The sequence below is a fragment of the Acinetobacter sp. CIP-A165 genome (assembly GCF_000367985.1).
Classification (GTDB): Bacteria; Pseudomonadota; Gammaproteobacteria; order Pseudomonadales; family Moraxellaceae; genus Acinetobacter.
Genome location: NZ_KB849200.1, coordinates 362589 through 420259 on the forward strand (window position 1 = coordinate 362589; position 57671 = coordinate 420259).

Consider the following 57671-nt stretch of genomic DNA (forward strand, 5'->3'; position numbering starts at 1 on the left):
ATTTACGGAATTAGGTCGACCACTTACCCAAGTTACGCCTTAAATTTGGCTCAATTAGGGGCGCTTTGCATTTCAAATCTTTGTGCAACAAAGCCAGTTCACTACCATTGATTGAAATAACTAATCTTATAAATTTCAGAGTGATCGTAGATGACAAAAATGTCATTTTAAAGTCACATTAATGTTGGTTAAGTACTTTTACTGTAGTCATTAGAACACTCTTCTTTGGAATACTCTGAAGAAAACTGTAAGGTTGTAAACAGACCAAGTTACAGCGAGTAACTGATTCAGAAAAAGGCTGGTTGTATGGTGAAAGTTTAGAGTTACTGTTCTAATGTTTTAAACAAATGTTTTGTTAAAAAGGAGCAACATATGAAATTTCACATCGCTAATATGACTTGTGGTGGTTGTGCACGCGGCATTACTACCGCAATTAAAGAGCTCGACTCGAATGCCTCACTCGATATTGATTTACAAAACCGTATTGTTGAAATCAACACAACGGTGAGTCAGGATCAAGTCATTGCCACTCTCAGTGAGCGTGGATTTACAGCTGATCCTGCTTAATCTCTGTTAGAGTAACAGTGGGAATTCCTTACCACTTTTACTCTCTCTTATTTTCCTCATCGTACAGATAAAACCTGTACTTGCTTGAAATAAAAGTAATCCCTGAATTCCCCCTAATCTTGGTTCGAGCTGATCTTCGCATATAGAACTCAGCATATCTAAATGATAGAGATCGTATATGAGTACCGAAATGACTGATACGCCACACTACAGTGAAACATTAGAGATTGAGGGGATGACATGTGCTTCTTGTGTAGGCCGTGTGGAAAAAGCTTTAAAATCTGTTGAGGGTGTTGAATCGGCTCATGTAAATCTGGCTACCGAAAAAGCAGTCATTTATGCGCATCAACCACTTGATCGCGCTACTTTAATTAAAGCCGTAGAAAAAGCAGGCTACGAAGTGGAAGCGCTGCAACCAATAGAGCTTACGATTGAGGGTATGTCATGTGCTTCTTGTGTAGGTCGAGTAGAAAAGGCCTTAAAATCTGTTGAGGGTGTGGAATCAGCTCATGTAAATCTGGCTACTGAAAAAGCGACTATTCAGGCAAGCTCATCTGTCACTCGTGACTCGTTAATTCAGGCTGTCACCAAAGCAGGGTTTGAAGCAAAGTCAGTTCATCAAACTACGGAAAGCTTTCAAGATAAAAAAAATATTGAATTAGAAAAACTTAAAAAAGATTTAATTTTGTCAGTCTTATTGACTCTACCCGTTTTTATTTTAGAAATGGGATCACACCTGATTCCCGCCTTTCATACGTTTATGATGGATAACATTGGCCAACAAAATAGCTGGTTAATGCAATTTTTCTTGACCACAGTAGCATTAATTTTTCCAGGCCGACGCTTCTTTAAAAAGGGCATCCCAAGTTTATTCCGCTTAGCACCAGACATGAATTCCTTGGTGGCTGTAGGAACATTGGCTGCTTATCTTTATTCAGTGGTTGCTACTTTCTTTCCAAGTGTCCTGCCACAAGGCACGGTCAATGTTTATTATGAAGCTGCAGCGGTTATTATCACTTTAATTCTATTAGGTAGATTTTTTGAAGCCAAGGCAAAAGGCCGAACGTCTTTAGCAATTCAACATCTAGTTGGAATGCAGCCTAAAGTTGCCAGAATACAGCTCAATAATCAGGTGATAGAAGTTCCGATTGCCGAAGTTCAAACAGGAACGATTGTAGAGATTAGACCAGGCGAGCGTATCCCTGTCGATGGTGAAGTTATTCACGGCCAAAGTTTTATTGATGAATCCATGATTACTGGCGAGCCTATGCCCGTTGAAAAAACGATAGGCTCTACTGTGGTAGGAGGAACAATTAACCAAAGTGGCAGCTTAAATATCAAAGCCACCTCTGTTGGTAGTTCATCAGTGCTTTCTCAAATCATCCGAATGGTTGAACAGGCACAGGGTTCCAAGCTGCCTATTCAGGCATTGGTTGATAAAATTACCATGTGGTTTGTACCTGTAGTAATGGGTCTCTCTCTTTTAACTTTTATTACTTGGTTTATCTTCGGCCCTGAGCCAGCCCTAACGTTTAGCTTAGTTAATGCAGTTGCGGTACTCATTATTGCATGTCCTTGTGCAATGGGACTTGCAACGCCTACATCAATCATGGTGGGAACTGGGCGTGGTGCTGAAATGGGTGTTTTATTCCGTAAAGGGGAAGCTTTGCAGCTGCTCAAAGAAACTAAAGTGGTTGCTGTTGATAAAACAGGGACCCTGACTGAAGGGAAACCAATTTTAACCGATCTGCATGTCTTAGAAGGGTTTGAATACAATGCCGTACTTTCACTTATGGCAGCCGTTGAATCAAAGTCTGAGCATCCTATTGCTCGAGCAATTGTACAAGCCGCTATAGATAAGGAATTAATTCTGTCTCCTGTTGCTGATTTCAAGTCAATCACGGGCTATGGAATAGAAGCAACGGTGTCTGAACATTTGGTTCATATTGGTGCAGATCGATATATGGAAAAACTAGGTTTGAATCCTAATGTTTTTTCTCAATTTTCGGATCGTTTGGGAGAAGAAGGAAAAACCCCTCTCTATGTTGCGATTGACCAGAAACTTGCTGCCATTATTGCTGTAGCAGATCCAATTAAAGAATCAACATTTGCTGCAATTGAAGCGTTACATCAGTTAGGTTTAAAGGTTGCCATGATTACAGGTGATAACCGTCATACAGCTCAAGCGATTGCAAAAAAACTAGGTATTGATGAGGTTATTGCAGAAGTCTTACCAGAAGGTAAAATAGAGGCCGTTAAAAAATTAAAAAATCAATATGGTAAACTCGCATATGTTGGAGATGGCATTAATGATGCCCCTGCACTTGCAGAAGCAGATATTGGTTTAGCAATAGGTACAGGTACAGACGTAGCTATTGAAGCTGCTGATGTGGTTTTGATGTCTGGCAACCTGAAAGGAGTGCCAAATGCTATCGCTTTAAGCAAAGCGACTATAACCAATATTCGTGAAAATTTATTTTGGGCATTTGTTTACAATGCAGCTCTGATTCCTATTGCAGCAGGTGTACTTTATCCGCAATTTGGACTGCTACTTTCTCCTGTATTTGCTGCTGGTGCAATGGCTCTCTCGTCAATATTTGTACTAGGAAATGCTTTACGATTAAAACGTTTTAAAGCCCCCCTTGCAATTATTTAAGTTTAAATAAAAAAACCTGCAGATTCGATGCAGGTTTTTTTTAGAGATAATCAATCGCGTCTTATTTGGCTTTACGCTCTTTTTCAATCAGGTAATTCACCACCTGAATTACTTTGGCATCATTGCCCTGCACAATATATTTACCATTCACGGTCACCGCTGGTACACCGCTTAACTGATATTGAGCAGTCAAATTTTTTGCCTGAGCAATTTTTGACGAAATCGGGAATGATTTATAAGTCGTGTTAAATTTCTCTTCAGAAATACCATAACGGGTATAGAACTTGGCCAATTGTGCCTGTTCTAAAATTGGACGCTGCTTGTCATGAATATCATGGAATAACTGTAAATGTGCTTTTTGACGCACACCCAGGGCTTCTGAAACATAATAAGCACGTGCAGCCTGTTCCCAAAGCGGGTTCATTGCAGCAGGTGTACGTACAAAACGGATATCTTTGGGTAATTTTTTCAACCAGTCCTGCATATGCGGTTCCAACGTGAAACAGTGACCACAGCCATACCAGAAGAATTCACGTACCTCAATTTTGCCCGGTTTTTCGACTTTGACTGGTTTTGCGACCACCTGATAGTCCTGACCTGCCACAAAATTGGCCATAGCACTACCTGAAAAGGCCAAAACAGATGCGGCAACAGCTCCTAAAAGGAATTTTTTCATTGGGATTATCGTCCTCTAAATCATTATGCTTAGTGTATGGGTTCACTATAAATCAATTATGCCGGTTCCGTTTTCATGCTGCGAACTTTTGTGCTATCAGAACCGCTACATTAAAGTATGCGACTGATTTTAAGTCAGTTAATATGGCCATTCGACCGCTATGTGTTTTTAGATAATCACAAAAGTTAAACTTTGAGTAATAAAAACGGTTATAATTTCTACGATTAAAACGTAGTGGTCAAACCTACAGTAAATATTAACTTCTTACTATTCTCTTCAGTAACAGCCGCGTGGCTCTGAGAATGATCTTCTGACATACAATAGTTTCCTTATTCTATTTACGATTAGCTGAGAGACTTGAGTAAGCCTCAATATTTCTGCTAAAAATTGCTTACTATAATTGGTCAAGAAGCTTTCTTTTCATTTATCCACCGGGACAATATTGGTAATAAAACCAACATAAGAAGGGTTGATGAGATAATCCCTCCAATAACCACATTTACTAGTGGGCACTTTACTTTTTTCTCCAATTCCAATGCCTCCCTAACTAATTAGAGAGTTTTAAGCATTATTACATGAATCTTTCCAGTACTATTGTTGCAAATATACTAAGTTGCATATTTATTCCTGCCTATGTATAGGAGCATATGTAACCCTAAAGTTTAAAATAGTCTTTTCGGATTATTTAAAAATTTGAAAATGGTAAAGAATAAATTAAAAACAATAAATATATTTATCATTCGATTTAAAAAAATTAATTAATCTTAGTTACACCATACTAAAAATAACTAATTTTTAGTTTTCCTAGTTATATGTGCTTCATTATAATTTTGAATTAATTCTCTTCACACCCTTTGCTTTTTTCATTGTTAATTATTTCTAAATTTTTCTCTAAGAAACGAAGTCCCCCATCAGCAAAACTACTGGTTGAAAAAACTATAGTAAAAATAACTAAAACAATCTTCATATATATATTATTGAATCTAATCATATCTTGGACCAAAAAATAATTTCTTCATATACTAATTCCTAGATATATACACCTAAATGACAACCAAATTACAAATTTGTAATTTGGTTAAGGTTTGTCCTAAAAAAAATAAATTAATACTATTTTAACAAAGATAAGTCGTTGCTGAAAAATTTGAATTGTAAGGGATTTAATTATTGCTAAATCAAAAATTTATAGGCCGGAAACTTTGTGATTCTTTGCTTTCTGCACTTATTATTTAATCAATGTTTCACGATTTTCATCGTGAAACTAAGTCTATTCGCAAATTTCAATGAGTTACTCACTGTCTTTTAAATAGCGGTATACCGCCTGGCGACTAATTCCAAATGCCTGGCCTAATGCCATTTTTGAAGGGTACTTCCCCTCCTTCCATGCCTGCCGTAAAGCTTCAGCTTGGTCGGGTTTTAATTTATGTACCCGGCCTTTGTACTTTCCTTGAGTAGAGGCTAGTTTAATTCCTTCCTTTTGCCGTTCTAAAATGATCTCACGTTCGAACTGTGCAAAAGCACCCATCAGTTGCAGCATCAAATTATCCATCGGAGTGGATTGGGCCGTAAAAGTAATATTTTCTTTTACAAACTGGATGGCGATCCCTCGTTTGACCAGTTTATCTACTTCAGTGACCAAATCTTTTAGGCTTCGCGCAAAACGATCCATGGAATGTACAACAACTTGATCGCCTTCCCTGACATAGTTCAACATTTCCTGAAATTTAGGTCGATCGGTATTTTTACCTGAAGCGCGATCAACAAAAATTCGATCGACTTCAATTCCCTCAAGTTGACGTCCCGTATTTTGCTCGACCGAACTGACCCGGACATAACCTACTTTTTGACCTTTCACTTTTTCATGCCCCAATTGGATAAAAATGAACAATTTCGTAAATTATAAATCTTTAATACCAAAGTTACATGTTACTTATGATTAAAAATCATTTAAATGAGACATGCTTTTACGAACTTTTAGATTGTCACTTTAGGGTATACTCTAAAAACACAAAAATAAAAAATTATAAAATATGATAAGTGACCGTCACACGACACATAAGTTGTCATTGATAAAAACCTTCATTATTGGAGGTTTTTATCAAGTCTCATATTAATTTTAGAAAATTAAAACTTTATGGGTTTTCCAAAATCAATAATTACTTGGACGTTTATTCTTCTTTTATCGGGACATTGTTTCTGCTTTAGGGTTAAATAAGACTACATAAAACCGTGGAACATTGCTCAATAATTAAGCGTGGAACAAGAAAAAACATAAAAAAAGCCCGAACAGTGATGCTCGGGCTATAAACTTTGAAATAAGTATTTGAATTTCAAGGTTAATTATAACACTGTTATTCACCAATTAAAATGTCTATGCGATAAACCATTTAAAATGTCCTGTTTTTAACCACAAGAGTCAAGCACAGGATTTAACTTTCTTTGTTCAATAACAGCTTTCTGAGCTTTACGACTCGGCATACTTTTCTTGAGACGGGAACGTTTATTCTGTTTTTCCAACTCTTCATGCTGTTGCTGAATATGTGCCAGAACTGTACCTAACCGTTTATTCTCAACGATCTCATTCTGCTGTAGCCCAGCTAACTTATTGAAAATGCTGTAGTTGAGCTTTCGTCCCTCGTGCATGAGGGCCACAGTCCCATCCGGGTACTCCAGAAATGAAATATATTGCCCAACAAGCTTATGATTCAGCTCTATCGGTTCAAGCAGATAAATACATTTGTCATAGGTCAGGGTCAGATTCTTGGTGACCTTACGCGGTTCCTGCCAGGTAAAAATATCATCCAGTTCAAGATGAGATTCGGTTAATGGCCGATGTAAATTCTTTGAGTTTCGCGCACACTTGGCAAACTTCTGATTGAAATGCTCAATAAAGCAGGGCAGCCAGGCATTTGCCTCGGCAATTGAACAGATACCTTCTAGGCGCATTTCCTTGATCAGGCGATCCTGGAGTGTTCTATTGGCACGTTCCACACGGCCTTTAGCCTGGGGTGAGTTGGCGAAGATAATATCAATATTTAACTCATTCAGAATCCGCCCAAATTGCGTGATCTGGCTATCTTGGCTCGATTTCTGATTCACTCGGAATACCGAGTGTTTATCGCTATAAAACGCTAAAGGCTTGCCGTATTGCTCAATGTAGGCTCGGGTTGAAAGCATATAATCAAAGGTCGTTTCAGCCTCACAAAAGCGCAGATGCAACAGCTTTCCAGTGGCGTCATCGATATAAACCAGCAAGCAGCATTTGGAAGCTCGGCCTTCAAACCAGTCATGATATGAGCCATCGATCTGGATCAGCTCACCGAAGCAATCACGGTTATATCTAGGCTGATACGGACGTTTCAGACGCTTGGATCGAGGAATCCACAGGTCATTTGCAGTCATCCAGCGACGAACCGTTTCTACCGGGATATGCAGACCAAACATGCTGCTGAGCTTCTCATGCGCCAAGGTGGGTCCAAAGCCCAGCAAATGTTCAGCAATAATGGAAAGGCACTTTGATTTTAACAAGTCATCATGGCGACGATGGCCAGGTTGACCACGACTGGCATGTGCCATACCTGAGACACCATCTTGATTGAGTTTCTGCAATAACCGGGTAATTTGACGGGTGGAAAGATTCAGGATTTCAGCAGCACGGACCTGGGTAATACGATGATCTCTAACGTCTTGCAGAACTGCAAGACGTTGAATTTCTTTATCAGACATAGTGATCAGCATCTATATTTTATATCCAGTCCATGGTGATAAAAACCATCATAAACCAGACATTTTTATTGGTGAGAATATAGACACTTTAAATGGGTTCTAACAAAAAATGTTCTAGAAAGTAATATTATGTTAAAAATTAAATTTGTTGTTTTGGCAATGCTTCCATTAATGCTGAGTGCGTGTGGCGGTGGTGGTGATAGTTCAGGTAATAATAGTTCAGGTAATAATAGTTCAACAGGTGGTAATGCGCCGCAGGACTCCACTGCCAATGGTACACGTTATTATTTTATGGATCATGAAGTTTCCATATATGAAGATGATGATATCAGTGTTGAAATTGGTGATACTTTATCTTTTGGTGCATTTGAAATTTTTAATAAACAAGTCAAGGACCCTGCATCAAATCAACCATTAAATAACTATTTATTAACTGAGAAAAAGCTTTATTTACCAACTGATATCGCAACTAAGGTGATGAATATTCGTTCGATGACAGATTGGACATATGATGTCATTGGAGATGTGAAAGAGGATTGGAAACTTGAGCGCGTTGACCTTGCGAACAAAAATATGTTCGATACAGTATTGCCTAATTACCGAACTTTGGGCTTTGATGAGTTTGCTTTGGGTAATGCTGAGATATTCTTAAATGTTCATGGCAATAAGGTATTCCCTGCTGGAAGTGCTTGTTATCGTTTGGTGTCAAGAAAATCGAATCAAGATACGTTTACTTTTAATCAAAAGATGATGATTGAACAGAGTTTTGCAGATTTTAATCTAGAGAATGAATGGTATTTATCTGGTCTCAATGCAAATAATCTATTTGATTTTACTTATAGAGCAGCCAATGGAACGTGGCAAGGCGTACCTTGGACAACCATTTACAGCACAAGTTTAGGCTTTTCAGCTAATGAGAGTGTAGCTGTTCAATATCAAGGTCAAACGTATGAAGCTGATTATACCAGTAGCATTGAATGGACTGCGAAGAAGGAAATTGAGCACTGGGAAACCTATCTAAAAAAAGTGAGTGAACCAGAACAGATCCGTGCAGCAAAATTGAAAATTGCTCAATTAAAGTCAGGTTGTTATGTGTATAACGAAAAAGCAGCAGAAGCGCTCTATGCTTTACCGTCTTTAGATTGGCAGGCTTATAAAAACTAAAACATATTGAGTATATGGATATCTCAATATGAATGTTTTGAGATATCCATGGTTGTTGTATTAACTTGATCTGAATTTTTTTTAAGAATTTGATATTATCTCCTCACTTTTAAAATTTTACATTTCATTGCGGTATTTTAAACAATACGCAAAAGTGAGTAACTATATGATTAAATGGATCATATTAGCGATCTTTATCATTTCGGCATTCTATGTTCATCGCCGTGGTAAAGTTAGGCACTCGTTTTATCGTCAATTTTTTGACCATTCAACGCTATTCGCACCCGTTAACTATTTAATGTACATGTTTTCCAGCGTGCCGAATCAACCCTATATCGACACACAGCATTTCAAGGACTTAAAAGTTCTGGATGAAAACTGGGAAATGATCCGTGATGAAGCGCAAGCGCTTTATGACAAAGGTGGTATTAAAGCATCAAGTACTTATGATGACTTGGGTTTTAATTCATTCTTTAAAACGGGTTGGAAGCGTTTCTATTTGAAATGGTATGACTCTGCACATCCATCAGCATCAGAATTTTGTCCAAAAACAACGGCTTTGTTAAAAACACTCCCAAGTATCAAAGCTGCAATGTTTACAGAGCTTGCACCTGATAGCCGTTTGGTTCGCCATCGTGATCCTTATGCAGGTTCATTGCGTTACCATTTAGGTTTGATTACACCGAACGATGATCGTTGTTTCATTGATGTCGATGGTGAGCGTTATTCTTGGCGTGATGGTGAGAGTGTGGTGTTTGATGAAACCTATATTCACTATGCGGAAAATAAAACTGATCAAAACCGTATTATCTTTTTTGCTGACGTAGAGCGCCCATTAAAAACGCGTTTCATGGAAAAGTTTAATCATTGGTTTGGAAAAAGTGTGATGACTGCGGCAAGTTCACCCAATGAAGTGGGCGATCAAACTGGCGGCCTAAATAAAGCATTTGGTTATGTCTATCAAGTTCGTATTAAAGCCAAGGCGTTGAAGAAATCAAATCGTCAGCTTTATTACTTTTTGAAATGGTTCATTATGCTTGGCTTGTTCTTCGTTATTTTTGTTCGACCTTATGTATTTTAACTTTATTTATCAAAACGCCTGCAAGGGCGTTTTTTTATATATGGACCAAGTAATACTACATAGAATTATTGTATCGAATGGTTAAATTAAGCATAATCAATTCGCTTTATATTTATGAGAACAGATAATGAAAAAAATATTATTAATTTGTATTTCTATGTTAGGTCTGAGTGCTTGTGAAGAAGGTACAGAAAATACGGAAGCATCTAATAAAAAGGTGTTCTATGGTTTGGATTTTTTTGGTGGCAATGATGTTAATGTAAAAACCTATCGTATAGATACAGGTATTCTCAGTGAACAGTCATCGATACCGCTAGATAAAACGTATCTTTCTGAATCTAATAGATATTACTTTTCAGATCAAGGTGTTCCAACACTAAAGCAAACAACGAATCAAAATTTTATTTGGGGAAAACAAGCATCGTTGAAAGAAACATCGACTCAAGCAGTTCTTAGCTTTGCACCAACGAACCTAAGAAAAAATGAGACTTTAACAGTTGAATATCATTTAAAAAAAATGGATTTAACGGGATTAAGTTTTGATATCTTTGCTCAAAATAAGTTTTTTTATCAACTATATAATTCTAATGGGGATAAAGAGAGTTATGGTGATCCGAATAATCATATCATATATGCCATTGCATTTGCACATTTTGAAGATAAATTTCCTTTAGGATCAGTGTGTTGGAGAATGGTTGAAACACGTAGTAATAAAGATTATATCATTTTTGATCAGACCAAGATTAGCAATCAAATGGTCGATGGAACAACGTTGCTAAAAAACCAAGGTGTATGGAATGGTACTGCGTGGCAGGTGATTGATACGTCCAACCTGTTTAACACTTTCTTTAAAATCGGAAATCAGCAATATTTAGGGCGTTATATTTCGAAAAAGAGTGCTGTACCAGACGTTGCTGGCGAGTTGCAATGTGATTATCTCAATGAAACGGCAACCAAGGCGTTATTAACGAAATACAAGCAAGTAAAATTATAATTTAATGTACTAAAAATCGATTAAGTGGACTTTTCAATCACTTGCCCCCATGATAAGAAATCAATAATGGTGATTGAATTGGCTAAACAAAGTATTGTGAACTCAAACGCACGTGAACACATTGAAACCATCCTGACTCACATGACCCAACTGCCCGGTGTTTATAAAATGCTCGGTAAAGAGGGGGAGTTACTGTATGTGGGCAAGGCAAAAAATTTAAAAAATCGTGTATCCAGCTATTTTGTTAAAACCATTGAGCATCCTAAAACACAAGCCCTTGTTGCGCGTATTTATGACATTGAAACGCTGATTGTTCGTTCAGAAACAGAAGCTTTATTACTCGAACAAAATCTCATAAAACTGCACCGTCCGCCGTATAATATTATGCTGCGGGATGATAAATCTTATGTTTATATCTTTGTCTCAGCAGATAAGCCCTATCCGCGTATTGCCAGTGGACGTGGCAAAGGCAAACATCAAATTGGTAAGTTTTTTGGACCTTATCCGAGTGCCTATAGTGCTCGAGATACTTTGCTCACCTTACAAAAATTATTTAATGTACGGCAGTGTGAAAATAGCTATTTTGCCCAAAGAAAACGTCCTTGTTTGCAGTATCAAATCAAACGTTGTACCGCCCCTTGTGTAGGTTTGATTAGCCCTGAAGCCTATAAAGAGGATGTTGATAACTCGATTCGCTTTCTACAAGGCGACACCAAAGAGCTGAATCAAGAATTGATCGGAAAAATGGAGCAAGCGGCTGAAGCACTTGAGTTTGAAAAGGCAGTGTTCTATCGGGATCGTTTAGGCTTATTGCGTGAGGTTCAGGCACAACAGGCAGTCTTTAAAGTTAAAGGTGAAGCCGACATTTTAGCGATTGCCCATCAAGCGGGCGTAACTTGTGTGCAGATCATGTACGTTCGTAACGGAAGGATGCTCGGAGGGAAAAGTTATTTTCCAGATATGTTGGGAGACGATCTCGGGCAAATGCTCAGCGACTTTATTGCGAACTTTTATTTTCAGGTGGCTGATGAAGTGCCGACTGAGTTGATTGTAAATATTGAGGTGCCTGATCGTCCCCAACTCGAAGAAGCATTACAGCAAACCTTTAACAAGAAAGTCCACATCAAGCATAAAGTACGTGAAACACGAGCGGAGTGGCTAGAATTGGCACAAATGAATGTGCAGCATGCCATTAAAGGTAAACTTAGTAACTATCTAGAATTGAACGAACGTTTTCATCAGCTTGAACAAGTGGTGGGGCGTCCGATTGACCGAATTGAATGTTTTGATATTAGCCATACGATGGGTGAAGCACCGATTGCATCCTGTGTGGTCTTTGATCAAGGCGGCGCGAGAAAGCGGGACTATCGTCAGTTTGCGATTCAAGATATTACGGGTGGTGATGACTATGCCGCTATGCGACAAGCGTTAATCCGTCGCTATAAGAAAAATATATTGCCTGATTTACTCCTCATCGATGGTGGTAAAGGTCAATTGCATATGGCAATGGAGGTGATGCAAGAGTTAGCACTAGATGCTTTTATGATTGGGGTGTCTAAAGGTGAGGGGCGTAAAGCGGGTTTGGAAACGCTACATTTTACCGATGGCACTAAGCTGCAATTGGCAGAAGATCATAAAGCTTTGCATTTGATTCAACAGGTCCGTGATGAAGCCCATCGTTTTGCGATTACCAAGCATCGAGCGAAGCGTGATAAACGTCGCAGTAGTTCTGTATTGGAGGCGATTCCTGGGCTAGGTCCTAAACGCCGTCGTGATTTACTGACGCATTTTGGTGGGATACAAGGTGTACTGAGGGCATCTGAAAAAGAGCTTATGCTGGTTCAAGGTTTAGGTGAGGTGATGGCACGCACCATTTATAAAATCTTGCATGAGTAGATGGTGTTGTACGATGGGTGGGATAGGTCGCGTTGAATCGATTGAACGATCGGTCGTGTTATGGTGTCAGCATACTGAATTGACATAATTGCTCTGACATTTTAGCCAGACCGATCATTCACATTTAGGCTGAAAAGTTGAAAGATAACATTTATTCAGAGCGATCAAGGAAATCAATATGTCACTACTCCCGATTTATCAACAGATCGAACAACAAGAATGGATTGATATTCCATCGGGATGGCTACAAGGTCGCACAGTATTTGGTGGTTTAGTTGCAGGCTTAATGATCCAAAAAGCGTTGAGTGTGGTGAATGATGCAGCAAAACAACTCTTAAGTTGTAATGTCACTTTCGTTGGCCCTGTACAACAAGGGCGAGCAAAGCTGAGTGCTGAGATTTTAAGACAAGGAAAATCAGTCACTAGCTTAGAAATACGTTTATGGCAAGATGACGCAGTACAGAGTATTTTAGTTGCAAGTTTTGGTTCACAGCGTGAGTCTCGGATCCACGTGAGTAATTTGCCTCAAGTTCCTGATTATCCGATGGCTGAACAATTGGAAAAAACCTTCTATCTCGAAGGTTTGATGCCAGAATGCTTACAACAATTTGAATTGTGTTGGGCAGAGGGGAGCTACCCAATGGCGGGAAGTAAGGTCCCTGATTTTGGTGGTTGGAGTCGTTTTTCACCTGCTTTACATCCCAATCGTGACATGCAGCTTGCAGATTTGTTTGCTTTAATGGATGTTTGGCCGCCAGGTGTGCTGCCGATGTTTAAGACCCCAGCGCCTGCGAGTTCTTTGACATGGCAGATTACTTATTTAAGTCCAATTGCACATCAAATTCAGGATTGGTTTAAATATAAGGTCGTCACTGAGTTTGCCCATCAAGGGTATTCAACGGAATATGCTTATGTTTGGGATCAACAAAATCAGCTCATTGCCGTGTTAAGACAGACGGTTGCCGTTTTTGCCTAATCGACATTCAACTATATTTCGTATAAAGTTGCTTACAGATGGATACATACTCGGTACATCCTTTGTGCAATATGCAAATTTGACGCGAACAACATGGCGGTGTTTATGAGTACAGGGCAAATCCTGAACATTCCCAATATCTTAACCTTGGCGCGTATTGCTTTAATACCAGTGTTTTTGGTGATCGCTTATTGGCCACCAGCCATTGGAGCTGAACATCATGGTGGAATGCTTCGCCATATGGTGCTGACAGCAATCTTTGTCGTTGCTGCGCTTACGGATTGGTTCGATGGCTATTTGGCACGGACATTAGATCAGAGTTCAGCTTTCGGACGTTTCCTTGATCCTGTTGCAGATAAATTAATGGTTGCAGCGGCGCTCATTGTCTTAGTGCAATGGCAACCGACCATTTCTATGGCATTTGCTGCCATCGTGATTATTTCTCGTGAAATTACGGTATCTGCTTTGCGTGAGTGGATGGCTGAACTCGGTGCGCGTACCAATGTTGCGGTTTCAACGGTAGGGAAGTATAAGACTGCTTTTCAAATGATTGCGATTAGTGTGTTTCTGTTGAATTGGAAACCACTCGAAATGTGGGCCTATGCTTTGCTTTATGCAGCTGTGATTTTGACATTATGGTCTATGTTTATCTATCTCAAAGCAGCGTGGCCATACTTGAAACAACCTTAAAATAGATATTTGATCGATCCATTCAAAATTTCTAAGCCTTCCAGATGGAGGGCTTTTTATTGACTATATAAAAATAAAGGCAAGAAAAAAGCCCATAGCAAGGATGAGCTTAGTTCTCTGAGGAAACATGCTCTTTTCGGAGAGTATGCTGAAGAACATAATCATAATATGAGAATTCATCTATTTTAGCAACGGCTAAAAATGTAAATATTTTTTATATTCTCAAGTTTGGCTTTATGGATTTTCTGGGAGTGCTGCAAATTTAAGTTCAATTTGTGCGGCATTGTTTTGCAGAATTTCTGTCAATTTTTGAATGTTTAAGAAGTCAAAACGATTTTTTGATGCCACCAAAGTGAGCGCAATCGGCGCTTCTTTGTTTGAAAATCTAATTGGTACTGAAAGACCACAAACAGATGGGTCAATCTCACCTTGTGATAAATAAAAGCCTTGTTTCTTGATTTTTCGCATGTGTTGAGAGAATTCATCTAAGTTTTGTGCGAAACCAACCTGAGCCAGTTCATGACTGAATTGTTGATAGTAGGCTTGAATGCGTTGTTTGCTCAAATGTGCAATCACGATTTTTGGTGATGCGCCAATATAAACAGGGCGAGGACAACCACGACCAAATGAGAGTAGCTCTGACTCTTTAAATGTTTCGTGATGTAGGTCGATACAATAATCATGGTTTAGATAGGTGAGCAAACAGCACAGTTCAGTTTTTTCAACGATATCTCGCATAAAAGGAATACTTGTTTGCACCAATGGATCGGTGCTGTGCGAAATATAGTCCAGAACAGCGATTTTAGATCCTAAAGTGTAGTCACCTGACGTGCCACTAATGCGTTTCAGCATATCGGTCGCGACCAATTCTTTAAGATAGCGATAGGCAGTAGGTTTGGATAGAGCAAGCTCATCACAAATGATATCGACATTGATAATCGGGCGTGAAACTGAGAATAGATCCAGTACAGTGAGAATCTTACCAAAACTCGAAATTGCCATGATGGGGCATCTACTCCTTAAAAATAACGTGAAAATCAAACTTTTATTGTTTTATAACAGAAAAGTCTGAGTTCGTGTATGGACTTTTAAATCTGATCGAGATGGTTGAATAAACCAATGGTCATGATGAGAAAGAAGATCACTTCTATTAGTATTATTCTAAATTAAAATTAAATATTATCAAATGGTGATAATTTGTATTGACTAATTGGTCTTGTTTTGAAAAAATAGATCACATAATGTCTTATTTGGATATTTTTTGGGTTGTAACTCTAAATTTTCCGAATATTGCACATCACTTCCTATCATCAGCTTTACGCTTATCGAACTGATTTGGATCTGTCCAAATCAGTTGAACTCGTCATCACATTTATTGGTGTTGTTGAAAGAATATGAGCGAAAAGTCTGGCTCAGAATTGAGACACGTTCATGCTATTTAAACAGTTGTTGGCTTTTAGACCGAGCCGACTGGACATTATTTTTGCCTGCAAAACCTTTGTGGCAGGTATGCTGGCACTGTTTATTTCATTTGAACTCGATTTAATTAATCCAATGTGGTCGATTGGTACGGTATTGATTATTGCCAATCCTTACTCAGGGATGGTGTCGTCAAAATGTGTGTATCGTTTAGTAGGGACGGTGGTTGGGGCAATGATTGCCTTATTGTTAACCCCTCATTTTATTAATACGCCATGGTTATTTACCATTATTTTGTCTTTATGGGTGGGTTTTGCTTTATACGTTTCATTGCTTGATCGTACACCACGTAGTTATGTCTTTATGTTGGCGGGCTATTCAACCGCAATGATCGTGTATAACGCCATTACCTATATTGATACCTACAATATGTTTGATATTGCATTGGCGCGCGTGTTAGAAATTTCAATCGGTGTGATTGCAACAGCGGTCGTCTCTGCAACGGTCTTACCCGTTCATGTTGGTGCAATGATCAAGCAGCGTGTCAATAAAACCTTAAGTGATCTGGAAAGTACCTTTAGGAATTTAATGAGTGTGCAGGCAAGTTCGGACGATGATACGCAAATTCTGTCAGTGATCACGCGTGATGCTTCTGATATTCATGCTTTGGCAGTTCATTTGGCTTATGAAAAAGGTGAGTTGAATGGGATGACCAAGCCTTTGCAGGAAATGTTGCATCAGGTGTCGTTAGTGGTCGCTAATTTGGTGGCGCTGTCTCAACGCGTGAAACAGCTTGAAAAAATGCAGATGAGCAATCTAGCACCGCATTTGGATCTGATTCTTCAGCATAGCTTGGCATTTTTAAAACAAGATCACTTGTTAAAACCGAGTGATTTACAGGGCTTACCGAGCAGTTTTGAACAGGATTTTGCTGAACTTATGGTTCTAGCAACGTCCGAACAGCAAATTGTCTTGGCGGCATTGAAAATGGATGTGCGTCATTTTATTGCCAATATTTTGGCGGTAAAGCTTATTTGGCAGCAGATCCAGCAAGGCAACAAAGATATTCCTGTCGAAATTACCGCGATTACCACCAAGTACCCAAGTTTACATCGTGATCATGGCATCGCTGTTCGTGGTGGCATTAGTGCGGTACTGATTACTTTTATTGTGACTGGCGCATGGATTCTTTCGGGTTGGAAAGCTGGGTTTATGATGGCGCAAATGGGTGCGGTGACGGCGTGTATTTTGACTGCTTTGGATAATCCTGTGCCTGTGTTACGGATTTTTATTTGGGGCAGTATTTTTTCTGCGGGTTTGGTCTTTTTATACGCCTTTGGTATTTTTCCGCATGTCACACATTTTTGGCAACTGGCTTTGGTCCTGTTTCCAATGTTCCTTGTGGCTGTAACCATGATGGCCAATCAAATGCTGATGCCGATTGGTATGGTACTTGGGATCAACACCATGATGGGTTTGAATCTGCATAACCAATATACGATGGATGCGGTTTCTTATCTGGATAGTTCCTTTGCCATGATCTTGGGCGTATTGGTGTCGCTAATTGTGATTGATTTGGTTCGTGCCGTTTCACCTGATACCAGTGCTACGCGTATTTTGGCTTTGCATTATCAAGCCATGCGTCAAGCCTTAAGCATGTCTTATGGTAGTGATTTTAAAATCCATTTACGCAGTATGTTGGATCGTGTGGGTATTTTGAATACCAAGTTGGTGCAAAATCCTGAGATTAAAACAGCGATTCAAAATGCATTGATTGAGAGCAGCTCGATTGTTGATTTGGTGCGGCTACAAGAAATTAGTCAAAAACTACCGCAGCTATCCGCGCTGCAAACTGAGGTCGCAGTATTGCAACAGCAATTAGCTCAGTATTTCCAAGCCCAAGAGAAACAAAGTGCATCACATTATTTCTCAACATCTATTGTGCAGCAAATCAATCTACTGCATCGCATTGCTCAGCAGATTGAAGATGCTCAATTACAGCAACGGCTGTTGATTTCTCTGAATAATATTTGTGAAAGCATTGGTCATATTCCAACCGATGAAATGGATGTGGCAATGTCAGGCGGAGGTGTGTCACATGGGTGAAATTAATCTTTATGGGATTTATATCCCCATTCTTTTGGTGCAAGCCATCATCGCTTATGTCTTGTTTAAGCTGATTAGTCCATGGGTCGACCGATTGGTCATCAAGGGTTGGATTGCACTGCCGAGTATTTTTAATCTGTGTTTTTACTTGGCACTGTTGCTACTGGTCCATGGGCTATTCGTGTGGCTGTGGGTCTAAGGTTTTTATAAACACTCAATTCGAAATTTAATGATTTAAAGAATCAGTGGTAAAGGTAATGAACATGAAGGCATTTGAGGTGCGAAAAGTCATACGTCCTGTGGTATTACTCGTTGCGATCGTGATCGCTGTCTATGCGATCGTGCATTTGTGGAATTACTACAATGCCGCACCGTGGACGAGAGATGGCCGTGTGCGGGGTGATGTGATTCAGGTCGCATCAGATGTCAACGGTCTGGTCACAGAGGTTCTGGTACAGGATAACCAGACTGTAAAAAAAGGACAGGTGCTTTTCAAAATTGATGTTGCACGTCAAGCCTTAGATGTGGAACAAGCAAAATCTGATTTGGCTAAGGCCAAGGCGGGTTTGGCACAAGCTCATGCAAACTTGGCAGGTGCGAAAGCCAGTTTGATCAAAACCGAAGCCAATATGAAGCTGACTGAAAAGAATGCAGCGCGTTATGCTAGCCTCATGGACGGTGCGATTTCAAGGCAAGAGCAGGATCAAGTGTTTGCAACCCGCGATCAAGCTGTCGCAGAACGTGAGCAACTGGTTGCAAGTATCGAGCAGTCCAATGCAGCGATTCAACAGCAACAAGCACTGATAGAAGTCGCACAAAGCAGTTTGCATTTAGCTCAATTAAATTTACATCGTTCAGAAGTGGTTGCACCTGCTGATGGAACTTTATCAAATTTTGATTTGCGTGTCGGAAGCTATGTCAATGTGGGGCAAGCCGTTGCCGCTTTACTTGATCGCCATCAGCTTTATGTGGTGGGTTATTTTGAGGAGACTAAACTCAATCGTATTCATGTTGGTGATCAGGCAACAGTTCAACTCATGGGGGATCGTCAGCAGATTAAAGGGTATGTTCAAGGAGTAGCAACGGGAATTGAAGACCGTGAACGCTCAGGTAGTTCGAATTTACTTGCTAACGTGAACCCAACCTTTAGTTGGGTGCGTTTAGCGCAACGTGTGCCTGTGAAAATTGTTTTGGATGAGCAACCGCATAATCCATTGGCTTTTGTATCAGGACGTACTGCGACAGTAAGGATTATTGAGAAATAAGTTAAATTTTTAGGTACCAACAGAAAGTGTTGGTACTTTTCTTATTTTCCAGTACCATAAATAATAAATCTTATAATGAAAGAAATTAAAAAATAACTAAATAGTATTCCTAAGAAAATGAGGCTTGCAATACCAAGGCGTATAGTATCTGCTTTTTTAAACTTATTTTTTGCTGTTAGTATTAGGTTTTCAAATTTATCAGCATCATTATTATTTTTAAAGCTGAATCTTCCTGAAATATCTTGACAGAAATAGCTATTGAAGCTGATAGAGCATCCCATACTCTCTAAAGTATTTGCAGTAATATATGGATTTGTATCCGGATCTATAATTTTCCCATTATTCTCAATATCTGAGAAATATGCTGGTCCTATTGGATATTTGAAATTTGTTAGAAAAATTATTGTTGAACCATCGTAAGTAGAATATTTGAGAAAGTTATTATTATTCATTTCATTATATTTTTTTAAGGAAAATGAAAAAACAGGACCACAACTGTTTTCCTCAACATCACAGCTAATTTGTTGTCCTCTTTCAAAAATAAAATCTTGTTGAGATAGCCACCAACTAAGAATAGCAAAAGGAATAACTAGAACTATGGTTAATCTAAAAAACTGTTTTTTATTCATAATGATTTTGAGTGAATAGAACTATGGTTTAATTACTAATATTTTACTAGATTAGCTATTAGGTTGCTAAGGTGTAATCCCAGCAGGATCGCGATACCAACTTTGAATCAGCAACGCAGCCGCAAAACTATCTGCGGATAAGCGCTTAGCGCGACCTCGCTCTTGATGAAATTCAAGTTCTTCTCGTGCTTCTCGAGTGGTTAAGCGTTCATCGACCATCCATGTTTCAATGTTGGTTTGATGGCGTAAGCGTCGTGCAAATTTGCGGGCACGTGCAGAAAGTTCTGACTCACTATCATCCATGTTCAGTGGCAAACCCACTAAAAATAGATTGGGTTGCCATTCTTTGACCAGTTTCAATAACTGATTCCAGTCAGGAATGCCATCTTTCATGATGAATAGAGGGAGAGGGTTGGTGCTTTCGATACTCGACTGACCAATCGCAATTCCCATTTTCTGGGTGCCAAAATCAAAAGCCATGATTGATTGTGAAGTTTGGATATCAGGCATGACCAATCTCTGAAGCAAACCATGTACGATCTACCCCAATTTTTTTGTAGGCCGCATCCCAACGATCGTCATAAGGTAAGTTGAAAATCAAATCCATATCTGAGTCACAAATCAGCCAATCGCCTCGAGCCATTTCTTCCTCAAGTTGATTTTTGCTCCAACTCGCATAACCCAATGCGATTTGATAACGACCAACACCTTCATTGTGTGCAATCGCGTCTAAGATATCTTTACTGGTGGTGATACAAACATTTTCACCCACTGCGATGGATGAATGCCAAGTGGGTTGACCAGTATGTAAAACAAAGCCAGCCTCGGGACGCAAAGGTCCACCTTGCAAAACTGCATGTGGCTGTACATTGTCGGCATCGATCTCTAAATCATTGAGTAATTCTTTGATTTGTAGATCAGAAGGGCGATTGATCACAATGCCTTGAGCGCCGTCTTCATCATGGCGAGCAACATATATGACTGTATTTGCAAAGAAGTCATCTGCCATGTCTGGTGGAGCAATTAGACAACGATGAGTTAAATATTGTTTCGTCACCTAGGCGGTTCTCCATCAAAATATTCTGCTAATTTATCTATATAGGTTCTTTTTATCAACATACAAGAGTTGATCGGATTTCGCCAATCATTTTCTGATATTTTGTTAATAGACGCTAGCTCGGTTGAAATTTCAACTGACGTAGTTGTTTCGCGTGTTGTAAGGTGGTTTCGCTAATTTCGACACCTCCAGACATGCGGGCAAGTTCCAAAATTCGTTGCGCTTCGTCAAGTTCAATAATGGTGCTACTGGCAGGGTCAGTTTGTTGCTTTTTCACCAAGAGATGCTGGTCAGATTGTGCCGCAACTTGCGCTTGATGAGTAATACAAAGCAATTGTACGTGTTGCGCCAAATCAGCGAGGAGGCGACCAACCACTTCAGCAGTTCCGCCACTAATCCCGACATCAATTTCATCAAATACCAGCACTTCAGCTTCAGTTTTTTCGGCATTCATGACTTGCATGACCAGCGCAATACGTGAAAGTTCGCCACCTGATGCCACACGTGCTAGAGGTTGTGCTGGGATGCCTTTATTGGCGGTGAATAGCAGTTGAATAGAACTTAAACCTTCTGCATTTGGTGGCATCAATGGTTCAAACTTAAATTCAAAATAGGCTTCAGGCAAGGCGAGTGGTTTGACTTGTTCGATCAGTTGTTGTGCCAATGGGATGGCTGCAGCACGACGAATTTCATCTAAATGTTGTGCTTTTTGCATAAATTCTTGATATGAAATCTCAACTTGTTCCGCTAAGGTTTCAGGATCTTCAAGATGATGGAGCTGTTCTAGCTCTTGTTGCCAAGCTTCGTATTCCTGCTTTAGTTGTTCAGGTTGGCTACGATGCTTACGAGCAAGGCGATGAAAAATTTCTAAGGTTGCATTGAGCTGTTCCATCCGCTCAGGATCAAAACTTTGTCGGTCAATAAATTGACGCAAACTCGCAGTTGCATCATCTATTTCACTTTGTGCATTCAACAATGAATTATAAATACTGGAGAGTTGCTCACTACGTCCTGCGTGAGACTCCAAACGACGGATGATGGAGGCAACTTCTTGGGTAATATTTTGTTCTGCTTCATCTAGCACATTCAAGCTAAAACCACAGTCTTGCATGATGTGTTCATGATGGCTCAGACGATCAAATTCTTGTTCTGTTTCACGATAATCAGTCTGAATGATATCTTCGAGTTCTTCAAGTTGGGATTCAAGCGTTTGTATTCTTTGAATACGTGTTGCTTGCGCATCTAAAGCGGCTTGATGTTGATGAATGTTTTTTTGCCAAGTCGCATAAGCCTCACGCACAGCCTGTGCTGGCGTTGCAAAGTTGCTATAGCGGTCTAACCAATGTTTGGGATAGGGTGGTTCAAGTAATTGTTGTTGGCTATGTTGGCTATAGAGTTGTACGAGCAAACGCCCTATTTCTTTAAGTTCAGTTAAACTGCTTGGTCGCCCATTAATCCATGCTTTACTTCGGCCTGTCGCAAAAACCACGCGTCTTAAATGAATTTCAGCAGTGTCATCATCCAGTTCATGTTCTTTTAACCAATGTGCTTCGGCACTTTCGGGCTGATAACTAAATACAGCAGTCACATCTGCTTTATCGGCACCATAGCGGACATAATGGGTGTCTGTGCGCTCTCCTAAACAGGCAGATAATGCATCTAACAATAATGATTTACCTGCACCAGTTTCACCAGTAAGTACATTAAAACCTTGTTCAATATCTAAAGCGAGGTGGTCGGCGAGTGCAAAATTAATTAAAGTTAAATGGGTGAGCATAAACGCATCCAATGCACAAAATCTTTTGCTTAAAGATAGAGAAGTTTTATAGTTGCTACAAGCGTTGAATAGATGAATTTGTTGATTTGCCTAGGATATGACAGTTCTCTCTGTGATAAAGCACTTTGGTGCTTCGAAATTTGCTGCAAAAAGCATGATAAAAATGGATTGATTAGTGACGCAGGCACAATTAAACTACGTCCATCATAACCTAATATAAATGCTGCATTATTTGGAGAGTAGGCATGAGTTCAGTGCAGTTTGATCATGTTACGGTCATTAAAAAGTCAAATGTGTATTTTGGTGGGGCATGTATTAGCCATACAGTACAGTTTGAAGATGGTACCAAAAAGACTTTAGGTGTCCTTTTACCGACTGAACAGCCTTTAGCATTCGAGACACATGTACCAGAGCGTATGGAAATTATTTCTGGTGAATGCCGTGTAAAAATTGCAGATAGCACCGAAAGTGAGTTATTCCGTGCTGGACAGTCTTTTTATGTGCCTGGCAATAGTGTTTTTCATATCGAAGCGGATGAAGTGCTCGATTATGTTTGCCATCTAGAAGGCTAACCTATTACTGTTTAAATCGAGTACACTTATGCTGTAAGGGAATCCTGTAAAGTCATTTTACAGGATTTTTTATTAAATTCCCTTGCGGAGCTATTCGCTCCTCACCTGTAAAGTCATTTTACAGGATTTTTTTATTAAATTCCCTTGTGGAGCTATTCGCTCCTCACCTGTAAAGTCACTTTTCAGGATTTTTATTTTTTATAAGTCTCCCAAAAGTTTCTGCTTCAAAGAGAAACTTTTACAATCTAAATCCCCTTTTTTGAAGCGGGCATTTTTAAAGAGGTCGTTCGTTCATGGCAAAATCTGAATATTATTATGGTGTTCACTCTGTGGAGTCATTATTAGAGTTAGAGCCTGAGCGAGTCTTGACGTTGTTTACCCTGAAAGGGCGTGATGACCAACGTCTACAAAAGATTTTACAGCTTGCAGAACCTTTTGGGATTAGTGTGCAACAAGCCAGTCGAGAAAGTTTAGAAAAATTGGCGGGTCTGCCTTTTCATCAGGGGGTTGTCGCGGCTGTACGTCCACATCCGACCTTAAATGAACAAGATTTAGATCAACTGATGCAACAGACTCCAAATGCGTTGTTATTGGCACTGGATCAAGTAACTGATCCGCATAACCTTGGTGCCTGTATTCGTACTGCTGCTGCAATGGGGGTTCAAGCGGTGATCGTGCCTCGTGACCGTTCCGCAGGGCTTACACCAACTGCTCGCAAAGTTGCAGCAGGGGGCGCTGAAAAGGTTAAATTTATTCAAGTCACTAATCTTGCACGTACTTTGGCGCATTTAAAAGACACCACACATACGCGCGTTATCGGCACGATGTTAGATGAAAAGGCATTGCCACTACAGCAGTGTGATTTTAGTGGACCGATTGTGATCGTGATGGGTGCTGAAGATACAGGCTTGCGACCAATTACACAGTCTCAGTGTGATCACACCGTTTATATTCCAATGTCAGGTGATTTACAAAGCTTGAATGTGAGTGTGGCGACGGGAATGGCATTGTATGAAGCATGTCGTCAGCGCAATGTATAAGCATATGCTTGCGGTATGATGATTCAAGTGCTTTGACATGACGGTTCGAACCCAAGGCTACGTATTTGTCTTCATTACCATGTGTATTTGGGGCGGCTTTACCATTTTTTCTCGCTTAAATGCGCATTGGCATATCAGTGCTTGGGATCTGGTTGCAATGCGCTTTGCGATTGCGTTTACGATTCTCATGCCGATCCTGATTTATAAAAAAGATTTGGCTTTTTTATGGCATCCACGTGCAGTGATATTGGCATTAACAGGGGGTTTAGCCTACTGTTTTACCGTTTATACTGCCTTTTTACATGCACCAGCAGCGCATGCCGCGATTTTTTTAAATGGTTTTATCCCATTATGTACTGCCGTCGCTGCTTATGTATTTTTTAAGCAGACCTTTGATAAGCATACGTGGTTGAGTTTGATCATTATGTTGAGTGCTTTGGCGGTGATGAACTATTTGATGTTGCATGAGCAAGCTTCGTCATTTGGTCTAGGTGATCTGTTATTCTTTTTTAGTGCAGTTTGGTGGGGGCTATTCACTGTGTTGTTGAAACAGTGGCAATTGTCCGCATGGCATGCGATGGCAAGTGTGGCAATCTGGTCTGCATTGATTTATTTGCCGATTTATCTTTTATTTATTCCAAAGCATTTTCAAGAAGTCGAAGCTGTGCATTTGTTGGTACAAGGCTTGTTTCATGGCGTATTGGTCGTGATTGTTGCCACTTTGACTTATATCGCTGCAATTCAGCGTTTAGGTGCATTTAAGACTGGAAGTATTGTCACTTTAGCGCCGTTTATCGCGGCTGTGCTTGCCGTTCCGTTGTTAAATGAACCCTTAAGTGTTGCCGTTGCTTGTGGTTTGGTGGGAATGGCAATCGGGGCATTACAGCCATGGCGGTGGTTCCGCCAAGACAGCTTAAGTAAACAACTTGCTCAGCAAAAAAAAGATTAAAAGAACTGCTCAGCACGTTGCAAATAACTTAAATGTAAGGGCTTCAACCGCTTATGCAGATGTTCTAATAAACCATCATTGAGAACAACATCATGGGCGAGTTGTTGTTTTTGAGCTCTAGGCATTTGTGCTGCAATAATTTTTCTAATCTCTGCTGCATTTTGTCCATCGCGTTGGCTGGCACGCTGTAACTGTGTTTGTTCATCTGCATCAATCAGTAAGGTGTGATGAACAAGTTCATGCTGATTGGTTTCAAAGAGTAGTGGTGAAACCAAGATCACATAAGGGCTTTGAGCGTTTTGTAGTTGTTGGATAATCGACTGGCGAATCGCGGGGTGGGTAATTCCCTCTAACGTTTGACGCGCTTCAGGTGATTGGAAAATATGCTCGCGCAGTGCACGTCGATTTAAGTTGCCATCTTCCAATAACACCCAATCTCCAAAAGCATCTTGAATACTTTTTAATGCGGGTTGACCTTGTTCAACAACTTCTCTTGCCACAATGTCAGCATCAACAACGCAGATACCTTGAGACTCAAACCATTGGGTCGCCGCAGATTTACCACTGCCAATGCCTCCTGTAATTCCCAAGATAAATCGCATATTAACCTCCAAGATAAACTTTCATAATTTGATCACCCCATAAAAAAGCAATCCAACCTGCAATCGCAATATAAGGACCAAATGCAAAGGGCTGATTTTCACCACGCATTTTCAGCAGAATAATCCCTACAATTGCGCCGACGATAGAAGACAGTAACACAATCAACGGCAGTAGCATCGGCCCCATCCAAGCACCTAAGGCTGCGAGTAGTTTAAAGTCTCCATAGCCCATTCCTTCTTTGCCTGTGATGAGTTTAAAGAGATAATAAACAATCCATAGACAGAGGAAGCCGATTACATAGCCCCAAATCGCCGAGCTTGCTGTGGTATAAACCGCAAAACTATTGATTGCTAAGCCTAGTGCTGCAAGGGGAAGGGTAAAACGGTCAGGAAGCAGTTGTGTATCGAAATCAATAAAGGTCAGTGTAATCAAAACCCATGTGAAGACCAAGGCAAACAGCATTTGAATGGTTGCACCAAATACAGCCACGACCACCAGAGAACACGCCATTGTGAGAAGCTCAATCAATGGATAGCGGATACTAATTGGATTTTGACAAGCACCACATTTACCGCGTAGCACGAGCCAACTGATCACAGGAATATTTTGATACCAGCGTATCGCAGAGTGACATTTTGGGCAGGTCGAGGGTGGTTGACTGAGTGTTAATTTACTTTGATCGATGAGCGGTTGTTCTGGGTGGAGCAGCATCTGACACTCTTGCTGCCATTCCTGTTCCATCATTCGAGGTGTTCGGAAAATAACGACGTTGAGGAAACTACCAATACATAAACTCAACAACCCCACTGCAAGATAGAGCGCAGTTGGGTTTTCGATAAAATAAGAGAAAAATTGTTGCATTAGACCACAGAACCCATTTGGAAGATTGGAAGGTACATTGCAATCACAAGTCCACCGACCAGTACACCTAGAATTGCCATAATGAGTGGTTCCATCATTGCAGTTAAACCATCAACCGCGTTATCGACTTCATTTTCATAGTGGGTTGCCACTTTATCGAGCATGCTGTCTAGAGCACCTGATTCTTCACCGATCGCAACCATTTGAATCGCCATCGATGGGAAGCGATTCGACACGCGCATGGCAAACTGTAATTGTTGTCCAGTTGCGACATCTTCGCGGATCTTCATCACCGCATCTTCATAAACCACGTTGTTGGTTGCACCAGCGGTTGATTCAAGTGCATCAATCAGTGGCACACCTGCTGCAAATGTTGTCGCTAGAGTACGACTATATCGCGCAATAATGGCTTTATAAACTAAATCACCAAAAATAGGCAATCTCAGTGCCATTTTATCCAGTGTATCTCGAAACTTTTTACTGCGTTTTTTCGCTTCGAGAAAGCAGGCAATAATCGCACCAATCACAATAATCAAGATAAACCAATATTCTTGCATCCATACCGACATATTCACCACCATTTTGGTAAAGGCGGGTAAGTCAGCACCAAATGAACTAAATAGATCTTGGAAAACAGGCACAACTTTGACCATCAAAATAATCGTCACAATGACCGCAACCACCACCACTGTGGCTGGGTATTTCATGGCTTTTTTGATCTTTTGTTTCAGTAATTCACTTTTTTCTTTGTAGATCGCTACACGATCAAGCATGGTTTCTAGCGCACCAGACTGTTCGCCAGATTCAACTAAAGAACAAAATAAATTGTCAAAATATTGTGGGTATTTTCTTAGTGCACCAGCAAAAGTATTACCCCCTTCGACCTCGCTCTTTATGCCCAGTACCACTTCACGCATGGCAGGGTTTTCTAAGCCTTCAGCAACAATTTCAAAACCTTGTACCAGTGGTACGCCGGCTTTCATCATGGTTGCAAGCTGGCGTGTGAACACCGTGATATCCAGTGTTGTGACTCGTTTTTTCATTAAGCCATCGAGAATATTTTTGCGTTTTTCTCGAATATTCTTAATGGTGACGCCCTGTTTACGTAAAGTGACTTTTGCTAAAGCCATATTCCGTGCAGGTAATTCCCCTTTAATTTTTGCCCCTTTACGATCTACCCCTTCATAAGCAAAAGTAGGCATCATTTGCGCTTTTTTAGCTGCCATGATTATTAATCCTTTTTATTAATTTTATTCACTTGTGACTCGATTAACTTCTTGTAATGAAGTGATCCCTTGCATGACTTTTTGTAAACCTGAACGCCTTAAATTGTTAAAACCAGCTTGTGCAGAGGCGGTTGCGATTTGTAATGCATTGCCATCTTCCATAATGATTTTAGAAATTTCAGGGGTCACTTTCATCACTTCATAGATACCGACACGGCCTTTGTAGCCTTCACGACATTCGGAACAACCAACCGGTTGAAATATCTGAAGTTCAGGATTTGCTAAATCTTGTTCAGTGAAGCCTAACTCCAAAAGACTTTGTTTGGGAATATCTATCGCTTGTTTGCACTGTGGACATAAGCGACGTGCTAATCGCTGTGCAATCACAAGATTGACCGAAGTCGCGATATTGAAGGAGGGGACTCCCATATTACGCAAGCGAGTTAAGGTTTCAGGTGCACTGTTGGTATGAAGTGTAGACATCACCATATGACCGGTTTGTGCTGCTTTAATGGCAATTTCAGCAGTTTCTAGGTCACGAATCTCACCAACCATGATGATATCAGGATCTTGACGGAGAAAGGCTTTAAGGGCAGCAGAGAAGGTTAAGCCTGTCTTGGTGTTGACGTTAACCTGATTGATCCCTTCTAAGTTGATCTCAACGGGATCTTCGGCTGTGGATATATTGGTGTCTTCAGTGTTGAGGATATTAATCCCCGTATATAAAGAAACCGTTTTACCTGACCCTGTTGGACCTGTGATCAAGAGCATGCCTTGAGGCTTGTCGAGCGCTTCTAGAAATAATGCTTTTTGTTCTTCTTCATAACCGAGTGCCTCAATGCCTAACATTGCACTGGATGGATCAAGGATACGCAGCACCAATTTTTCACCAAATAGCGTGGGTAATGAGTTGACACGGAAGTCAATCGCTTTGGTTTTGGATAGCTTGAGCTTAATACGACCATCCTGCGGCATCCGTTTTTCAGAGATGTCCATTTGCGACATAACTTTTAAACGTGAAGCAAGTCGAGTGGCGAGTTGCAACGGCGGATTTGCAATTTGACGCAATACGCCATCGACACGATAGCGAACCCGATACATTTTCTCATAAGGCTCAAAGTGTAAGTCGGATGCCCCCATACGAATCGCATCAATGAGTAACTTGTTGATGTATTTTACAATCGGTGCTTCTTCACCTTGAGGGGCTTCATCATCTTGTGTTGATTCGGTGGGTATATCGACATCAAGATCAAAATCTTCATTTTCCCCAAAATCGAAGTTGTCCGTGTCCCCAAATTGTTGCTCAATGAGTTTTTCGAGTTTGCTGTGTTCAACAATAATCGGTTCGATATTGAGTTTGGTATTAAAACGAATTGCATCGAGTGCATCAATATTGGTTGGATTGCTGGTAGCAACATAGAGGATTTGCCCACGTTGAATCAAAGGCGCAACCCGATGTTTGTGAATCAACTTGCTGTCAGCGAGCTCACGTGGCAACAAAGCCGTATCAAAAACCGCTAAATCAAAGACTGGCTCACCGAATTCTACCGCAATGGTTTCAGCAATGGTAAGTTGAGAAAGACGATGATGTTCAATCAGATGCGCAACAATATCTTGTTGTGCTTTTTTTGCTGTGTCGATTGCTGTTTGCATACCTGATGCAGACATATGACCATCTTCGACCAATCGTCGAATAAACCCCGAAAATTTTGGAGACGTATGTAATCCTGACATCTGTCCGCCTTATGACAATAAATGTTTATAATATGTATCCTAAAAATTATACTTTTGTTATGCAAAAATACCACTAGAGAAAGTGTCGTTTTTGACTTGGTTCACCGATAAAACTTTGAACTAATCGAGTTTTTTATAAATTAATTTTCTTTTATTCGTTCCGTTGCTAAAAGACACACGATTAATTCGATCTAAGTTTGAGCCGTTTTTAGCGATAATGCAATGTGTGTTGGAAAGAGTAGCAACGCCTAAGCAACTTAATTTTAAAATAAATATCAAAACGAATAGAGCGTTCGCAAAGGATTTCTTGTTGAGCCCATGCTGTTTTCAATCTGATTTATATTTAAACAATAGAAAAAAACTCAATTTTATAAAAATCCGTGTAAAATATGCAGCATTTTTGAGAAATTAACATTAGGCAGGCGAAGTATGTCGAATTCGACCATTACCCCTTGGGTTGTTGGTAATTGGAAAATGAATCCAATGCATGCGAATGCTTTCCAATTAATACAAGAATTTAAACAGTTATTAGAGCAAGAAAATATTGCTCCCGAACAATGTCATATCGGTGTGGCACCGACCACAATCGCTTTAACCAGTATTCAGGCTGAGCTAAAAGATGCCGCTAGGACAGTCTATACTGTAGCGCAAGATCTTTCTCGGGTAGCGGGTACAGGTGCGTACACGGGAGAAGTGAGTGCGGAATTACTGAAAGACAGTGGCATTGAGTTTGCGCTGGTTGGTCATTCTGAGCGCCGTGAGTTGTTCGGTGACCATGTCGAAATTTTAAAAGAGAAGTTGCATCATGCATTAAATGCAGGCTTAACTGTGATTTACTGTGTTGGTGAAAGTCTTGATCAGCGTGAGCAAGGTTTGGCTGATCAAGTTGTATTACAGCAAATCTGTGATATTGCTGCTGTGGTCAAAGCTGAACAATGGCAAAATATCGTGATCGCTTATGAGCCAATTTGGGCGATAGGCACAGGTAAAACAGCTTCACCAGAAGATGCTCAGGCGATGCATGCAAAAATTCGTGAAGGGTTAACGCAAATCACATCATATGGCGCAAACATGGCGATCTTATATGGTGGTAGCGTTAAAGCTGAAAATGCAGTTGAATTGGCTGCATGTCCAGATATCAATGGTGCCTTAGTGGGTGGTGCATCTCTCAATGCACAATCTTTTTACCAAATTGCACAAGCATTTGCACAAAGCAAATAACGAGGAATAGAAATGTATAGTTTTATACTCGTTGTACACATCATTTTAGCAATTTTGATTATTGCTTTGGTTTTAGTACAACAAGGTAAAGGTGCAGAAGCAGGCGCATCGTTTGGTGGTGGTGGTGCTGCAACTGTATTTGGCGCGTCAGGTGCAGGTAACTTCTTGACACGTTTAACTGCAGTTTTTACTGCAATCTTTTTTGTGACCAGTCTAACTTTGGCTGTACTTGCAAAAAAACATACCACAGATGCATATAGTTTAAAAACTGTTCAAACCTCAACCTCTGCACCAGTGACATCGGCTGAAACTTCGCCAAATGCACCAAAAACGACTGAATAAGCTGAATTAATGCTTTCCTTTTTTTGTTTTAGGTACTAGAATTCGTCCCACAAAGCTGCGGTGGTGGTGGAATTGGTAGACACGCTACCTTGAGGTGGTAGTGCCTTCGGGCGTGGGGGTTCAAGTCCCCCCTTCCGCACCAAGCTTAATAACCAGTAAGTTTGGTGTACGCAGTAATTTGTTGATGCGGGATGGAGCAGTCTGGTAGCTCGTCGGGCTCATAACCCGAAGGTCGTTGGTTCAAATCCAGCTCCCGCTACCATTTGATTAAGGTGCAACTTAATCAAGCAATGGTGGAAAAAACTTAGATTGACTTTTTTTCATAATTGTATATAATTTTGCACGTTGATGCGGGATGGAGCAGTCTGGTAGCTCGTCGGGCTCATAACCCGAAGGTCGTTGGTTCAAATCCAGCTCCCGCTACCAAGTTTCTAAAAAGAGGCTCACAATAGGTGGGCCTTTTTGCACAGTGGGCTTTGCTTTTCTGTGTAACATAGGGGCGATTACGCCCTTTTTTATTGGTTGTTTAGCTATCGTGTAGTGTCGATATGAGCCGTATACGGCGCAAGATCAAATCATCGTGTTCACTATACGGTTAAGATTGATTGGCTCGCATGAGAGCGACGAGAGTAAATGAAATTATCAAATAAATCTCAAGCACTGTTTGATCTTATCGCACCAGCTGTGGCTGCTTGTGGTGTAGATCTGTGGGGAATTGAATTCCTACCACAAGGTAAACGTTCTTTATTACGTATTTATATTGACAAAGCGACTGATGACAATGCAGAGCCACTTCTCACCGAAGATGGCGAAGCAGACCAAGGGCGTGGTATTGGTGTTCAAGATTGTGTGCTGGTCACGCAACAAGTGGGCGCAATGCTAGATGTCCATGATCCGATTTCGGGTGAGTATGCTCTAGAAGTTTCTTCACCTGGTTGGGATCGCCCATTCTTTCAGTTGTCACAAATGTCTGGGTATATTGGACAACAAGTCGCTTTACGATTAATTGCTGCTGTCGAAAACCGTCGTAAATTTCAAGCAAAATTACTTTCTGTAGACCTAGAAAATGAACTCATTCAGGTTGAAGTAGAGGGTGGTCAGGTGCTTGAAGTTGATAGTAATAATATTGATAAAGCAAATTTAATCTATCAAGACTAATATTAACTTAATTTTATAAGAAATCGGTAGGTGACTTATGGGCCGCGAAATTCTTACCGTTGCAGAAACGGTTAGTAATGAAAAAGGTGTTAGTCGTGAAGCGATCTTCGAAGCGTTAGAGCAAGCACTTGTTGCCGCGACGAAGAAAAAATTCTACGAAGGCACAAATTCAGAAGAAGCTCAACTTCGTGTTGAGATTGATCGTAAAACTGGTGATTACCGTACTTTCCGTCAATGGACGCTGGTTGCAGATGAAGACCACGAAATGCCAGCATGTCAGGATGCGATTTCTGATGTGGATGCAACAAAGTGGTCAATTGGCGATATCCGCGAGCTTGAAGTTGAATCGATCGAGTTTGGTCGTATTGCTGCGCAAATTGCAAAACAAGTGATTGTGCAAAAGATTCGTGAAGCTGAACGTGCGTTGGTTGCGGATGCGTATGCATCTAAAGTTGGCGAACTGATCTATGGTGAAGTGAAAAAACAAACTAAAGATGGTTTTATCATTGATCTTGGTGACAATGCAGAAGCATATTTGGCGCGTGAAGAAACCATCCATAAAGAAATTTTACGTCCTAAGCAACGTATCAATGCAATTTTGTATAACGTAAACCGTGAAGGTCGTGGTGCACAATTGCTGTTGTCACGTGCTCGTCCTGAAATGCTAATGGCTTTAATGAAAAAAGAAATTCCAGAAATTTCTGAAGAAATCATTGAAATTAAAGCCGCAGCGCGTCAACCAGGTGTACGTGCTAAAATTGCAGTGAAAACCAATGATCATCGTATTGACCCTGTAGGTGCATGTATTGGTATGCGTGGTACGCGTATCCAAGCGGTACAACAAGAATTAAATGGTGAGCGTATTGATGTTGTGGTGTGGTCTGATGATCCAGCGCAATACATTGCAAGTGCATTAGAGCCAGCAGACGTTTCAGGTATCGTACTTGATGAAGATGCACGTAGTGCAGATATCATTTTTGCGACCAGTGACCAGTTGGCACGTGCGATTGGTTCGCAAGGACAGAATGTTCGTTTAGCATCGGAATTAACCGGTTATAAACTCGACATGATGTTGGAAGAAGAGTATCGTGCTCGTCAGCAAAATGAAGCACAACAATATCTTGATATGTTCGTATCACGTCTCGATATTGAAGAAGATTTAGCAATGGCTTTGGTAGAAATGGGCTTCACTTCATTAGAAGAAATTGCTTATGTTCCTGCTGAGACATTTGATGAAATCGAGCTTGATGCAGACTTAGTTGAATTACTACAAAGTCGTGCAAAAGAAGCTGCATTAACGGATGCGTTAAAACAGCAAGAAAATATTCAAGAGCCAAGTGCAGAACTTCTCGGAATGGAAGGTATGACCACTGAGATTGCATATGCATTGGCGGCACGTGGTGTGATTACTGTTGATGATTTGGCAGACCAAGCGACTGATGATATCTCTGATATCGAAGGTTTAGGTCATGACAAAGCGGGTCAACTCATCATGAAAGCACGTGAATCATGGTTTAACTAGGAGATAATAGATGACGGACAAGTCGATTCAAGAGTTAGCGCTCAGCGTAGAACGTCCTGTAGAGAAACTCCTAGAGCAGGTTCGTGATGCAGGTCTACCACAGCGTAAAGCAGATGATATTATTACCACTGAGCAACAAGACACTTTAGTCAATCATTTGAAAAAAGTTCATGGTCAGGAAAGTGGTAACACAGGAAAAATTGCGTTGAAACGTAAAACAACGAGTACTGCTAAAGTTACAAGTACTTCGGGCAAAGCAAAAAGCATTAATGTTGAAGTTCGTAAGAAACAAGTTTTTGCTAAACCGAACCCAGAGTTGCTTGCTGCTGAAGCAAAAGCACGCGTAGAAGCGAATGTGAAAGTACGTGCTGAACAAAATGTACGTACTGAAGCAGTGCAAAATGCACGTGATGTTGCAGAGAAAAAAGCCAATGCAACTTTAGAAGCGATGCGTGCAGCGCATACTTCTGATAGCGCAACCCAAGCACCGTCAAAAACGGCTGTTGTGGTGAAAAAACGCAATAGCGATAAGGTGATTAAAGCGCCTCAAGTGGTAAAACCATCAGAGACGGCTGAACAGAAAAAAGCACGTGAAGCACAAACTGCTCAGTTAAAAGCAACTGAAGAAGCAGTGCGTCGTAAGGCGGCTGAAGAAGCTCAGCAACGTACGCTTGAACAAATGCGTAAAATGGCATCAAAATATTCAAATGATGATACCACTACGACTGTTCGTGTGATTGATGATTCGCCTTTAGCAGCGGGTCTTGTTGGTCAAGCATATGAAGATTCCTTTAACAAGGAAGACCGTGAAATCAAACGTGGTGGTGCAACTGCAAACCCACGAGCTGGTAAGAAAGGCGGTCGCGGCGGTGATGCTCAGTCTGAACAAAGTTTCAGCAAGAATCATCACAAGCGTGGTTTAAAAACCAGCCAAGCAAACAAACATGGTTTCGAAAAACCTGTCAAAAAACAAGTTTACGATGTTGAGATTGGCGAGAAAATCGTTGTTGCTGATCTTGCTCAAAAAATGGCTGTTAAAGTTCGTGAAGTTATCAAAACCCTCATGAAAATGGGTGAGTTGGTTACACAGAACCAAGCGATTGAACAAGATACAGCGGTACTTGTAGTTGAAGAAATGGGACACAATCCTGTTCTAGTTTCGGATACTCAAGCAGAAGATAATTTATTGGTTGCAGCTGAAGAAGCACGTGGTGAGCAAACAACTCGTCCTCCAGTAGTTACGATCATGGGTCACGTTGACCATGGTAAAACTTCATTACTGGATCGTATCCGTCGCTCTAAAGTGGCAGCGGGAGAAGCGGGTGGTATTACTCAGCATATCGGTGCTTATCACGTTGAAACTGAGAAAGGGATTATTACTTTCTTAGATACCCCTGGACACGCAGCGTTTACTTCTATGCGTGCACGTGGTGCAAAAGCGACTGATATTGTGGTACTTGTTGTTGCTGCGGATGATGGTGTAATGCCACAAACTGCGGAAGCAATTGACCATGCGCGTGCTGCTGGTACGCCTATTATTGTTGCAATCAACAAAATGGATAAAGAATCAGCAGACGTAGATCGCGTCTTAAATGAATTGACCACTAAAGGTATCGTGCCTGAAGAGTGGGGCGGTGATGTACCTATCGCGAAAGTTTCAGCACATTCTGGTGCCGGTATCGATGGGTTACTTGACCTGATCTTGATCCAAGCTGAATTGATGGAACTCAAAGCTTCTGCAGACGGTGCGGCTCAAGGTGTTGTTATTGAAGCACGTGTTGATAAAGGCCGTGGTGCGGTAACGTCGATTCTTGTACAAAACGGTACTTTGAACATCGGTGATTTAGTTCTTGCTGGCTCATCTTATGGTCGTGTACGTGCGATGGTTGATGAAAACGGTAAACGAATTCAGTCAGCAGGTCCTTCGATTCCAGTTGAGATTTTAGGTTTACCTGAAGCACCAATGGCGGGTGATGAAGTTCTTGTTGTGAATGATGAGAAGAAAGCTCGTGAAGTTGCTGATGCTCGTTCTGATCGTGAACGTCATAAACGTTTAGAGCGCGCGAGTGCGATGCGTCTTGAAAACATCATGGCATCTATGGGTAAAAAAGATGTGCCTTATGTAAATGTCGTACTTAAAACTGACGTACGCGGTACTTTAGAAGCATTGCATGTTGCACTTGATGAGCTTTCAACTGATGAAGTTAAAGTTCGTGTGATCGGTTCTGGTGTCGGTGCAATCACTGAGTCAGATGTCACTTTAGCTGAATCTTCAGAAGCAGTCTTACTTGGTTTCAACGTACGTGCGGACAACACTGCACGTCAGAAATCTGATCAAGACGGTATCGATATTCGTTACTACAGCATCATTTATCAATTGATTGATGATGTAAAAGCAGCAATGAGCGGTAAGCTTGCACCTGAACATCGTGAAACGATCTTAGGTGTAGCGGAAGTACGTGAAGTCTTCCACTCAAGTAAGTTTGGTGCAGCAGCAGGCTGTATGGTACTTGAAGGTATGTTACACCGTAATAAACCGATTCGCGTATTACGTGACGACGTGGTTGTGTTCCAAGGTGAGCTTGAATCTCTTCGTCGTTATAAAGAAGTGGTTGAAGAGGTTCGCGCAGGTATGGAATGTGGTCTTGCGGTGAAAGGTTATAAAGACATCAAAGTACAAGATAAGATCGAAGTATATGATGTTCAACTGATTAAACGGAGTCTTTAATGGCGGGTAGCCAACGCTTAAAGCGCATGGCGGATTCAGTACAACGTGAGTTGGCTGAGCTGATCCGTCAGGAGCTTAAAGATCCACGTCTGGGTGGTCTAGTGACCATCTCAGCCGTGAAAGTCAGTGCAGATATGGGATATGCTGAAGTTTATGTCACTGTTATGGGGCGTGAACTGGGTGATGATCAAAGTGAAGCTGCAAATAAAGAAACTTTAGATGTGCTGAATAAGGCTTCTGGTTTCTTGCGTCATGAATTGAGTCGTCGCATCAAGACGCGTATCACGCCAAGATTGCGTTTCCATTATGATAAAACCAATGCATATGGAAACTATATGTTTGGTTTGATTGCTGAAGCGGTCAAGGATTTGCCTGAACACGAGCAAGATAAAGAATAAATTAAAAAGCCACCTTCGGGTGGCTTTTTTATATTGGGCTTTCGGTAAATTTTTAATAAAAAAAGACCAACTACAGTTGGTCTTTTTTGTCTTTACGGCTATACCGTTGCCAAGGAAGCGGGCGATTTAAAGCCTCAGGAACATCACCACTATTCGAGCGCAAACGCAAATGAATAGCAGCCTGCGCCATTAAATTTGCAGATACAGGTGCGGTAATAAAGATGAATAGGGTAATCAGTAACTCAGCAAAACCAAAACGCTCTTGTGTCACACCAAAGATCATTGCTGCGATCAAGAAACTTCCTAACCCTAAAGTCCCTGCTTTGGTCGGTGCATGCAGACGCATAAATAAATCAGGTAGACGGATCATACCGATTGATCCAACCAATAGGAAAAAAGCGCCGAACACCAAAAAGAATGAAATGAGGATCTCATAGATCAGTTGCATGGTGTATCTCCTTAATCAATCACATGCCCAGTTGTGAAATAACGAGCAAGTGCGACAGTCGAAACAAAACCGAGCATTGCAACCAATAAAGCACCCTCAAAGAAATTGGTGCTGACCCAATAAATACCCAATACAACGATGAGACAAGTTGCATTGAGAAATAGGGTGTCCAAGGCGAGCAGTCGATCAATTACAGACGGCCCAATAATCAGGCGAATGAGGCACATGAACATGGAAATGGTAATGGCGATCAAACCGATACCCAGTGCATAAGGTAAAATGGTCATTTTGTGGTGACTCCTTCTGCAATCTTCACATTAAAGACTTGGATTAAAGGCATTTCATAGCGCTTTTTAATCTCTTGGATATCAAGTTCAGTATCATCACAATCCAATGCATGAACCAGAATATCACCACGTTCTTGATCGATTCCTGCTGAAACAGTACCCGGTGTGGTCGTGATGATCATTGCGAGCAGTGTATTGACCTGCTCATGTTCAGTATCTAAAGGGACGCGATACCATTTAGGGCGCAACTGTTGCATCGGACCAAGCACCATTCTCGCCACTCGGAAATTTGAGATCACGATATCCCACAGCACCACAAAAAATAGCTTCATGGCGGCCGTCCAATCAATACGTGGCGTATACGCAATAAAAGGTCGGACCAAAAGCGGAATAATGACAGCCAATAAGAAAGCAAATGTAAGACTCGCTATCTCTACGCTATTGGCAAGCATTAACCAACTGAGAAAAACCAAGCAGGATACGAATGGATGTGGAAAACAACGATGAAGCAAAGCGCGTTTTTGCATTAGTGTTCCTCCATTGGCTTGAGCTGGGTTGCATTTGGACGTGTTGGTGCTTCTAATGTCTGCTCAGCGATTTGGCGTTGCTTATATTCAGAAATATGCTCACCTTGTAAAGTGGCTTTTGAAATGATATCTGGAATAAGCAAAGCATTATGATCACTTACTTCACCACCATATTTGGTTTCTGGTAAATAACTTGGATCATAAGGTTGTACGCTGATCGCACGACCTTGAGCATCTATTTTCAAGATCGCTTGATTATACAGAGCATGGTCTTGGATTTGCTGTGCGGTCGCAACAGTATATTGTTGAATAGGGGAGGCGAAAACCACATAAGCCATTAACCCAGCAAGCAGTATATAGATCGCTTTATCATTACGCTTTGGTGCGCGCTCAGGCAGGGCTTGATATAAAGTAAAGTTTGCTTCTTTTGGATTTTCTTCAGGTGCGCTCGCACGCCAAAACAGAATAAAACCGACACGAGTAAAGGCGATAATACTCAATAAACTCACGATCAATACGATGGCAATAATCCAACCTTGATAAGGACTTTCTGCTGTTGCTTGTAAAATAAATACTTTACCTAAGAAACCGCTGAATGGAGGTAAACCTGCCATCATCAAGGCAATGGTGAAATAGGTAAATGAAGCCGCTTTTTCCTGCTTCATTTTAGGCGCAACTTTCAAATGATCTTTAAATGCGCCGCGTTGTGAAGTGATCCAACCACAAAACAAATAGAATGCTGCTGCAATCAAGGTACTATGGACTAAGTAATATAAACCTGCAGCCCATGCTTGGGTATTGAACATCGCAATGGTGATGAGTAATGTTCCAATAGAGGACAACACCATAAAGCCAACAAAGCGACGTAAACGATCAGCCCCTAAAGCCCCAATCACACCATAAATTGACGTAATTAGACCGATAACCATTAAACAGTTTTTAAATATGTTTTGTGCTAATTCATCATCAAATACCGTGCCGTTCACACGTAAAATGGCATAAATGCCGACTTTGGTCATGATGGTGAAGATCGCAGCTACGGGTGTACTGGCAACGGCATAGGTCTTCGGTAGCCAAAAACCCACAGGTAGCATTGCAGCCTTAATACCGAACACCACAAATAGCAATAAACCACCTGCAATCGCCAGTTTGTGCTGATCGCCATCTAAGGTTGGAACCAGACGACCTACATCCGCCATATTTAAGCTACCAACACTGCCATAAATCATACCTAAACCGACAAGGAATAGTGCTGAAGCCAGTAAGTTGATGGTGACGTAATGTATGCCTAATTGAAAACGTTGACGACCTTGACCATGTAAAAGCAGAACATAAGAAGCCAACAATAAGATTTCAAAGAATACAAATAGGTTAAATAAATCGCCTGTTAAGAATGCGCCTGTGATACCCATCAATAAGAAATGAAACATCACGTGGAAATAGCGACCACGTGTGTCCCAGTTATGACTGGCATACCAAAGCACAGGCACTGCCAGTACGTAGGTCAAGACCAACATAAATGCAGATAAACGATCAAGCACCAATACGATACCAAATGGTGCAGACCATTCAGCCAACTGGTAAACCGTAATTTGACCTGTACTTGCAATCGCTAGATAGCTCACCGCAGTGGCGAGCCCTAAAACGACGGAGAAGAGACTGATCCCACGTCGCCAAGGTTGACGCCAGTCTTGTTTTAAAGCCCCTGCACCGGGATTACCCAATAGTAATAATATAAAACTAGTAAATGCTGGAATTAAAATACTAAGAATTGGAGCATGAGTCTGCCAAAATTGGTAGAAATCAAACATTATGGCTCATCCTCACGTGGGTCATAAGTCAAGGTTGGATCTTCTTTTGAGTCGACATGATCTGTGCCTGACTCATAACGACTGCGCAATGCCAGTTGTACGATAAATGCGGTGGTCGCAAAACCAATTACAATTGCGGTCAGTACCAATGCTTGAGGTAATGGGTCAGACACTCTAGTGGTTTCAGTCAGTACAGCAGGTGCGTTGACTTGGGTTCGTCCCATTGCAAACAAAAACAAGTTCACGGCATAGCCAATCATGACCAGTCCGAGTACCACAGGGAATGTTCTGGCACGTAGAATTAAATAAATGCCTGTCGCAGTCAGTAAACCAATGCCAGAAGCGAGTAAAAATTCAATACTGAGCATATTATTTGTCTCCACTTGGGATTGGTCCCGTCATACCTGAGTGACGTGAGTCACCTAAGACCGAAATCAACAACATGGTTGCACCCACGACGGTGATGTAGACCCCTAAATCAAATGGTAATGCAGAAGCTAAATGCATTTTTCCAATCAGAGGAGGCTCTACATAGAAATGTGCGCTGGTGAGGAATGGGCGTGCCCAGAACCAAGCGCCAACACCAGTTAAACCCGCAATCATTAGGCCTGAACCAATACAAATTTCGTATAAACGACCCGACTTGGCTTTAATTATTCTTTCAGCTTGATCTTGTCCCAAGGCAATATACTGAATGATCAGCGCCATTGCGGTGACTAGACCCGCGATAAAACCACCACCTGGATAGTTATGTCCACGTAAGAAGATATAAATACTGATCACAAGTGCGATCGGTAATACCCAAGAAGCAGCGATACGTAACATCAAGGGAGATGGATTAAAACGATAGGTTAATCCTTGAGTCACCGTAGTGCCATGTGTACGCATACCGTCCATCAAGCACAGTGCACCAATGGCAGCAATCCCAAGGACCACAATTTCACCGAAGGTATCAAAACCACGGAAGTCAACCAGAATGACATTGACCACATTTGAACCGCCACCCAATGGGATGGATTGCTGCAAGAAGAACCATGAAATTGAATTATGGTCTCGACTCAGGATTAGCCATGCGATCCAGCCAATCCCTAAGCCGCCTGCAATCGCAAGACTGGCATCGCGCCAACGATGTGGGCGCGTTGATTCGTAAGGTGTGAGTTGTGGTAGTAAAGACAAACTCATTAACAATAAAATGGTGGTCACCACATCTACAGTGATTTGCGTTAGCGCCAAATCAGGTGCAGATAAAGCCACGAAGGTCATGGTCACGACTAAACCGACCGCGCCGCTAATCAAGATGGCTTTGATTCGTTCATGATGGAACCAAAGCATCATCCAGCAACCAGAGAACAATGTGAGCCAAAGTACAATGGCAGCCCATGGTGCATGTGTCAGTTCACGTGTGCCTGTGGTTAAACCTTGATTGAAGAGGGGTAAAGCCACCATGACGATGCTAAACAGCACAATTAAAAATAAGTAGTGCTGTAAAGAGCCATTTTCAGTGCGTTGTTTTATTTTTCGACTGATCAGTAATAAGTGTTTAAGGAACAGTTCAAATAAGATTTTGCCCTGAAATTTGCCAAGATGAGGATCGAGATCAATTTTACGGATACGACCATCTTTAGCCAACGCGAAGTAAAATATTGTACCGCCCACCAAGGCAATCAGACTCATGATCAGCGGTGCGTTAACGCCATGCCATATCGCCAAATGTGTTCCAACAAAGTCTGGCTGTGCCAAACTGGCACGAGTTACACTGTTGACAAATGTTTCAGCCAATAGTGCTGGGAAAATACCCACCAAAATACATAAGGCTGCAAGAATAATGGCAGGCATACGCATGCCTAAGTGTGGTTCATGCGCATCTTTATGCGGAACCTGCTTACCCACTTCGCCATCAAAAAATACGCCATGGACTAAGCGGATTGAATAACTCACCGCAAAGATACCAGCTAAAGTCGCCACAATTGCGGAAGCAATCATGACAGGACCAGATAGATTTACCAGCAACTCAGTAAAGAACATTTCTTTAGAGAGGAAACCATTGGTGAGTGGGACACCCGCCATTGAAGCGGCAGTGATCATGGTGAGCGTGGCTGTGAATGGTAATAGTTGCCAAATGCCACTTAGCTTACGTAAATCACGTGTGCCAGTCTCATGGTCAATAATGCCTGCAATCATAAACAATGCGGCTTTAAAGGTTGCATGGTTAATGATATGAAAAATTGCCGCTGCAACTGCAAGCGGAGAACCAATACCGAGTAGGCAAACGATCAAACCTAAATGGCTGATGGTCGAATACGCCAACAGCCCTTTGAGATCTTCTTTGAAAATGGCAAAACCTGCGGCCATACACAAGGTAAACAGACCAACAAAAGTCACGATATTGTGATACAGCGCAGCACCAATAAAGATCGGTGCTAAACGAGCCAGCAAGAAAATCCCTGCTTTAACCATCGTGGCGGAGTGTAGGTAGGCAGACACTGGTGTCGGTGCTGCCATGGCATTCGGAAGCCAGAAGTGAAATGGAAACTGCGCACTTTTGGTAAATGCACCGAGTAAAATCAACAATAACGTGGGTACAAAAAGTTCATGCTGTTGAATGGTATCTTTCATCAGCACCAGTTGGTCGATCTCGTATGTTCCAGTGATTTGTCCAAGCAGGACAAAACCACCCAGCATCGCAAGACCACCTAAGCCTGTTATGGTGAGCGCCATACGTGCACCGCGTTGCGCCGCATCGTAATTGCTCCAATAACCCACCAGCAGGAAGGATGAAATACTGGTCAGTTCCCAAAATACTAATAATAAAATCAGGTTGTTAGAAAACGAAATCCCGAGCATCGCCGCCATAAACAGCATCAGTAACTGATACAGTTTAGTCAGCGAATTCTTAGGGCTTAGATAATAATAGGCATAAATATAAATGAGGGTACCGATACCGCTAATCAGTAGACCAAATAATAGACCTAAGGCATCAAGGCGGAAACTGAGATTGATTCCAAGTTGTGGTAGCCAATCCCAGCTTTGTTGCAGGGTATTGCCCTGAAGAATAGTTGGTGCCTGAGTTAATAATAAAATAAAACAACTCAGACTGATGCCAATCGCCCCAAGTGCCGTCATGCCACGTGAGATACGTTGCAATTGTGGGATTAGGGTGGTGCCGAGTATGAGCGGTAATAGGATAATAATCGGTAGCACACTGGTATCCATGTCGATGATGTAGGTCGAAAACCTAAAGTGAAATTTATTCAAGACTCACAGGCGCGCAAAGAGAACGCCAAAGCTTTAAATCTTGAAGCCCAATCAAGTTAATAGAGCAGTAAGTTGTATTGCGCAACTTAGTAATAAAAAGCGGTTTATTTTACTACAAAAACAACAAAAAAGATTGGCTTATTACATGAAAAACACAGATCAAAACCTCAAAAGAGCTGGGTGCTGTTATTCGCTTGGCAGGCTATAAAGCACTTTTTTGTGGGGTATCATCAATTTTAAGTAAGTCTAATAACTCATTTTTTTCTTGTGGACTAAGTTCTTGTATCTGATTGAATAATTCATCAACTCTACGCGACAATGTCTCTGACTCAACTAAGTCGGGGCTTTGCAGTTCAGTATCCTCTTCTGTCTGTGAAAGTTCACTATATAGTTCAGACAGTTGTTGTTGTGATTGCTCTAGATTGATTTCAAAAATCTCTTTTGAGTCTAAGCGCAAACATTGATAGTGGAGTGCATGCTCGAGGAGTTCGTCGCGGTTGCCTGTCACGATGATTTGTAGGCGAGGGAAGGCTTGATGTAAGCGCTCAAGAATTTCTGCACACATGACTTGATCGAGTTGTGCATCGATTTGGTCAATCAATAAGACACCTTCGCCCTCTAAACAGGGATCAAAGCAATGCTGATTGAGTAAACATAAACGACGACTGATGTCTCCAACCAGTGCGATCCATGTTTTTTGTGATGTAGAAAGTTGCTGGAATGGGATCAATTGTTCTTGATAGCGCACGATGAGCTGGAGCTTTGGTACATATTGAATATAAATATCATCCAGTTCGGGGAACACGGTATTCAAGCTTTTTTTCAATGCATACAGATTGGGGGCGGAGAGCTGTTTAGGATGATTGAGCAGTTCTTGTTGTAGTTCTTGCAATATTTCAGATTGGTTTTGTTGATTAAAATCATTGCCCATCAAACGTCTGACGATATGCGCTGAATGGGCATTTTCGACATCACTGATTTCGCGGAACCATTCAAAAAAACGAGTAAAGGTCGTGTAAGGAATCGCGGTTAGGTCATAGGCTGAGTTTTTTTGTAAAATACCAGGCACATTTTTACTTTGTAAGTTGATGTCTTGGACAAAGCGTTCGGCAGGATAATAGGCGATCAGAGGAAGACCAAATAACGGATCTTGGAGAATGGTTTTTTGATACAGACTTACCATTTGATCGAGTTGTTGCGTCTCAACCTGACTGATTCCGACACCTTGATTATTAAAAGTTTTGAATAACTTCCAGATGCAGCTTTGGGTGTTTTTTTGTTGTGCCGAGCTACTTTCTGTTAAGACATTGTTGAGCTCACTGCTGATACGCACTTGGGTCTGAATTTTGGCCTGTAAGCACCTCAGCATAATATCTTGATCTGAGATGACCACCCCAGCGGTTCTGATATCTTTGTATCGCGCTGAAAACCAAGACAGTGCCTGATAGATATTCTTTATAACCGTGGTTTTACCAGTTGCTTGATCGCCTAGGATCAGGGTGATGGGATGCCGTTCAGGTTGAAACTCAATACGAAGGTCTCGAAACATGCCCACATGTTTAAATTGAACCGATTCAAGTTGCATAAGCTTACCTCGATCATGAGCGCTTTAACCTGCGGTTTTTTGAAGGCTTGGGGGAGCGCATCGTTTTAGTTTTAATTGTTGTATTAAGTCAAAAAGATGATGGATATTTAAACTTACTTTAGCACGAGTGCAGGCCACGTAAAGTAATCTTAATTCTTCATCTGTAATTTTATGTTCAAGTCCATTTATTTTAAATTGGTAATCATCTTCGATATGCACACGATTCCATTCTAGACCTTTGGCTTTATGCGCAGTTGAAATCACATAATCCGCTTGTTCAATTGGGGTGATTTTGGCCAGTGCTCTTTTCAATGGATCTGTACCATGTTCATCAACCAATTTAACTAAAGGTTTTATGTCACTGCCATCATTGGTTTCACAGTACTCATGCACATCGTGCCAAGAGTTAAACCAAGCCAACTCTGGAACATCGACGATACGCTTGCCTTGTTTGAGGAGGCTGGCTGCATCCACAAAACGACTGAGCTTTTGATGATCAGCTTGCAAGCCGACTTTATCACCATGCACCAAACCAGCCAGTAACAATTCCATGGCACGGGCATTGGTGCGACATAGTATTGCATCACGCATTTTGGTATGTGGTTTATTCACTACATTCGATTTGACATGAGGATTACCTAAAAGCGGTACGCTTTCATTCAATGCACCCAATAAACTATTGGCCACATCTGCAATCGCATCACCAAAACGAAAGGAGGTGGTTAAACGACTTTCAGGTAGTGGCATTTGCTGCATGGCATTGATTGCACCACGCCATGCATAGATTTGTTGATGCGCATCGCCGACATAAATCACTTGGGTACTTTTCTGTCGCAACAAAATACCGAGCATCAATGGATCAGCATCTTGTGCTTCGTCGAACAGCACATAATCCGTTGGAATATTGGGTTCTGACAACGCCCATAATTTGAGATAAATATCATGCCCAATGCCAGCCTGATGATTGGGATCAATCGACTCTAGCCAGCGACGTTCAACCGCAGGATAAAGATGTTGCTGTAACGATTCGATATCATCTTGATGCAGCCAACTTGGTGCTTGTATATGACGTGGTGCAGGGTATTGCGAACTGGTCGAGCAAAAATAACTGACGGTATTGGACACTAAACTGGCAAGCCGACTTGGCATCAATACATATTTTTCATAGCGTCCGCCCATTAAGCGTCGCAAGGTAATGGGTTCTAAACGATATTCTTTGGCGATAAAACTCGGACTTAAACGCGGTAAACGTAATTTATCGGTGATGCCACGTGGAACACTGCGAAATGCCAGCGAGTGAAAAGTACGACAATTGACATTGCCATGAAATTTACTCTGCGCCTCAGTGGCAATCGCTTTGTTAAATGCCAAATACATACCACGCCGTTCAGGCATGGCATCACTGATCATTTGTAAGGTTGTGGTTTTACCTGTGCCAGCATAGGCAATCACTTTAAAGGATTGTCCTAAACGAGCATTATCTATGGCAACTGCTTGCTCATAGGTGGCTTTGGGTTTTTCGATATTTGACACAGGTTTGGATTACGCCTCTTTGCTACGGTTTGCTTTTTCAACCAAACCTGATAAACCTTGACGGCGTGCTAACTCATCTAAAACCACTTGTGGGTCAAGATCGAAGTAACCAAGCATGACGATACTATGGAACCATAGATCAGCCACTTCATAAATCAGGTCGTGTTTATTTTCCAAAGAAGCATGCACTGCATAATCTTTAGCGGCGATGATCGTTTCGACACTTTCTTCGCCGACTTTTTCTAAAATCTTATTGATGCCTTTTTTATAAAGGCTTGCGATATAAGAGTTATCTGCTTCTGCTTTTTTGCGTTGTTGCATCAAACGACCTAAATAGTCGAGTACATCGACTTGCTCACTTTGAACATGATCTTGAGTGTCTGTTTTTGCAGATGTGCCGTAAATCGCAGTGGGATCTTTCAGTTGTGCATCGACGGTTTCCCAGCCTTGCGGGGTGAGTTTGCGATAGAAGCAGGATTCACGTCCTGTATGACAGGCAATACCGCCATGTTGTTCGATTTGTAGAATGATGACATCTGCATCACAATCCAGACGAATTTCATGCACCGTTTGGAAATGACCTGATTCTTCGCCTTTATGCCATAGTTTTTGGCGTGAACGTGAGTAATACACCGCTTGGTTTTTTTCTGCGGTGAGTTGTAAAGCCTCACGATTCATCCACGCAACCATTAACACTCGGCCAGTTTGATGATGTTGTGCAATGGCAGGAACGAGACCATTGGAATCAAATTTAACTTCATCTAACCAGTTTGACATGAGTGAAAATCCATTGAGTGGAGAGCAGGTAGTTTAGCCTGTGTGGCTAGGGTTGGCTATGCTTGTTGGTTAAAAAATCGGTTTGGTGATTTTTACATGATACTGATACAAAGAAACGTATATTTTATGAATAGTATTTAGATTAATTTTTTTTAGCTATAAGTTCTTTTCTTTGATTAAAATGAAGAGGAGAGCAAATGACTATCTAAATATATGGATAAATTAGGAAGACTGAACATTGGATAATAATGAAAATCTGGCTTGTCGTGTTTGTGGGTTTATCCAATGTGAAGAGCCTTGGGGTGAGGATGGGAGTACACCCAACTTTATGATTTGTGCTTGCTGTGGTACAGAGTTTGGATATGAGGATTGCACAAAAGAATCAGTAAAAGTTCAACGTGATAAATGGCTAGATGCAGGGGGACGTTGGTGGGAGCTAAAAAATAAGCCAAACAATTGGGACATGAATGAACAACTGAAAAATATCCCAATAGATTATAAATAATTTAGATTTTTAGTAGTTCGAAATCTCAATCAAATTCTGATCTGGATCACGTAAATAAATCGATAAAATTTTCCCCATTGCCCCAGTTCTTTCGATTGGACCTTCAATAATCTCAATATTTAGGTGTTGCAGATGTTCAATCACTTTTTCCAGTGGAGTTTCAGCAATAAAACATAAATCCGCTGATCCTGCTGTAGGACGAAGTGCTTTGGGTTCAAACTCTTTACCGGCTTGATGCAGATTAATTTTTTGATGACCAAATTGTAGTGCTTTACGGTTTTCAGCAAAAGTAATCACGTCAAAATTCAGAGCTGATTGGTAAAACTGACAGGTGATTTCAATATCAGCAACTGTCAGAACTAAATGATCTAAATGACTAATTTTCATATCTAACGGAACTCCTTTTTGATGTTAGTCATATTCAGGCAACGATTGATTGTTTTGAAGCAATGCATTTTCATTTTGTTGATATGCAGCAATTTGTTGATAGCTCATTTGTTGGAACATGCCTTTTTTTAAGCCTGAAATGGTGATTGCCATTTCCTTACGAAAATAGGGAATCTGATACATCCAAGGAAAAGTAAGGTCACGTAAGCTGCCTGCCCACCAATGATTGGATTGATAAAGGGGTGTCAGTAAACGGCTGAGGAACTGATAAAACTGGGTTGAAGAATGACGATGCTGATGATAATGCTGCCACAGCATTGCCCAATCTATTTGTTGATTTTTCTTGGCACTTTGTACGGATTGAGAAAAAGCCCACGCATCTAACAGTGCCATATTGGCACCTTGCCCTAATTGTGGACTCATGGCATGTGCGGCATCACCAATCACCCCAATTCGTCCTTGCCCATATTGCGACATCACCACATCACGGTATTGTGCGGATAACCATTGTGGTTGGATTTGTTCATCGTACACAATCTGTTTCAGCCATTCTGCGACATCAGGCCAGCGATCTGACACCTGTTGTAGCCATTGCTGTTTTGCTTGTTCATCTTTTAAAAAGGATTGTAACTGTGGCGTTGGCAGACTCCAAAATACGCTTGAAAGCCGTTGCTGCGGTGCAGAGGGGATTGCACCTGTGGGTAGAACACCCATCATGATTTTTGAGCGATCATAAAACTGATGCAAAATTTCAGAATTCAGTGTCAAGCATTCAGGTACGATGCTCCACGCTGCGCCCCACGGATAAGCTTGATCGACTTTCACCCATTGTTTAGGTCGTAGTTGACTACGTGCACCATTGGCAATCAATACCGCATCAAAACAGTCATCAATATTATGTTGTTTGGATGAGCCAAATAATCGAACCTCATTTTGTCGTTCTTCAATTCGTTCAATGCTGTGATTCATCCGCCATGTCACTTGACTTGAGTATTCAGCCAGTTTTTGTGTGAGCACATGACAGAGGGTGGCGCGATGAATGCCTAGACCATAGAGCTTTGGAGCAGCTTGCTGGTAATGGCTATTGACCAAAAGTCGTTTATTGGGGAGTTGTCCTTCTAAGCCTGTGACTTTCGCTCCAAGCTGTAAGGCATGCTCAAGTACACCGAGATGTTCAAAGACCGCCAAACCAACAGGTTGTAACAGTAAGCCAGCCCCGACCGGTGATAATTCATCGACTTGTTCAAAAATGGTGACCTGATTGCCTTCGCGTGCAAGTAGAATTGCGGTTGCGAGTCCTGCTGTACCTGCGCCAATAATCGCAAAATGGGGTATTTTCATATTATTTTTGAATGAATATTTTCCATCATCATGTCCTTTTATGTAAGAACACAGATATCTCTATATCATTGTTAAGCCATTATATCGTTTAAGCATAATACTTTGTTTTATAGACAAATCAAACTTGACGTTGGTGATCATAGGGGCAAAAGTACCCTGAGAGCGTTTTTGGAAACGCTCTTGCAGGTTTAGCTTTTGAAGGAAGTATCGGAAACCGCTTCATGGATTGCTCAACAGAGTTTAAGCCTCGACATGTTTGTGTTTGTGATGCAAAAAACGCCAGCACCTCACCCCGATAATGATTGAATTGTGCATCTTCAGTCAAAGCGAGGCGATCACGAGGGCGAGGCAGATCAACCGTCAAGATTTCACCAATGGTCGCAGCAGGTCCGTTGGTCATCATCACAATGCGGTCTGATAACAATACTGCTTCATCGACATCATGGGTAATCATGATCATGGTGTTATTTAGCTCTGCCTGAATTTGCATTAATGCATCTTGTAGCGTGCTGCGTGTGAGCGAATCTAAAGCCCCAAATGGCTCATCGAGTAATAAAACTTTAGGTTTCATTGCCAGTGCACGCCCAATCCCAATCCGTTGTTTCATTCCCCCTGAAATTTCACTCGGTAATTTATCTTTGGCATGCAGCATATTGACTTGGTTAAGATTGTGAATAATCCAGTCATGACGTTCGGCTTTGCTCATTTGTGTTTTAAACACAGAATTGACAGCAAGTTCAATATTTTCATAACAACTTAGCCACGGGAGTAGTGAGTGATTCTGAAACACCACCGCACGATCACTACTTGGCGTATTGACTTCTTTGCCATCGAGTAACACCACGCCTTGCGTAGCTTGGTATAGACCTGCAACGATATTTAAAACAGTTGATTTTCCGCAACCAGAATGTCCAATTAATGAAACAAATTCACCTTGATGAATATCGAGATGGATATCCTGTAAAGCGGTAAAAGTTCCACCGCTGTCTTTTTCAAACACCATATCGAGATGTTGTAAAGAAAGATATGCTGTACTCATATGTCTATTCCTTATTAGCGAGCGGCAAGAGATTTGTCCCAGCTAAAACGGTGTTGTAGCATGAGCATTATTCGATCAAGCGCAAAACCAATCAAACCAATGGTGATGACGGCAACGAAAATTCGTGAAGTTGATAGGCTGCTGCCATTTTGAAATTCATCCCAAACAAACTTACCTAAGCCTGGATTTTGGGCGAGCATTTCAGCCGCAATCAAGACCATCCAACCCACCCCAACAGATAGGCGTAAACCTGTAAATATCATTGGGATAACCGCAGGCAATACAATTTTGGTGAGGTGGGTGTACCAAGAGAGATTCAGTACTTTACTGACATTGATAAAGTCTTGGCTGATTTGTCCTACGCCGACCATGGTGTTAATCAGGGTAGGCCAGATGGTACACATCGCGACGGTAATGGCTGAAATGACAAATGATTTAGATAGCCCCTCGACTGGATTTACATATAAGGACGCGACCAATAAGCTCACGATCGGTAACCATGCCAGTGGGCTAATCGGTTTGAAAATCTGAATAAGTGGATTTAAAGCACGATAAAAATTAGGGCTTAGACCACAGAGCAAACCCACTGGAATGGCAATCATTGAGGAGATCAGGCAGGCGGTTAGCACCGTTTTTAAACTTGTTAGAATTTGATCAAAAAAAGTTGGAGGACCACTAAATATGGCGGTCGATCCTTCGGGTAAATTGGCATAAAAGCTTTTTGCAGCTTCTCGCTGATTGAAAAACTCAGCCATTAGACCTTTAAAGGCATTAAACACTTCCACAGGGCCGGGTAGATTGCCAATATTGGTTTGAATCTGTTGTGATGCACCTTGCCAAACCCCTAAAAATACAAGAATCGCAATCATCGGCAAGATGACGCTTAATACAGTGTGACGTGCTTTTGTTGATAGTTTTTTCATGAAAATTCCCCCTATAACATCAATATAATCTTGGCTGGATAAGTGAGCTTTTCAAATCAGGCATCACTTATCCCATGTTCGTAGAGAGTTATTTCAAACCAATTTTAAAGGATGCCAAGAACGCATTGGGTTGATTTGCATCAAAAGTAACACCATCCAAAGCGCTGGTTTCTGGTGCTTTGATATAAGTCGCGGTGCTGAGGTCAGGGAAATCTTCCGCTTTCATTTTTCCTTCAGCGATCAGTTCTTTTGCTGCTTGCGCATAGATTTCTGGTTGATAGGCTTTTTTGGCCATGTCTAAATACCATTGATCTGGCTTGGTTTCAGGGACATGTCCCCAACGACGCATTTGTGTTAACCACCAGACTGCATCTGAATAATACGGAATGCCGTATTGACCTTTATAGAAGGTATTGAAATTTGGTACGGGGCGCTTATCACCTGCTTCAAATTCAAAGGTTCCTGTCATACTGTTGGCAATCACAGCTTCATCAGCACCGACATAGTTCGGTCTTGAAATGATTTTGACCGCTTCAGCACGATTGGCATTATTGTCTTGATCTAACCAGTAAGATGCGCGAATTAATGCTTTGACGACTTTTACAGTTGTTGTTGGGTTTTTCTCGGCAAAGTCTTTGGTCATCCCAAACACTTTATCTGTACCGTCTTTCCACATTTGATCAGAGGTGGCTACGGGAACGCCAATTTTTCTAAACACGGCTTGTTGGTTCCACGGTTCACCAACGCAATAGCCCATGGTGGTACCTGCTTCCATGGTGGCAACCATTTGTGGTGGGGGTACGACGGAGAGCATCACATCTGCACCTTTGTTACCCGAAGTATCATTTGCGTCGTATACGCCCGGATTGACATCACCAGCAGCAAGCCAATAGCGCATCATGTAGTTATGTGTACCCACTGGAAATGTCATGCCCAAATTAAAGGGTTTACCCGCAGCTTTTGATTCATTTGCAGCCACTTTTAATGCCTCAGCACTAATGGGGTGCTTCGGCTTACCATTTTCCATGGTCAGGTTCGGCTTCATTTTCTGCCAGACTGAATTTGATACGGTAATTGCTGCACCATTATAAGAAAGCGTAAATGGGGTAATAATTTCTTTATTTCCAGTAATGCCTGTCATCGAGCCGAGTGGCATGGCTGCGAGCATATGCGCACCGTCTAATTCACCGCCAGCAACACGGTCATAGAGAACTTTCCAATTTGATTGTGCTTCAAGTTGCACATTTAATCCTTCATCTTGGAAGTAGCCTTTTTCATGGGCAATTGCTAAAGGCACCATATCGGTGAGTTTAATAAATCCAAGTTTGAGATTGGTTTTTTCAGCCTCGGTTGCTGTGTTTGAAGATGCATTCGTTGCAGTTTCAGGTTTTTTACCACATCCGCTCAGCGATAATACCGCGGCAGTCATACACATCATTAAACATGTTGATTTGACTAAATGTGACATAATCGTTAGACCCCTATTCAGATTGTCTCTTGGCTATCAGCCAGATGATTTATGCTGATCAATATTTTATTTATGCGAGCGAGAGGTGAGAGAGGGGGCTGTATAAAGCATATAAAAAGATGACAACGCCCTTCCACAACTCAATCCATATGTAATTTATGGAGCAAGCAGTTTTACGAGCGTCATTGGCCGTGAATTAAAAAATCATCTTTGATTTTTATAATTATGAAGTAGCAACTTGTATGCCAAATAATCAAATGATGAAAATTAATGTTGCAGTGAGGGTATTGGTAAATATTTAGCCTATTTAACCACCCGCCAAAATGCGAGAAGTCCACTCAGTACGATTAAGACAACTGAGATTAACCAAGGACTAATAATCGCAATGGTGAGCAAAATCAACATACTGCTGCCGAACATCCAACTACGGCGCTGTTGCTGTTGCATTTGTAAGCGCATTTGTTGAATTTCTTTGAGCTGTTTGTCATGCCATGCGGATTGGTTTTTTAAACCATTTAGACTATCAATAAGTAGGCTTGGTAAATCTTGAGCGCCCAATAATAGGTCGGGAATCTGCTGACCAAGCTCTTTCATATTTTTGACTGGATTCATATTGGCTTTGACCCATTCGGTCAGAATTGGTTTAGCCAGCTTCCAGATGTCGAGTTGAGGATAAAGATCCGTACCTAAGCCTTCAACGTGGACCAGTGTTTTGAGGAGCAACATCAACTGCGGTGGAATTTCCAAATGGAAACGACGCGCAATGTCCATGACTTGAATCAAAATCCCTGCGAAGTCGAGCTGATCCATTGGTTTAGAGACCATTGGTCCAACGGTGCGGCGCATCTCGCGAGACAATGCATCTTGATCTGTACCCGGTGGAATCCAGCCTGCCTGATGCACGATTTGAACCAACTGCATAAAGTTGCTGTTCATCACCGCAAGTAGCATCCGAGCAATCGTCATTTGATCATGTTTTGACAACTCACCCATGATCGCGCAGTCCAATGCGATAAAGCGAGGGTTGTCTGGGTTAATTGTTTCAACAAAGACATTACCCGGATGCATGTCGGCGTGGAAAAAGTTGTCACGGAACACTTGGGTAAAGAAAATGGTTAAGCCTTTTTCTGCCAGATCAGCACGATCCATGCCTAAACGGTCAAAGGTCGCGATATCAGAAATCGGTACGCCTGTGATGCGCTCAGCCACCATCACGTCTTTACTGTCCATATAGACTTCAGGCACATACATCATGCTTGAACCGGTAAAGTAATGGCGCATACGTCGGGTGTTGTCAGCTTCAAGGCTGAGATCAAGTTCATTCAAAATGATTTGACGGTAGTCCTGAATAATTTCAGATAAATGTAGGGCGCGTGCAGCTTCTAAACGATTTTCCAACCAATCCCCGAGCCAAGCGAGGATTTCAAAGTCTTGTAAAATCTGATTACGGATATCGGGACGAGTGACTTTAACCACCACTTCACGACCGTCATGCAGTGCGGCAGTATGTACTTGTGCAATCGATGCCGCTGCAAGTGGTTGTTCATCAAAACGAGAGAATAAGGTGGAAACATCTGCTTTTAATGATTCCTGAATCCGTTGTTTTGCCAATTGTACATCAAACGGTTTAACCTGATCTTGCAGTAACACCAATTGCGATAAAATTTCAGGTGGAATCAGATCACGACGAGTAGAGAGGAGTTGCCCCAACTTAATCGTCAAAGGCCCCATATCTTCTAAGGCTTCTTTGAGCTTGAGCGGATTTTTTTTCTCGCGACTTGACCATGCGGCAGGATGCATTTTGATTACATTTAAGGCATGGCGTGCTTTGGCTGGTAATTCTTCCGCAGGGAACAAGGTGTCAAGGCGGTAGTGTGCTGCTATACGCCAGAGTTCGAGTAACCGTGTAACATGCGGAATCATATAAAATCTTACCTAGTCTTGAGAGGATTGTTTTTGTGGGTTGATAGAAGCCTGTAATTGCTGAAACTTGGCTTCTAAGCGATCTAACGCTTGATTGAATTGGCGTGTTTCTCGATTGAGGTCGTCCATTTGCCAGCGCGGGGCAAATATCCCGCTGTCTTCTTTTAGAGCATCTTCAACAAAGAATAAATGACTTTGCAATGAACGTTTTAACTGTTCTGGCGCACGCTGAATTTTACCGAGTTCATGTGCCAGTTGTGGGCCAATCCAAGGTGATAAATGCGCAGCGAGATCAGGCTCAGCTTGCTGCATAATTCTTTGAATATCTTGTAATAAGTGATAGTCGCCTTGTAGTGGGATATTGCCAATTTGATCCATATCACTGAATAACAATTTGACTAACGCCACTACGTTTTCAACATGTAGGGTTGCTGTTGCGTCAGTGAGTTTATTTTGAGAATCAAAAGGTCGTTGTTCAAAGATGGACGGTGTTTGACTCTGTCCTGTCACCGTCGGTTCCAGTCGAACTTTATTTTCATCAAAAAACACATCAACAGAGAGTTGGGGACTATCGATCACCACTCGTAATAATTGACCTTGTAATTGATTGAGTTGAACGCGTGTAATCGCATCCAAATCAATCACATGATGAATGAGTCGTTCGACTGCACCGAGTGCTAAAATCGACCACATTGCGAATTCCTTAAAATCTGAACCTTACAGTTTGAATCCACGGTGAACAGCCACGATACCACCGGTTAAGTTGTGGTAGTCACAGCTTTGGAAGCCTGCATTTTCCATCATCCCTTTTAAGGTGCGTTGGTCAGGATGCATACGGATCGATTCAGCGAGGTATTTATAGCTTTCAGCATCATTCGCGACCAATTTACCCATGATCGGGAGCGCCGTGAATGAATAAAAGTCATAAAGTTTCGAGAAAGGTTCAAACACAGGTTTTGAAAACTCAAGTACCAATAAACGACCACCTGGCTTAAGGACACGATACATCGCCTGTAAGGCAGCATCTTTATCGGTCACGTTACGTAAACCAAAACTGATGGTCAGTAAATCGAAGCTATTGTCTGCAAATGGCTCTAATGTTTCTGCATTGGCAAGCACAAAATCAACGTTGGTACAGCCCGCATCAATTAGACGATCACGACCCACATTCAACATAGATTCATTGATATCTGAAAGGACCACATGGCCTTGCGGACCTACTTCACGACTAAACACTTTCGCAAGGTCACCTGTTCCGCCTGCGATATCTAATACATGCTGTCCACGACGAACACCAGACATATTAATGGCAAAGCGTTTCCAAAGGCGGTGGATACCGAATGACATGAGGTCATTCATGATGTCGTATTTGCTCGCAACCGAATGAAAGACTTCTGCAACTTTTTGTGCTTTATCATCACTACTTACGGTTTGATAACCGAAGTGAGTCGTCTCACCGACATTTCCTGTATTTGCACCACGCGGTAAGTTGTATTTCGGTACTGAACCCGTCGGTGTTGATGTTAGACCTTGTTGTAATGTTTGTTGCTGGCCTTGTGGTGTGCCTTGCGGAAGGGGTGAGCTTAGGAATGGGCTGACTTTGTCTGAACTTGGTTTTTGCTCAACTTCTGGGGTGGGCTGTTGGTTTTCGTTAGACATTGTTTTCTCCTAAACTTTCGTTCTAGCGGCACGAATCAGCATGCATGATGACAGATTTTGTAATTTTTTACAGGCTTTGACATGTAATTGTTATGAATAATATACAGAAACTCATTTTCTCAAAAGGGTTTTTATTTTGAATTTTGCTGAGACAAATCTCCCTCTTATTGAAGAGGGAGGGCGTCAGTTATTTATACTTGAAATGGAGCAGGATCCCCAGCATGAACTTTGTCAATAATTTCACGCTCTTTTTCAGTAAACGCTTGAATAAAAACCGCAGCAGATTTTAAGGGCTTCATTGCAGCAAAACCTTCTTGAATGAATTCGTACATCCCTTCAAATTGATATTTTTTGGCAATACCTTTGCACATCTTAAAAGCAGCGTACATCATGGTAGAACGCATATATTTGTCTAAGGTTACACCCAACTCATCGAGGAGTTGTAATTGTTCATAACGCGCTTCACCTTGATCAAGTTTGACCAATGTCTGGCGCATGATTTCATCGGTTATCGGTGTGTCTAAAGGGTAGTCTTGTAAGAGTTGGATGGCGACTTGCTCATCCAAACGTGTTGCAAGTACTGCCAGACTAACTGACTTTGTGCCCGTTTTAATGGCATTTTCAGGAAGTAGACTTTCCGCTTTGTGGGCATATTTCAGTAAGCGTTCGATTTGCTGTGCCATAGCATCAAAATCAGGGCCACCATATAAGCGATTTAAGAAATATTGCGCCATTAACTGATTTTCAGGCTGAGCAAAGAAATCTTGATGCGTTGCCGCAATGCGTGCTTTCATCCATGCTTGTGCATCATGTAGGCGTTGGGCAATCGCTGGATTTTGGTGGTAATTCAAATTTTGATATTGTAATAAAAGATCATCAAATGCAGCGAGTTTTGACATATTCGCACTCAAAGAAAATAAAATCATGAAATCATAGGCTGCATGATACCCAAGAACCATGACAACATAAACGCTAAATGTTTAACAATTGGTCACTACAAAGCTCCATTTATTTTATTCTACAGAAATTGTACATTTGTTTTTTTAAAGTCTATTCCAGTTATGACTATACTCAATTTTAATAAATCATACACTTAGAGCAAAAAATGAGTGAACAACAACCCGTATTTGAATTACGTGATGAAGATGAGCTTTCTTTAGATTTGATTGA

52 protein-coding genes, 3 tRNA genes and 2 pseudogenes (1 of these 57 only partly in view) are annotated in these 57671 nt (G+C 41.3%); 25 read left to right on the plus strand and 32 right to left on the minus strand.

What is annotated here, in order from left to right:
• Positions 1-372: 372 nt before the first annotated feature.
• Complete coding sequence (locus tag F991_RS01580) at positions 373-567, plus strand: heavy-metal-associated domain-containing protein (protein ID WP_004281879.1); 195 nt, start codon at positions 373-375, stop codon at positions 565-567.
• Between the two features lie 178 nt (positions 568-745).
• Complete coding sequence (locus F991_RS01585; RefSeq protein WP_004668325.1) at positions 746-3223, plus strand: heavy metal translocating P-type ATPase; 2478 nt, start codon at positions 746-748, stop codon at positions 3221-3223.
• Positions 3224-3284: 61 nt separating this feature from the next.
• On the opposite strand, the gene F991_RS01590 is transcribed toward F991_RS01585, so the two are convergent.
• The 5 genes and pseudogenes from F991_RS01590 to F991_RS01600 all read right to left on the minus strand — a co-directional run bounded on the left by F991_RS01590 (position 3285) and on the right by F991_RS01600 (position 7637).
• Positions 3285-3899 (minus strand): thiol:disulfide interchange protein DsbA/DsbL, encoded by a 615-nt coding sequence (locus F991_RS01590; RefSeq protein ID WP_004668326.1) that lies wholly within the window; start codon positions 3897-3899, stop codon positions 3285-3287.
• 177 nt (positions 3900-4076) lie between these two features.
• A pseudogene (locus F991_RS17910) lies at positions 4077-4216 on the minus strand (cation transporter); the annotation flags it as partial.
• 87 nt (positions 4217-4303) lie between these two features.
• A pseudogene (locus F991_RS17935) lies at positions 4304-4420 on the minus strand (hypothetical protein); the annotation flags it as partial.
• Between the two features lie 767 nt (positions 4421-5187).
• Positions 5188-5754, minus strand: a complete 567-nt coding sequence (locus F991_RS01595; protein ID WP_004668329.1) for a recombinase family protein — start codon at positions 5752-5754, stop codon at positions 5188-5190.
• Between the two features lie 548 nt (positions 5755-6302).
• Positions 6303-7637, minus strand: a complete 1335-nt coding sequence (locus F991_RS01600; RefSeq protein ID WP_004668300.1) for an ISNCY-like element ISAba32 family transposase — start codon at positions 7635-7637, stop codon at positions 6303-6305.
• A gap of 117 nt (positions 7638-7754) precedes the next feature.
• Here F991_RS01600 and F991_RS01605 point away from each other — a divergent pair, with 117 nt between their 5' ends.
• The 6 genes from F991_RS01605 (at position 7755) to pgsA (ending at position 14426) form a co-directional block, all read left to right on the plus strand.
• Positions 7755-8789 (plus strand): hypothetical protein, encoded by a 1035-nt coding sequence (locus tag F991_RS01605; protein ID WP_004668330.1) that lies wholly within the window; start codon positions 7755-7757, stop codon positions 8787-8789.
• A 166-nt stretch (positions 8790-8955) separates the two neighbouring features.
• Entirely contained in the window at positions 8956-9870 is a 915-nt protein-coding gene (gene lpxO, locus F991_RS01610) for a lipid A hydroxylase LpxO (protein WP_004668333.1), read from the plus strand.
• A 127-nt stretch (positions 9871-9997) separates the two neighbouring features.
• Positions 9998-10864 (plus strand): hypothetical protein, encoded by an 867-nt coding sequence (locus F991_RS01615; RefSeq protein ID WP_004668334.1) that lies wholly within the window; start codon positions 9998-10000, stop codon positions 10862-10864.
• A 96-nt stretch (positions 10865-10960) separates the two neighbouring features.
• On the plus strand, positions 10961-12760 hold the full coding sequence (uvrC, locus tag F991_RS01620) for an excinuclease ABC subunit UvrC (RefSeq protein WP_034595349.1): 1800 nt from the start codon (positions 10961-10963) through the stop codon (positions 12758-12760).
• A gap of 178 nt (positions 12761-12938) precedes the next feature.
• Positions 12939-13736, plus strand: coding sequence for a thioesterase family protein (locus tag F991_RS01625; protein WP_004668338.1), 798 nt, complete (start codon positions 12939-12941; stop codon positions 13734-13736).
• A gap of 105 nt (positions 13737-13841) precedes the next feature.
• Positions 13842-14426: a CDP-diacylglycerol--glycerol-3-phosphate 3-phosphatidyltransferase gene (pgsA, locus tag F991_RS01630; RefSeq protein ID WP_004668339.1), complete on the plus strand. Its 585-nt coding sequence runs from the start codon at positions 13842-13844 to the stop codon at positions 14424-14426.
• A gap of 234 nt (positions 14427-14660) precedes the next feature.
• Here the strand turns inward: pgsA and F991_RS01635 are convergent, their stop codons facing one another.
• Positions 14661-15428, minus strand: a complete 768-nt coding sequence (locus tag F991_RS01635) for an IclR family transcriptional regulator (protein WP_004668341.1) — start codon at positions 15426-15428, stop codon at positions 14661-14663.
• Positions 15429-15857: 429 nt separating this feature from the next.
• On the opposite strand from F991_RS01635, the gene F991_RS01640 reads away from it, so the two are divergent.
• The 3 genes from F991_RS01640 (at position 15858) to F991_RS01650 (ending at position 19216) form a co-directional block, all read left to right on the plus strand.
• On the plus strand, positions 15858-17951 hold the full coding sequence (locus F991_RS01640) for an FUSC family protein (protein ID WP_004668343.1): 2094 nt from the start codon (positions 15858-15860) through the stop codon (positions 17949-17951).
• The gene (locus F991_RS01645; RefSeq protein WP_004668345.1) at positions 17944-18150 is read left to right on the plus strand and encodes a DUF1656 domain-containing protein; all 207 of its coding nucleotides are present in this window, start codon (positions 17944-17946) and stop codon (positions 18148-18150) included. The genes F991_RS01640 and F991_RS01645 overlap by 8 nt, the downstream gene beginning before the upstream one ends.
• A gap of 64 nt (positions 18151-18214) precedes the next feature.
• Positions 18215-19216, plus strand: coding sequence for an HlyD family secretion protein (locus tag F991_RS01650; protein WP_004668347.1), 1002 nt, complete (start codon positions 18215-18217; stop codon positions 19214-19216).
• Positions 19217-19257: 41 nt separating this feature from the next.
• Here F991_RS01650 and F991_RS01655 read toward each other — a convergent pair whose 3' ends face one another.
• The 4 genes from F991_RS01655 to recN form a co-directional block, all read right to left on the minus strand.
• Positions 19258-19845, minus strand: a complete 588-nt coding sequence (locus F991_RS01655; RefSeq protein ID WP_004668349.1) for a hypothetical protein — start codon at positions 19843-19845, stop codon at positions 19258-19260.
• A 66-nt stretch (positions 19846-19911) separates the two neighbouring features.
• Entirely contained in the window at positions 19912-20355 is a 444-nt protein-coding gene (gene ruvX / locus F991_RS01660) for a Holliday junction resolvase RuvX (protein WP_004668350.1), read from the minus strand.
• Positions 20348-20902: a YqgE/AlgH family protein gene (locus tag F991_RS01665; RefSeq protein ID WP_004668352.1), complete on the minus strand. Its 555-nt coding sequence runs from the start codon at positions 20900-20902 to the stop codon at positions 20348-20350. Before F991_RS01665 ends, ruvX begins: the two co-directional genes overlap by 8 nt.
• A gap of 115 nt (positions 20903-21017) precedes the next feature.
• Positions 21018-22679: a DNA repair protein RecN gene (recN, locus tag F991_RS01670; RefSeq protein WP_004668354.1), complete on the minus strand. Its 1662-nt coding sequence runs from the start codon at positions 22677-22679 to the stop codon at positions 21018-21020.
• A 245-nt stretch (positions 22680-22924) separates the two neighbouring features.
• Here recN and F991_RS01675 point away from each other — a divergent pair, with 245 nt between their 5' ends.
• The 3 genes from F991_RS01675 to F991_RS01685 all read left to right on the plus strand — a co-directional run bounded on the left by F991_RS01675 (position 22925) and on the right by F991_RS01685 (position 25240).
• Complete coding sequence (locus F991_RS01675) at positions 22925-23251, plus strand: pyrimidine/purine nucleoside phosphorylase (RefSeq protein WP_004668356.1); 327 nt, start codon at positions 22925-22927, stop codon at positions 23249-23251.
• Between the two features lie 293 nt (positions 23252-23544).
• Positions 23545-24291 carry a 23S rRNA (guanosine(2251)-2'-O)-methyltransferase RlmB gene (gene rlmB, locus F991_RS01680; RefSeq protein ID WP_004668357.1) on the plus strand — a complete coding sequence of 249 codons (747 nt, stop codon included), beginning with the start codon at positions 23545-23547 and terminating at the stop codon, positions 24289-24291.
• Positions 24292-24328: 37 nt separating this feature from the next.
• Positions 24329-25240: a DMT family transporter gene (locus F991_RS01685; RefSeq protein ID WP_004668359.1), complete on the plus strand. Its 912-nt coding sequence runs from the start codon at positions 24329-24331 to the stop codon at positions 25238-25240.
• Here the strand turns inward: F991_RS01685 and coaE are convergent.
• The 4 genes from coaE to pilB are packed head-to-tail and all read right to left on the minus strand — an operon-like array spanning position 25237 to position 29664.
• Positions 25237-25842: a dephospho-CoA kinase gene (coaE, locus tag F991_RS01690; protein WP_004668363.1), complete on the minus strand. Its 606-nt coding sequence runs from the start codon at positions 25840-25842 to the stop codon at positions 25237-25239. The genes F991_RS01685 and coaE overlap by 4 nt on opposite strands.
• Before the next feature lies 1 nt (position 25843).
• Positions 25844-26704 (minus strand): prepilin peptidase, encoded by an 861-nt coding sequence (locus F991_RS17885; RefSeq protein WP_004668365.1) that lies wholly within the window; start codon positions 26702-26704, stop codon positions 25844-25846.
• The gene (locus tag F991_RS01700; protein ID WP_004668366.1) at positions 26704-27930 is read right to left on the minus strand and encodes a type II secretion system F family protein; all 1227 of its coding nucleotides are present in this window, start codon (positions 27928-27930) and stop codon (positions 26704-26706) included. Before F991_RS01700 ends, F991_RS17885 begins: the two co-directional genes overlap by 1 nt.
• A gap of 24 nt (positions 27931-27954) precedes the next feature.
• Positions 27955-29664 (minus strand): type IV-A pilus assembly ATPase PilB, encoded by a 1710-nt coding sequence (gene pilB / locus F991_RS01705; RefSeq protein WP_004668368.1) that lies wholly within the window; start codon positions 29662-29664, stop codon positions 27955-27957.
• A gap of 429 nt (positions 29665-30093) precedes the next feature.
• On the opposite strand from pilB, the gene tpiA reads away from it, so the two are divergent.
• From tpiA to F991_RS01750, 9 genes are all read left to right on the plus strand, one after another.
• A complete protein-coding gene (tpiA, locus tag F991_RS01710) occupies positions 30094-30885 on the plus strand; it encodes a triose-phosphate isomerase (RefSeq protein WP_004668369.1) in 792 nt (263 codons plus the stop codon).
• 12 nt (positions 30886-30897) lie between these two features.
• A complete protein-coding gene (secG, locus tag F991_RS01715) occupies positions 30898-31227 on the plus strand; it encodes a preprotein translocase subunit SecG (RefSeq protein ID WP_004668371.1) in 330 nt (109 codons plus the stop codon).
• Between the two features lie 57 nt (positions 31228-31284).
• Positions 31285-31369 (plus strand) — tRNA-Leu (locus tag F991_RS01720).
• A 43-nt stretch (positions 31370-31412) separates the two neighbouring features.
• Positions 31413-31489 (plus strand) — tRNA-Met (locus F991_RS01725).
• 87 nt (positions 31490-31576) lie between these two features.
• Positions 31577-31653, plus strand: a tRNA-Met gene (locus tag F991_RS01730).
• Positions 31654-31860: 207 nt separating this feature from the next.
• On the plus strand, positions 31861-32385 hold the full coding sequence (rimP, locus tag F991_RS01735; RefSeq protein ID WP_004668372.1) for a ribosome maturation factor RimP: 525 nt from the start codon (positions 31861-31863) through the stop codon (positions 32383-32385).
• Positions 32386-32422: 37 nt separating this feature from the next.
• A complete protein-coding gene (gene nusA / locus F991_RS01740) occupies positions 32423-33907 on the plus strand; it encodes a transcription termination factor NusA (protein ID WP_004668373.1) in 1485 nt (494 codons plus the stop codon).
• Between the two features lie 10 nt (positions 33908-33917).
• Positions 33918-36635, plus strand: a complete 2718-nt coding sequence (infB, locus tag F991_RS01745; RefSeq protein ID WP_004668374.1) for a translation initiation factor IF-2 — start codon at positions 33918-33920, stop codon at positions 36633-36635.
• Positions 36635-37033 (plus strand): ribosome-binding factor A, encoded by a 399-nt coding sequence (locus F991_RS01750; RefSeq protein ID WP_004668375.1) that lies wholly within the window; start codon positions 36635-36637, stop codon positions 37031-37033. Before infB ends, F991_RS01750 begins: the two co-directional genes overlap by 1 nt.
• Positions 37034-37103: 70 nt before the next feature.
• Here the strand turns inward: F991_RS01750 and F991_RS01755 are convergent, their stop codons facing one another.
• The 9 genes from F991_RS01755 to hisIE form a co-directional block, all read right to left on the minus strand.
• The gene (locus F991_RS01755; RefSeq protein WP_004668376.1) at positions 37104-37481 is read right to left on the minus strand and encodes a Na+/H+ antiporter subunit G; all 378 of its coding nucleotides are present in this window, start codon (positions 37479-37481) and stop codon (positions 37104-37106) included.
• A gap of 11 nt (positions 37482-37492) precedes the next feature.
• A complete protein-coding gene (locus F991_RS01760; protein WP_004668377.1) occupies positions 37493-37768 on the minus strand; it encodes a monovalent cation/H+ antiporter subunit F in 276 nt (91 codons plus the stop codon).
• A complete protein-coding gene (locus F991_RS01765) occupies positions 37765-38295 on the minus strand; it encodes a Na+/H+ antiporter subunit E (RefSeq protein ID WP_004668379.1) in 531 nt (176 codons plus the stop codon). Before F991_RS01765 ends, F991_RS01760 begins: the two co-directional genes overlap by 4 nt.
• Positions 38295-40106 (minus strand): monovalent cation/H+ antiporter subunit D, encoded by a 1812-nt coding sequence (locus tag F991_RS01770; RefSeq protein WP_004668381.1) that lies wholly within the window; start codon positions 40104-40106, stop codon positions 38295-38297. Before F991_RS01770 ends, F991_RS01765 begins: the two co-directional genes overlap by 1 nt.
• The gene (locus F991_RS01775; RefSeq protein ID WP_004668383.1) at positions 40106-40474 is read right to left on the minus strand and encodes a Na+/H+ antiporter subunit C; all 369 of its coding nucleotides are present in this window, start codon (positions 40472-40474) and stop codon (positions 40106-40108) included. Before F991_RS01775 ends, F991_RS01770 begins: the two co-directional genes overlap by 1 nt.
• Position 40475: 1 nt before the next feature.
• On the minus strand, positions 40476-43319 hold the full coding sequence (locus F991_RS01780) for a monovalent cation/H+ antiporter subunit A (protein ID WP_004668385.1): 2844 nt from the start codon (positions 43317-43319) through the stop codon (positions 40476-40478).
• A 244-nt stretch (positions 43320-43563) separates the two neighbouring features.
• Positions 43564-44946 carry an AAA family ATPase gene (locus tag F991_RS01785; protein WP_004668387.1) on the minus strand — a complete coding sequence of 461 codons (1383 nt, stop codon included), beginning with the start codon at positions 44944-44946 and terminating at the stop codon, positions 43564-43566.
• Between the two features lie 24 nt (positions 44947-44970).
• The gene (locus F991_RS01790) at positions 44971-46479 is read right to left on the minus strand and encodes a UvrD-helicase domain-containing protein (protein ID WP_004668389.1); all 1509 of its coding nucleotides are present in this window, start codon (positions 46477-46479) and stop codon (positions 44971-44973) included.
• A 9-nt stretch (positions 46480-46488) separates the two neighbouring features.
• Entirely contained in the window at positions 46489-47256 is a 768-nt protein-coding gene (hisIE, locus tag F991_RS01795) for a bifunctional phosphoribosyl-AMP cyclohydrolase/phosphoribosyl-ATP diphosphatase HisIE (protein ID WP_004668390.1), read from the minus strand.
• A 238-nt stretch (positions 47257-47494) separates the two neighbouring features.
• Between hisIE and F991_RS01800 the strand changes: the two genes are divergently transcribed.
• Positions 47495-47761 carry a hypothetical protein gene (locus tag F991_RS01800; RefSeq protein ID WP_004668391.1) on the plus strand — a complete coding sequence of 89 codons (267 nt, stop codon included), beginning with the start codon at positions 47495-47497 and terminating at the stop codon, positions 47759-47761.
• A 9-nt stretch (positions 47762-47770) separates the two neighbouring features.
• Here F991_RS01800 and F991_RS01805 read toward each other — a convergent pair whose 3' ends face one another.
• From F991_RS01805 to F991_RS01845, 9 genes are all read right to left on the minus strand, one after another.
• Complete coding sequence (locus F991_RS01805) at positions 47771-48148, minus strand: VOC family protein (protein ID WP_004668392.1); 378 nt, start codon at positions 48146-48148, stop codon at positions 47771-47773.
• A gap of 24 nt (positions 48149-48172) precedes the next feature.
• Positions 48173-49489 carry an FAD-dependent oxidoreductase gene (locus tag F991_RS01810; protein ID WP_004668393.1) on the minus strand — a complete coding sequence of 439 codons (1317 nt, stop codon included), beginning with the start codon at positions 49487-49489 and terminating at the stop codon, positions 48173-48175.
• Between the two features lie 118 nt (positions 49490-49607).
• A complete protein-coding gene (locus F991_RS01815; RefSeq protein ID WP_004668394.1) occupies positions 49608-50528 on the minus strand; it encodes an ABC transporter ATP-binding protein in 921 nt (306 codons plus the stop codon).
• Between the two features lie 14 nt (positions 50529-50542).
• The gene (locus F991_RS01820; protein WP_004668396.1) at positions 50543-51451 is read right to left on the minus strand and encodes an ABC transporter permease; all 909 of its coding nucleotides are present in this window, start codon (positions 51449-51451) and stop codon (positions 50543-50545) included.
• Positions 51452-51539: 88 nt separating this feature from the next.
• Positions 51540-52919 carry a CmpA/NrtA family ABC transporter substrate-binding protein gene (locus F991_RS01825; protein ID WP_004668398.1) on the minus strand — a complete coding sequence of 460 codons (1380 nt, stop codon included), beginning with the start codon at positions 52917-52919 and terminating at the stop codon, positions 51540-51542.
• A 303-nt stretch (positions 52920-53222) separates the two neighbouring features.
• Positions 53223-54842, minus strand: coding sequence for an ABC1 kinase family protein (locus tag F991_RS01830; RefSeq protein ID WP_004668400.1), 1620 nt, complete (start codon positions 54840-54842; stop codon positions 53223-53225).
• 12 nt (positions 54843-54854) lie between these two features.
• Positions 54855-55535: a ubiquinone biosynthesis accessory factor UbiJ gene (locus F991_RS01835; RefSeq protein WP_004668402.1), complete on the minus strand. Its 681-nt coding sequence runs from the start codon at positions 55533-55535 to the stop codon at positions 54855-54857.
• 24 nt (positions 55536-55559) lie between these two features.
• Positions 55560-56501 carry a bifunctional demethylmenaquinone methyltransferase/2-methoxy-6-polyprenyl-1,4-benzoquinol methylase UbiE gene (gene ubiE / locus F991_RS01840; protein WP_004668404.1) on the minus strand — a complete coding sequence of 314 codons (942 nt, stop codon included), beginning with the start codon at positions 56499-56501 and terminating at the stop codon, positions 55560-55562.
• A 191-nt stretch (positions 56502-56692) separates the two neighbouring features.
• Positions 56693-57400: a DUF8198 family protein gene (locus tag F991_RS01845; protein WP_212749342.1), complete on the minus strand. Its 708-nt coding sequence runs from the start codon at positions 57398-57400 to the stop codon at positions 56693-56695.
• A gap of 206 nt (positions 57401-57606) precedes the next feature.
• Between F991_RS01845 and F991_RS01850 the strand changes: the two genes are divergently transcribed.
• Positions 57607-57671, plus strand: the beginning of a protein-coding gene (locus F991_RS01850; protein WP_004668407.1) for a polyphosphate:AMP phosphotransferase. The gene runs 1354 nt beyond the window's last position; only the first 65 of its 1419 coding nucleotides appear in the window; its start codon is at positions 57607-57609; the stop codon falls past the right edge of the window.

What these genes read in the sequence shown, in the direction of transcription:
- F991_RS01580 (WP_004281879.1), top strand. Translation starts at nt 373, where the DNA reads ATGAAATTTCACATCGCTAATATGACTTGTGGTGGTTGTGCACGCGGC.
- F991_RS01585 (WP_004668325.1), top strand. Translation starts at nt 746, where the DNA reads ATGAGTACCGAAATGACTGATACGCCACACTACAGTGAAACATTAGAG.
- F991_RS01590 (WP_004668326.1), bottom strand. Translation starts at nt 3,899, where the DNA reads ATGAAAAAATTCCTTTTAGGAGCTGTTGCCGCATCTGTTTTGGCCTTT.
- F991_RS01600 (WP_004668300.1), bottom strand. Translation starts at nt 7,637, where the DNA reads ATGCTGATCACTATGTCTGATAAAGAAATTCAACGTCTTGCAGTTCTG.
- F991_RS01605 (WP_004668330.1), top strand. Translation starts at nt 7,755, where the DNA reads ATGTTAAAAATTAAATTTGTTGTTTTGGCAATGCTTCCATTAATGCTG.
- lpxO (WP_004668333.1), top strand. Translation starts at nt 8,956, where the DNA reads ATGATTAAATGGATCATATTAGCGATCTTTATCATTTCGGCATTCTAT.
- F991_RS01615 (WP_004668334.1), top strand. Translation starts at nt 9,998, where the DNA reads ATGAAAAAAATATTATTAATTTGTATTTCTATGTTAGGTCTGAGTGCT.
- F991_RS01625 (WP_004668338.1), top strand. Translation starts at nt 12,939, where the DNA reads ATGTCACTACTCCCGATTTATCAACAGATCGAACAACAAGAATGGATT.
- pgsA (WP_004668339.1), top strand. Translation starts at nt 13,842, where the DNA reads ATGAGTACAGGGCAAATCCTGAACATTCCCAATATCTTAACCTTGGCG.
- F991_RS01635 (WP_004668341.1), bottom strand. Translation starts at nt 15,428, where the DNA reads ATGGCAATTTCGAGTTTTGGTAAGATTCTCACTGTACTGGATCTATTC.
- F991_RS01640 (WP_004668343.1), top strand. Translation starts at nt 15,858, where the DNA reads ATGCTATTTAAACAGTTGTTGGCTTTTAGACCGAGCCGACTGGACATT.
- F991_RS01645 (WP_004668345.1), top strand. Translation starts at nt 17,944, where the DNA reads ATGGGTGAAATTAATCTTTATGGGATTTATATCCCCATTCTTTTGGTG.
- F991_RS01650 (WP_004668347.1), top strand. Translation starts at nt 18,215, where the DNA reads ATGAAGGCATTTGAGGTGCGAAAAGTCATACGTCCTGTGGTATTACTC.
- F991_RS01655 (WP_004668349.1), bottom strand. Translation starts at nt 19,845, where the DNA reads ATGAATAAAAAACAGTTTTTTAGATTAACCATAGTTCTAGTTATTCCT.
- ruvX (WP_004668350.1), bottom strand. Translation starts at nt 20,355, where the DNA reads ATGCCTGATATCCAAACTTCACAATCAATCATGGCTTTTGATTTTGGC.
- recN (WP_004668354.1), bottom strand. Translation starts at nt 22,679, where the DNA reads ATGCTCACCCATTTAACTTTAATTAATTTTGCACTCGCCGACCACCTC.
- F991_RS01675 (WP_004668356.1), top strand. Translation starts at nt 22,925, where the DNA reads ATGAGTTCAGTGCAGTTTGATCATGTTACGGTCATTAAAAAGTCAAAT.
- rlmB (WP_004668357.1), top strand. Translation starts at nt 23,545, where the DNA reads ATGGCAAAATCTGAATATTATTATGGTGTTCACTCTGTGGAGTCATTA.
- F991_RS01685 (WP_004668359.1), top strand. Translation starts at nt 24,329, where the DNA reads ATGACGGTTCGAACCCAAGGCTACGTATTTGTCTTCATTACCATGTGT.
- coaE (WP_004668363.1), bottom strand. Translation starts at nt 25,842, where the DNA reads ATGCGATTTATCTTGGGAATTACAGGAGGCATTGGCAGTGGTAAATCT.
- F991_RS17885 (WP_004668365.1), bottom strand. Translation starts at nt 26,704, where the DNA reads ATGCAACAATTTTTCTCTTATTTTATCGAAAACCCAACTGCGCTCTAT.
- F991_RS01700 (WP_004668366.1), bottom strand. Translation starts at nt 27,930, where the DNA reads ATGGCAGCTAAAAAAGCGCAAATGATGCCTACTTTTGCTTATGAAGGG.
- pilB (WP_004668368.1), bottom strand. Translation starts at nt 29,664, where the DNA reads ATGTCAGGATTACATACGTCTCCAAAATTTTCGGGGTTTATTCGACGA.
- tpiA (WP_004668369.1), top strand. Translation starts at nt 30,094, where the DNA reads ATGTCGAATTCGACCATTACCCCTTGGGTTGTTGGTAATTGGAAAATG.
- secG (WP_004668371.1), top strand. Translation starts at nt 30,898, where the DNA reads ATGTATAGTTTTATACTCGTTGTACACATCATTTTAGCAATTTTGATT.
- rimP (WP_004668372.1), top strand. Translation starts at nt 31,861, where the DNA reads ATGAAATTATCAAATAAATCTCAAGCACTGTTTGATCTTATCGCACCA.
- nusA (WP_004668373.1), top strand. Translation starts at nt 32,423, where the DNA reads ATGGGCCGCGAAATTCTTACCGTTGCAGAAACGGTTAGTAATGAAAAA.
- infB (WP_004668374.1), top strand. Translation starts at nt 33,918, where the DNA reads ATGACGGACAAGTCGATTCAAGAGTTAGCGCTCAGCGTAGAACGTCCT.
- F991_RS01750 (WP_004668375.1), top strand. Translation starts at nt 36,635, where the DNA reads ATGGCGGGTAGCCAACGCTTAAAGCGCATGGCGGATTCAGTACAACGT.
- F991_RS01755 (WP_004668376.1), bottom strand. Translation starts at nt 37,481, where the DNA reads ATGCAACTGATCTATGAGATCCTCATTTCATTCTTTTTGGTGTTCGGC.
- F991_RS01760 (WP_004668377.1), bottom strand. Translation starts at nt 37,768, where the DNA reads ATGACCATTTTACCTTATGCACTGGGTATCGGTTTGATCGCCATTACC.
- F991_RS01765 (WP_004668379.1), bottom strand. Translation starts at nt 38,295, where the DNA reads ATGCAAAAACGCGCTTTGCTTCATCGTTGTTTTCCACATCCATTCGTA.
- F991_RS01770 (WP_004668381.1), bottom strand. Translation starts at nt 40,106, where the DNA reads ATGTTTGATTTCTACCAATTTTGGCAGACTCATGCTCCAATTCTTAGT.
- F991_RS01775 (WP_004668383.1), bottom strand. Translation starts at nt 40,474, where the DNA reads ATGCTCAGTATTGAATTTTTACTCGCTTCTGGCATTGGTTTACTGACT.
- F991_RS01780 (WP_004668385.1), bottom strand. Translation starts at nt 43,319, where the DNA reads ATGGATACCAGTGTGCTACCGATTATTATCCTATTACCGCTCATACTC.
- F991_RS01785 (WP_004668387.1), bottom strand. Translation starts at nt 44,946, where the DNA reads ATGCAACTTGAATCGGTTCAATTTAAACATGTGGGCATGTTTCGAGAC.
- hisIE (WP_004668390.1), bottom strand. Translation starts at nt 47,256, where the DNA reads ATGTCAAACTGGTTAGATGAAGTTAAATTTGATTCCAATGGTCTCGTT.
- F991_RS01805 (WP_004668392.1), bottom strand. Translation starts at nt 48,148, where the DNA reads ATGAAAATTAGTCATTTAGATCATTTAGTTCTGACAGTTGCTGATATT.
- F991_RS01810 (WP_004668393.1), bottom strand. Translation starts at nt 49,489, where the DNA reads ATGAAAATACCCCATTTTGCGATTATTGGCGCAGGTACAGCAGGACTC.
- F991_RS01815 (WP_004668394.1), bottom strand. Translation starts at nt 50,528, where the DNA reads ATGAGTACAGCATATCTTTCTTTACAACATCTCGATATGGTGTTTGAA.
- F991_RS01820 (WP_004668396.1), bottom strand. Translation starts at nt 51,451, where the DNA reads ATGAAAAAACTATCAACAAAAGCACGTCACACTGTATTAAGCGTCATC.
- F991_RS01825 (WP_004668398.1), bottom strand. Translation starts at nt 52,919, where the DNA reads ATGTCACATTTAGTCAAATCAACATGTTTAATGATGTGTATGACTGCC.
- F991_RS01830 (WP_004668400.1), bottom strand. Translation starts at nt 54,842, where the DNA reads ATGATTCCGCATGTTACACGGTTACTCGAACTCTGGCGTATAGCAGCA.
- F991_RS01835 (WP_004668402.1), bottom strand. Translation starts at nt 55,535, where the DNA reads ATGTGGTCGATTTTAGCACTCGGTGCAGTCGAACGACTCATTCATCAT.
- ubiE (WP_004668404.1), bottom strand. Translation starts at nt 56,501, where the DNA reads ATGTCTAACGAAAACCAACAGCCCACCCCAGAAGTTGAGCAAAAACCA.
- F991_RS01845 (WP_212749342.1), bottom strand. Translation starts at nt 57,400, where the DNA reads ATGTCAAAACTCGCTGCATTTGATGATCTTTTATTACAATATCAAAAT.